The sequence below is a fragment of the Pseudomonas sp. FP2254 genome, assembly GCF_030687695.1.
Lineage (GTDB): Bacteria > Pseudomonadota > Gammaproteobacteria > Pseudomonadales > Pseudomonadaceae > Aquipseudomonas > Aquipseudomonas quebecensis.
On the sequence record NZ_CP117444.1, the window covers coordinates 2384408 to 2441609 of the forward strand.

Consider the following 57202-nt stretch of genomic DNA (forward strand, 5'->3'; position numbering starts at 1 on the left):
GGTTGACGCCCAGGCCTTCCTGCAATTGAAAGCCCCGGCGCATGCGTTCCCACACGTCCTGGGGCACTTCGGGGCTGGGTTTCTCGGAGAGCCAGATCGGCTTTTGCTTGATCTTGGCGGCAAGGTTGGGTTTGGGTTGCACGGTGGATTGTGCGGCGTAATTCGTCGATTGGCAGCCCGCCAATGTGGCGGACACAGCCACCGCCACAGCTTGAGCCAGGCGGGTCAATGCGTCTGAATGGTTGGATTTACGAATAGATGACGACATTGGCTGGAAGTAAGTTCCGGGCAAAAATGTCGGGCGATTCTAGAAAGCACTTGGGTTGCGGTCAACCATTCAGAAATTGCGTATCAGATTGCATCGACTTAGGACTTATCTTTCCATGCCCTCAGGCTGGCAAATACCTCGGCCCCAGAGCGGTTGTCGCGTCCGTTCCGTTCGTCCGCTTTTTGTTTAACGGATGTTTCAGCGGTGCGCAGAAACGGATTGGTGCGCTTTTCCAGGGCCAGGTTGGACGGCAGCGTCATCTCGCCGCGGGCGCGCCGTTGTCGGACCTCTTCCACCCGTTCGGCAATGTCGGCGTTGTGCGGCTCTACCGCCTGGGCGAATGTGAGATTGCTTTGGGTGTATTCGTGGGTGCAATACACCTGCGTGTCATCGGGCAGGGCGGCCAGGCGTTGCAGCGAGGCGTGCATCTGCTCGGGCGTGCCTTCGAACAGTCGGCCGCAGCCGGCGGCAAACAGGGTATCGCCGCAGAACAGCATACCCCGATGGTAGTAGGCGATATGGCCGAGCGTGTGGCCGGGTACGGTGTATACATCGAAATCCAGGCCCAGCGCGGTGATGCGGGTATTGTCCTTGAGGGCGACGTCCCGGCCTGGGATGGTTTCGTCCGCCGGCCCGTAGACCTTGGCGTTCGTTGCACTTTTCAACTGCTCGACACCGCCGACATGGTCGTGGTGATGATGCGTGATGAGAATGTCGCTGAGGCTCCATTCCGGGTTTTGCCTGAGCCAGGCCAGCACCGGCGCGGCGTCGCCGGGATCGACCACGGCGCAACGCTGGGTATCCGGGTCTTGTAACAACCAGATGTAGTTATCGGTGAAGGCGGGCAGGGCACTGATCTGTATCATTCTTCGATTCGCCAAGCTGAACACATTGGTGCATCTTAGAACGTCCAGGCGAGTTGGAGAATGCAATGACTGATAAAGCGTTCGCCCAGGCCGATCCCGAGTGGCTGGCCTTGATCGGTGCGGCCCGCGAATGGTTGTCCGGGCCGATCGGGCAATTTCTGCTGGACGAAGAGCGGCGCATGCTCGAAGACGAGCTGGGCCGGTTCTTCGGTGGTTACCTGGTGCATTACGGGCCGTCGGCCCAGACGCCGCCCGCCGCGCCGCAAGTGCAGCGCAATGTGCGCCTGGGCGCACCGTTGCCCGGGGTGGAGATCGTGTGCGAGGAGCAGGCGTGGCCGTTGAGCGAGCACGCTGCCGATGTGGTGGTGCTGCAGCACGGCCTGGATTTCTGCCTGTCGCCCCATGGTCTGCTGCGTGAAGCGGCCAGCAGCGTGCGCCCGGGTGGCCATTTGCTGATTGTCGGGATCAACCCCTGGAGCAGTTGGGGCCTGCGCCATGTATTCGCCCACGACGGCCTGCGCCAGGCGCGCTGCATCGCGCCGTCGCGAGTGGGGGACTGGCTGAACCTGCTGGGCTTTGCGCTGGAGAAACGCCGCTTCGGGTGCTATCGTCCGCCGCTTGCCTCGGCCAAGTGGCAGACGCGCCTGGCGGGTTGGGAGCGCAGGGCGGGTGCCTGGCAACTGTCGGGCGGCGGCTTCTATCTATTGGTGGCGCGCAAGATCGCCGTCGGGTTGCGACCGGTACGCCAGGCGCGCCGCGAACCCATCGGCAAGCTGGTGCCGATGCCGATGGCCAAGGTCAACCGCAAGCAAAGCCAAGCGTAAAACTTCTTTTGATTTCAGACCGAGCAACCGATGACCGATAGCGTAGAACTCTTCACCGATGGCGCCTGCAAAGGCAACCCGGGCCCTGGCGGCTGGGGCGCCTTGCTGGTGTGCAAGGGCGTCGAGAAGGAATTGTGGGGCGGCGAAGCCAACACCACCAACAATCGCATGGAGCTGATGGGCGCAATACGCGGCCTGGAAGAGCTCAAGCGCCGTTGCAACGTACTGCTGGTGACCGACTCTCAATACGTGATGAAGGGCATCAACGAGTGGATGGTCAACTGGAAGAAGCGCGGCTGGAAAACGGCGGCCAAGGAACCGGTTAAAAACGCCGACCTGTGGCAATTGCTCGATGAGCAATGCAATCGCCATGACATCACTTGGAAGTGGGTGCGCGGTCACATCGGCCACCCTGGCAACGAACGCGCCGATCAATTGGCCAACCGTGGCGTCGACGAAGTGCGCGGCTACAAGCAGGGCTGATGCCGGGCGACGTGTTAAGATCGCGCGCTTTGAACTACACCACACCGTTGAGAGCTGAACCCTGATGGCCATCCGATCCGTTGTACTCGATACCGAAACCACCGGCATGCCGGTGACCGATGGTCACCGGATCATTGAAATCGGCTGCGTCGAACTCATGGGTCGACGCCTCACCGGCCGTCACTTCCACGTGTACCTGCAACCGGACCGTGACAGTGATGAAGGCGCGATTGCCGTTCACGGTATTACCGACGAATTTCTCAAGGGCAAGCCGCGTTTCGCCGAAGTGGCCGATGAGTTCTTCGAGTTCATCAACGGCGCCCAACTGATCATCCACAACGCGGCGTTCGACGTCGGCTTCATCAACAACGAATTCGCCCTGATGGGGCAGACCGACCGCGCTGATATCTCCAGGCACTGCTCGATCCTCGACACCCTGATGATGGCGCGCGAGCGTCACCCGGGCCAGCGCAACAGCCTCGATGCCTTGTGCAAACGCTATGGCGTCGACAACTCCGGCCGTGAACTCCACGGCGCCTTGCTTGACTCCGAGATTCTCGCCGACGTTTACCTGACCATGACCGGCGGGCAAACCAGCCTGTCCCTGGCCGGTAATGCGTCCGATGGCGCCGGCTCGGCCGAAGGCTCGGGCAATCGCGCTTCGGAAATCCGCCGCCTGCCGGCCGACCGCAGACCCACGACCATTATCCGCGCCAGCGAGCAGGACCTGGCCGAGCATGCGGCACGGCTGGAAGCGATTGCCAAGTCGGCGGGTGCGCCCGCGTTGTGGACCCAGCTGACCCAACAGTAATGCGGGAGGGGCTCGCTCCCTTCCACTGTTGATCGCCCTGGCCGCCAAAATCTTCATTCGCCACATCCGCTCCCAGCTTCTACCCTTGAGTGCATAGCCCTCAGGACTACAAGCCCTCATGTACAAAGACCTGAAGTTCCCCATCCTTATCGTGCACCGCGACATCAAGGCCGACACCGTTGCCGGTGACCGGGTCAGGGGAATCGCCCAGGAGTTGGAACAGGAGGGCTTCAGTATTTTCTCCGCCGTGGACTACGCCGAAGGCCGGCTGGTGGCGTCTACCCATCACGGCCTGGCGTGCATGCTGATCGCCGCCGAGGGTGCCGGAGAAAACACTCACCTGCTGCAAAATATGGTGGAACTGATCCGCCTGGCACGGCTGCGCGCGCCGAACCTGCCGATCTTCGCCCTGGGCGAGCAGGTCACCCTGGAGAACGCCCCGGCCGATGCCATGAGCGAACTCAACCAACTGCGCGGCATTCTTTACCTGTTCGAAGACACCGTGCCGTTCCTGGCCCGCCAGGTGGCCCGCGCGGCGCGCACGTACCTGGATGGCCTGTTGCCGCCGTTCTTCAAGGCCCTGGTACAACACACCGCCGATTCCAACTATTCCTGGCACACCCCTGGTCATGGCGGCGGCGTGGCTTATCGTAAAAGCCCGGTCGGGCAAGCGTTCCATCAATTTTTCGGGGAAAACACCCTGCGCTCGGACCTGTCGGTCTCGGTACCCGAACTGGGCTCGCTGCTCGACCATACCGGCCCGCTGGCCGAAGCCGAGGCCCGCGCCGCGCGCAATTTTGGCGCCGACCATACCTTTTTTGTGATCAACGGCACCTCCACCGCCAACAAGATCGTCTGGCATTCCATGGTCGGTCGCGATGACCTGGTCCTGGTGGATCGCAACTGCCACAAGTCAGTGTTGCATTCGATCATCATGACCGGCGCCATCCCGTTGTACCTGTGCCCGGAACGCAATGAGCTGGGGATCATCGGCCCGATTCCACTCAGCGAGTTCAGCCCCGAGTCGATCCGCGCCAAGATCGATGCCAGCCCGTTGACCCGTGGCAGGCCCGCCAAGGTGAAGCTGGCGGTGGTCACCAATTCCACCTACGACGGCCTGTGCTACAACGCTGAGCTGATCAAACAACAACTGGGCAGCAGCGTCGAGGTGCTGCATTTTGACGAAGCCTGGTACGCCTATGCGGCGTTTCACGAGTTTTTCGCCGGGCGTTATGGCATGGGCACCTCTCGCACCAAGGACAGCCCCCTGGTGTTCAGTACCCATTCAACCCACAAGCTGCTGGCGGCGTTCAGCCAGGCATCGATGATCCACGTGCAGGACGGTGGTGCCCGGCAACTGGACCGTGACCGTTTCAATGAAGCGTTCATGATGCATATCTCCACCTCGCCGCAATACAGCATTATCGCCTCGCTGGACGTCGCCTCGGCCATGATGGAAGGCCCTGCCGGTCGCTCGCTGCTGCAGGAAATGTTCGACGAAGCCCTGAGCTTTCGTCGCGCCCTGGCCAACCTGCGCCAGCATCTGCCTGCAGAAGACTGGTGGTTTTCCATCTGGCAGCCGCCGTCGGTGGCCGGCATCGACCGTGTTGCCACGGCGGATTGGCTGCTGCACCCGCAGGATGACTGGCATGGGTTTGGCGACGTGGCCGAAGACTACGTACTGCTTGACCCGATCAAAGTCACCCTGGTCATGCCCGGCCTCTCGGCCGGCGGCGCGTTGAGCGACTGCGGGATTCCCGCCGCGGTGGTCAGCAAGTTCCTTTGGGAGCGTGGGCTGGTGGTGGAGAAGACCGGGCTGTATTCCTTTCTTGTGCTGTTTTCCATGGGCATCACCAAAGGCAAATGGAGTACCTTGCTCACCGAGCTTTTGGAGTTCAAGCGCAACTACGACGCCAATGTCAGCCTGGCCAGTTGCCTGCCCTCGGTATTTGCCCAGGGGCCGGTGCGTTATCAGGGCCTGGGGTTGCGCGACCTCTGCAATCAACTGCACAGTTGCTACCGCAGCAACGCCACGGCCAGGCACCTCAAGCGCATGTACACGGTGTTGCCGGAAATCGCCATGAAACCGGCCGACGCCTACGACCAATTGGTACGGGGCGAAGTCGAGGCCGTTTCCATCGATGCCTTGCCAGGGCGCGTTGCAGCCGTGATGCTGGTGCCTTATCCGCCGGGCATTCCGTTGATCATGCCGGGCGAGCGTTTCACCGAGTCGACGCGTTCTATCATCGACTACCTGGCTTTTGCTCGAACATTCGATAGCAGCTTCCCAGGTTTTGTCGCGGATGTTCACGGGTTACAACACGAAGACGACGGCAGTGGTCGTTGTTACACCGTCGATTGCATCAAGGGTTAAGGATGGTTATGCAAGCTGTAATGAACCCGAAGTACCCAGGGCTCAGTGTGCGGGTCGCCGACGCAGGTTTTGATGCGTATGTGTGGGGCAATGACTTCAGTTTCGAGGTCAGCGCCTACGGCATACCGGAGATGGGCAAACGCGTGGACCAATGGTCGGTGGAGCGCATCCTGCCGTATCGCAAGTGCTACGGCATCGACCCGGAAGAGTTCGCCAGTTTCCGCGATGCTCCCGACAGTGCAATTTTCATGGCCTATCTGGACGACGAGCCGGTAGGGCACATTGTAGTGAGCACCAATTGGAACGGCTTTGCCCATGTCGACGAGCTGGCGGTGGCCTTGCATGCGCGTCGACACGGGGTGGCCAAGGCGCTGCTGGATGTCGCGCAGTTCTGGAGCCGCAAGAAAAGCCTGCCGGGCATGATGCTCGAAACCCAGAACAACAACCTCGGCGCCTGCCGCCTGTATGAACGCTGCGGTTATGTCATGGGTGGAATCGACCACCTGCGCTATCGCGGCATCGATCCGCAGACCCGCGAAGTGGCGATTTTCTGGTACCGGTTGTTCAAGACCGAACGGGACGCGAGCTGAGCCCGCTCCCGTCTTCAAGCCCCGGAGCAGTCACGAATCGATCCATGAATGCGCTCCACCGACCTTGATCTGCAGCTGCTCACGGAACGTCAGGTAGTGTTGCCTGGCCGCTTGTATGCGCTGTTGAAGCCCTTCAGGCGCGCTGATGCCTTTGCTCGCGTAGTACTCAAGGATGTGGTTTTCCAGGTCGAACACCTTGCCCGGTTGAAGCCGGCCATTGATCTGCTGGGTCTCCTTGTTCACGCCATCGAAACCAATGTCATAAATGTCGGGACGTCGGGACTTCAGTACGTCGTCAAACAGCGTGGGGCCGACAGTTTCAAAAATCCTGCCTTCATACGCCAGAAACTCCGGGGTGTAGTCGACGGTACCGCTGGCGTTCCGGGTGGTGGTCGGGCGGCTGGTCTCGAAGTAGGTTTTGTTCAGGGTAAAGCGGCGATTCATCTCGGCGATCATTTCAGCGATGACCGGGTTGTCCGCTTGGGTGGCGAAGTTGCTGGTATTGAAGAACGGTCGGTAGTGGCTCAGCTTATGGGTCACCGGCCGGCTGACCATCACGTCCGAGTCTCCGGCAGTCAGGCCCGGTAGGCCCACCGCACCCTGGATCAGGTCATCGGTGTCCAGGTAGATTCCACCGTAGGTATTCATTATCGGATAGCGCGCTACGTCGGACGCGGCGGCGAGGTTCTTGCCTTGGCCGCGACGGAAATACGCATACATGTCGGTGTTTTGCAGAGATTGAAAAAAGCCTTCTTCCTGCAGGTTTACCACGGTGAGCCCCGGCGCATCCGCAGCCAACCGGCGCTTGATCGCCTGAAACTGCGCCGGGGTGTCGGCATCGACGTGCACAAGGCTGGTGAAGCCAGGCATCTTCTCGGCGTTTTTGGCCATGTTGCTCACCATTGCCGCAGGTATATCGCCACCGGCCCAGAAATAGTGGATCTGTCGGGGAATGGCTCTGACGTTTTTCGGCGCCTCCAATACCGCCGGCGACGGCGCGTCGATAAACCTGAAACTGTGGGCATCCAGCTGCCTGGCCTGTTTCATTTTGGCGAGCGTTCCCAGTTGCCACTTGTTCTTTGCGCTTCGCCAGAAATACAAGGGTGTTTTGCCGTCCGTATCGACGCCTCCGCGCCACGCGCCGACCTGGCCGTCGAAGCTGACGATATGATTGATGCCGTTGTAGTTGAGGGTGTACGGATTGGCAGAATTGGTGCGTATTTTTATGTCGTCTATCGGGACGATGTAGGTGTTCTGGTCAAGCTTCCATTTGGGCAACGTGTCCGGCTGCCCGCCGAGTAGACGCTGGGCGGTGACCGAGGGTTCCCAGCCCGCGCCGCCCAAATCCCGGACGGCAATCGAGGCGCTGCCTGCGGTGGGATGCAGGATCACGCGCTGGCCGTCCTCGAGCCTGGATTGATAGAGCCTGCCGTCGATTTTTACGTACTCTTTATTGCCGGGGCCGGCGTAGACGTTGGCCTGCAGGCCCTTGACCCGCAGCCCCGCGGGTTCGACCCTGACCTTGTAGTCCAACAGTGACGGCGGTTGAAGGACTCTGACGTCTGCGCCGGTCGCCGCGACAGCGGGTTGAAAGCGCTCCAGCGGCGCGCCATAGGGCAACCCCTTGACCACGTCGTAGGCATGCCAATGACCCTTGCGGAACACCGCTGCGCCTTCCAGGTGCAGATCGCCCGCCCGGTAGCTGCCTACGGCCGCCAGGCCATGCTGCGTGCCGGCCGCCTTGAGCATGTCGTAGCTGCCGCTGGCACCCCTGAGTGCATGGATAGCCTGCTGTCCGACGCTGGCGCCGCTGCGCACCAGCGCCCCCGTGCGCCTGAGCAGGTCGCCCGTGCCACTCAACGGGTTGAGCGCCTCGGCCGCGACCGTGCCCAGGAAGCGCGCCGCTTTTGTCGCGCCGGCCACGCTTGTCACACCTTTGGCAAACGCCTTGCCCGCTTGGCCGGCCTTGCCGATTCCCAGGGTGACCAGGCCGATCGCATCCAGGCCAAGGTCAAGCAGGCCATCGGCAACATGGCCGTGCATGAAATTGACCGTGGCCGACCTGAGTGGGATCAGGTTAAGTAGGAATTCGCCGACGGCGTCATCGCCGGCGGCGCTCAGGTCGTAGGAGTTCATGCCTCTGGCATGGTGGAGCAGGTCGTCGTTATGCAGGTCCAGGGAACGTGCGAACACCTTGGCGATGTAGTCGGTGCGCGCCGAGTCAAATACCTGTGGCGTGTCCGAAGCGGCGATCGCCTCTCTGGCGTGTTCGGTGTGTTCATCCTCGAACGGCTTGAAGGCCACGGTTTTATACAAAGTGCTGGCGTGTCTGGTTTCCAGCCCGGCGTAGGGCGGCGAGTACCTTGTCGCCAGGTAATTATGTTGGGTAATCGTGCCGGCGCGCGTGTCAATGCGATACACATTGACCTGGCCATTGCGCGTGGTTTTTACATCGAGGGTATGCCCTCGTTTGCTCAGGGTCTTGGTCGAGAAGTCCAGGCCTATCTTGTATTCGTGGGTATGAAAGAACTCGAGTGCGCCGTACTCGAGGTTTTGTCGATCCTGCGGCGGCAGTGTCGAGATCAGGTATCGGGTCAGGTCCGCGTGGCCTTGTTCCAGGGTGGCGATGGCCTGCCTGTAACCCTCGGTGAACGCATCGGCTACGGTCAGCTTGCCGCTGGCGGACTTGTCGCAGAACGCCTGGATGGGAATCCGCGGGTCGTTGGTGACCCAGTGTTCTGCCTTGTCGTGCACGACCGTGTCGCCCTGCATCACGATGTCCAGCATCGAGTGCTCGCCGGGGAAGCGAGCGGGCCGGCCTTCGCGCAAGCTGGCCTTGACGAGGCTTTGGGCCTTGAAAACGCTGTCGGCGACCCCGGGAAACTGCGCCCTGAGCAGCTCCAGCGCCATCGCTTCGCGCTCTGGAACAGGCGTTGCAAGGGCGGTGGCCGTGGCCTGCAGGTGCTCCTGCCTGGTGATAAAGCGTTGTCGGATTTGCGCGTCCGTGGGCGGCGGGTCGGTATTCAACAGGCCGTTGACCGCCGCCCAATCATTCAGCGCGTCGCGTTGAATGCGTTGGATGAGCGCCGCATCGACATCGACGGACTCGGCGGCGGCCAGCACTTCGCTGTAACTCATCGTGAGCACGCGCCCTGGCGACTGAGCTTCCAGCCTGGCCGCCGCGATTGTCAGTTGGGTCCAGGGGATACTGCCGTAAGTCACGCTCGGCGGGATGTCCTTGACCAGGTGCTGTGGGGCGACGCGGGCCAGCAATACGCGGGCCGCCAGGTCGGCCGCTGCCGCCGTCGTGCGCCCGTGCACCACCAGGTGCCGGCTCAAGCGTTCGATCACCTCGACGGCGGGTTTGCCCCAATGCTGGCGTTGCCCAAGGTCAAAACCGGCGACGCTGTTGCGCGCCGGGGTGCCGAGGGATTCGGGGTCCAGGCTCAGTTGGATGGCCGCCAGCAGGTAATCGTTGACGCTGGCAGGCGTCGCAATGCCACCCAACCTGGATTGAATGACCTTGCCCAGCGCCTGCGCCCTCGCCGAGCCCAGCAGCGCCTCGGTTGCGTTGCTGGTTTTTTTCAAGTCAATGTTCGCCAGGTCGCTGTCTGCCAGCAGATAACCCAGCACCCCTTTATTGCGCGCGGCCAATGGCAATCCGGGCAGGGTTGAGCCGGGTTCATCGAGCAGGTCGATGATGGTTTGCCGATCGTGCGTGTTCAGGGGCAACGGCCATGACAGCGCGCCGCTGAAGTTGCCCAGGGGATGGGTCTGCGCGTGTCGGGTCGCGAGCTGATACAGCGCGAGCAGGTCGTCCATGCGGGTCGGGACGGGTAAACCGCTGCCGTTGAGGTAGGTGCGAAGGTCGACGACGCTGCGGGCGGGGGGGCAGAGGGTGTTGTTGGTAGTAATCCGAGTCTTCACACACCGACAGGGTACGGCCGCTCAGCAACTGCTCGACATCGCGGTGTCGATCTCCCTGGCCGGTGTCGACGGCTTCCTTCAACAGCCCGCGCAGCACCGTCGCCAGTGCCTGCCAGTTGCAGCGTTCGGCAAAGGCTTTTTTCAGCGCGGCCGGATTGTCCAGTTCGTCAGCAGGCGACGTGTCCGTCGCACTCCCGAGCGCTTGCGGACGGGGGCCTGGACGATGCTCAGGGTGGGGCAGGGCCAATTGAGAAAGAGGGGGGGTGGCAGGTTGAATGGCGTTCATGAGAAACCGTCCCTGGGTAGTCGAATGTCGCCTGCAAGCAAGCGCGGCGAGGTCAACGACTGTGTGCGAAAAGCCGGGGATCAGGTTCCCGCCTGACTGTCAGGGGGTGTGTCGAAAACAGCGGTGGCGGGCGGGGGATTACGCTGCGGGCGTACCGCTCAGCAGTGCCTGGGCTTTGTGGGTGATGATTTCCAGCAAAGCGTTCAATGCCGGCGAGGGTGCGGCGTCTTTCAGGGTCAGCGAGTAAAGGATGACGGGCATCGGCGGCGACACCGGGCACGCGTCCAGGCCGGACTCGCGCACGCCAAGGGCGGTGAACGGGTCGACAATCGCCAGCCCTTCTCCCGCCTCGACCATGCTGCGCATCATCTGGTAGGTCTGCACCCGTGTCTGCACCACCGGTAACGGGCGTAACGCCTGCAGCTTGGCATCCAGCAGGCGGCTCAGCGGGTCATGACCCTCCAACCCGATCATGGACTGGCCGGCCAGGTCTTGCAGGGCGATGTATTTCTGCTTCGGCTTGAGCCAGCCATGGGGCGCCAGCAGCTGCAGCTTGCCTTGGGCCAGCACGGTACTGAGAATCTGCGGGTGTTCCGGGTCGTGCAGGCTCAGGCCTACGTCGGCTTCGTGCAACAGCAGGCTTCTGACAATGTCGCGGGTCGGCTGGCTTGACAGGTTGCACGGCGTGTCTTGAAAGCGACGGCGCAGCAGGGCGATGCTCTGCGGCAGCAGGTGGTTGGCCAGAGGCGGGGTGCACAGCGCGCGCAGTGTCGGGGCATGGTGATGTTTGAGGCGGCCGACCAGGCGTTGCAGCGGTTCGAGTGCTTCGTAGACAGGCGCGATCTGCGCCTGCAGCTCCAGGGTTTCGCGCGTGGCCTGCAGACGCCCGCGCACACTGGCGAACAGCATGAAGCCCAGTTGCTGCTCGGCATCCTTGAGCGTCGCGTCCACGTCGCCCACGGGAAGTTGCAACCACTCGGCGGCCGTGCCGAGGTGTCCGGTCTGCAAAATGGCCTGAATCACTTCGATATGACGTAAACGCATCGCCGGAGTCTATGTGCAGCGCGATGGGGTTTCAATGGCACCGACCTCGATGCGCAAAAAAGACTGCGCGGGTCGCTCACACCTATGGCGTTCGGCCATGGCCCCACTAGAATGGCGCGTCTGAACATCGATGACCAAAGCCGCCCACGGCACTTACAACAAAAACAGGTCGGGTCTCACATGCCAATTCCCTCGCGCTTTTTCGGGATAACGGCCAAGCAACTCCTGGTGTTGGTGACCGTGGGGTGCGTAGCTGCCTATCTCTTCAATACCCACGACGAATCCCTGCCGGAAAACCTCGCCCTTGAAACCTTCATTCGGGACCAGGAGCAGGTGGGCGAACAGGTGGGTGCGGTGCTGGGCATTGCCTTGGTGCGGCAGATACAGGCGTATCCGGCCAATGGCGCGCCGGGCTACAAGCGTTCCACGTACACGGTCGAAGGGGAGCGAGGGCGGCTGATGGTGACCCTTAAGCAGGTCGAAGGGGAGGCGGGCGCCGAAGTGACGGAGATTCGCCGGCCCTGATCGCCCAGCCCAGTCAACGCCATCAATGGCCGGGACTGAGCAGGCAGAAACGGGCGAGATATCAGGAGGCGGGCGTGGACTGCGACTCGCGGACCAGAATCGTTCCCGACTGGATCAGTTTGAATTCATCGCCTTCCAGTTTTTCTACACGATCGCCAATGGCCAGCTTGTAGGTGGTGGTAGGGGCCGAGCCAGCCAGGTCGCCGTGCGCCGGGGTGGATTCCTGGAATTCATGCACCGAATACACGCGTCCTTCTGCGTCTCTGGCATGGAATTGTCCGACAAGTACTGCTGCCATCTGTTTAGAACCTCTGGAGATAAACACTCGATTTTCGGTTGTGTAGACCGTCATTGAGCGGGGTAGTTTGCCTACCGAAAAAAAATACTATTCGTAGGGCGTTTTGAGACGTTTCCTACGCGGGAAGGCGCAAGGCAAACCCGTGGGCAACTTCAGATGCTGCTGGTGAACAGGCGGCGAAGACTTTATAACTACAACTTCCTTAGTCCAACGTCGGGAAACTTCAATGAGCAAGGTCTACACGATCGCCGTCCTGGTGGGCAGCTTGAGAAAAGACTCCATCAACCGCAAAGTCGCGCTGGCACTGGCCGACCTGGCCCCCGCCAACCTGAAGTTGAACATCGTGGAAATCGGCGATCTGCCGCTCTACAACGAGGACATCGACGGTGCATCACCGCCGGCAGCCTACAGCACTTTCCGTCAGCAGGTGAGTTCGTCCGACGCGGTGCTCTTCGTGACCCCGGAATACAACCGTTCCGTACCGGCCCCATTGAAAAACGCGATTGACGTTGGCTCGCGCCCTTATGGCAAAAGTGCCTGGAGCGCCAAGCCGGGGGCGATCATCAGCGTGTCGCCGGGTGCGATTGGCGGCTTCGGCGCCAACCACCACCTGCGCCAGTCCCTGGTATTCCTCGATGTATGGTGCATGCAGCAGCCGGAAGCCTATCTGGGCGGCGCGGGCAGTGTGTTCGATGAGGCGGGGAAGGTGTCGGAGAAAACTAGGCCGTTTTTGCAGGCATTCATTGATGCCTACGCCAAATGGGTGGAAAAACAGAGCGCCTGAATCGGTACTCGTTATCCAATGTGGGAGGGGCAAGCCCTCTCCCACAGTATTGGCTCAGCGCAACCAGTTAGTCCTCGCCAGCTCGATCACCTCATCGCCACGGCCACTCATCACCGCCTTGAGCATGTACAGGCTGAACCCTTTGGCCTGCTCCAGCTTGATGCTTGGCGGCATCACCAGTTCCTGGGTCGCGGTGACCACATCCACCAGCACCGGGCCATCATGGGCCAGGGCGCGGCGCAAGGCCGGCTCCAGGTCTTCGGATTGCTCCACGCGAATGCCGAGAATGCCCATGGCATTGGACATGGCGGCGAAATCCGGGTTTTTCAGTTCGGTGCCGGCCTCCAGGTAACCGGCCGCCTTCATCTCCATGGCGACAAACCCCAGCGACGCGTTATCGAACACGATGACTTTGACCGGCAGGTTCAATTGCGCCAGTGAGATGAAATCCCCCATCAGCATGGCAAAGCCACCGTCGCCGGACATCGAGATCACCTGGCGCCCAGGGAACGCTGCCTGTGCGCCGATCGCCTGCGGCATCGCATTGGCCATAGAGCCATGGTTGAACGAGCCGATCAGGCGGCGCTTGCCATTCATCTTCAAGTAGCGCGCGGCCCACACGGTGGGCGAACCGACATCGGCGGTGAAGATCGCATCCTCGTCCGCCAGCTCGCTGAGCAGGCGTGCGACGTACTGCGGGTGAATCGGCCGATTGGCTTTCGACGGCTGCGCGAGGTCGTCCAGGCCCTGGCGGGCTTTTTCATAGTGCTTGAGCGACGTATCGAGAAAGCTGCGGTCGGTCTTGCGGGTCAGGCGCGGCAGCAGAGCGTCCAGGGTTTCACTGACGTCGGCGGCGATGCCCAGGTCAAGGGTGGCGCGTCGGCCGAGTGCCTGGGGGTCGCGGTCGATCTGGATGATTGTGGCGTCGGTGGGGTAGAACTGGCGATACGGGAAGTCGGTGCCGAGCATGATCAGCGTGTCGCAGTCGAGCATGGCGTGGTAACCGGAGCTGAAGCCGATCAGGCCGGTCATGCCCACGTCGAACGGATTGTCCCACTCCACATGCTCTTTGCCGCGCAACGCGTGCACCACCGGCGCGCCGAGAGTGTCGGCCAGGGCGACAACTTGGTCATGGGCACCGGCGCAGCCGCTGCCGCACAGCAGGGTGACTTTCTGGCTGCTTTGCAGGATCTCGACCAAGCGTTGCAGGTCCTGCTCCGCCGGTAAGGTGCGCGGCGCGTGCAGGGCGGGCCAGGGTTTAAGCTTGTCTTCGACTTCCAGCAGCGACACATCACCCGGAATCACCACCACGGCCACGCCGCGATTGAGAATCGCCGAGCGCATGGCGCGGTGCAGCACCTGGGGCATTTGCGCAGGGTTGCTGACCAGTTCGATAAAGTGGCTGCATTCCTTGAACAACTCCTGGGGATGGGTTTCCTGGAAGTAATTCAGGCCGATCTCGGACGACGGAATCTGCGCGGCAATCGCCAGTACCGGCACATGGTTGCGATGGCAGTCGAACAAGCCATTGATCAAGTGCAGGTTGCCCGGCCCGCAACTGCCGGCGCACACGGTCAGCTCACCGGTGGCGGCCGCTTCGGCACCGGCGGCGAAGGCGGCCACTTCTTCGTGGCGCACATGCATCCACTCAATGCTGTCCATGCTGCGCAGCGCGTCGGTCAGCCCGTTGAGGCTGTCACCGGTCAAACCCCAGATGCGCTTGATGCCCGCCTGTTCCAGGGTGCTCGCCAATTGCTGGGCCAGGTTGATTTTCGCCATGAAGAACTCCAATCGTCAGTGAGGTTAAAAGCTGCTGATCAATAGGGGACAGTTCGATCACGGCGAATGCTCCGCCTTTAATGTGAAGATTGCGTCATGCTGGCGCGGTACTGGCGGGTACGCCGAGCGATAAACCACTGATCGCGCACCAGCGCCATGCACGGTGCAACCTTGGGCCTAGGCAGGCGACCACGGCTCAGGCGGCGCATCTGGTCGCGTACCACGGCCAGGGTGGCGAGGGCGGCAAGCGGCTTGCGCCGCCATTGGATCGGTTTGAGTTGCGGGTTGGGGTCGCGGCCTTCGCGCCAATGCTTGAGCAATTGCGGTTCCAGGGTCAGCGCGGTGGCGATGCCGGCCATGGCGATGCCGCTGTCCAGCACTTGCTGCACGATGGGCAGGCGACGAATACCGCCGGTCACCATCAACGGCATGGTCGCGATGCTTGCCAGCTCCTTGGCAAATTCCAGAAAGTACGCTTCGCGCGCCAGGGTCCGCCCGTCCCGCGCGTCGCCCTGCATGGCGGGTGCTTCATAGCTGCCGCCGGACAATTCGAGCAGATCGATGGGCAGCGGGTTGAGCATCTCGACCACGGCGCGTGCGTCCGCTGCATCGAAGCCGCCGCGCTGGAAGTCCGCCGAGTTGAGCTTGACTGCTACGCAGAACGACGGGCTGACACTGGCGCGCACGGCGTGGATCACTTCCAGCAGCAGGCGTGCGCGGTTTTCCAGGGAGCCGCCCCAGCGGTCGGTGCGGTGGTTGCTCAATGGCGAGAGAAACTGGCTGATCAAGTAGCCATGCGCGCCGTGGATCTGCACGCCGCTGAACCCGGCCTTTTCGGCCAGGCGCGCGCTGGTGGCGAAGCGTTGGATCACGTCCTGGATATCGTCCTCGGTCATGGCCCGAGGGGTGGCGAACATCTTTGAGAAACTGCCCAGGTCCAGCGCGATGGCCGACGGCGCCAGGGCTTGCTGGCCGAGGTTGGCCATGGTCTGGCGGCCTGGATGGCTGAGTTGAACCCAGAAATGCACACCCTTGGCCCGTGCCACCTCGGCCCATTCGCGGAAGCTGTCCAGGTGCTCTTCGTTTTCCAGCGCGACGCCGCCGGGGCCGGTCATGGCGCGGCGGTCGATCATTACGTTGCCGGTCAGCAACAGGCCCGGCTCGCCGTCAGCCCAGGCCTTGTACAGTTGCTTGAGCGCGTGGGAGGGCGCTTGGTTGAGGTCGGCCATGTTTTCTTCCATCGCGGCTTTGGCAATGCGGTTGGCGATGATCTGGCCATTGGGCAGTTGCAAGGGTTCGAACGGTGACATGGGTTGACTCCTGAGCGGGGGAGGCCTCAGGCTAAGCTTAAAGTTAACTTTAATGTCAAGCAGGTATCGCAATGAATATCGGAGAGCTGGCAAAACAGAGTGGACTGGCCGCCTCGCGCATTCGTTTTTACGAGGCCGAAGGACTGATCAGCCAGGTGGGGCGTCAGGCCAATGGCTATCGGCGCTATGCACCGGAAGCGTTGCAGACCTTGCAGTTGATACAGAGCGCGCAACAGGCGGGGTTTACCTTGCAGGAACTCAAGGCGCTCATGCCGGCGCCGGGGGAGCACAAGCGCGAGGAGTTGATTGAGGCGCTGCAGCGCAAGGTGCAGCAGATCGAAGAAATGCAGGTGCATTTGGCGCACAGCAAAGCGCAGTTGCTGGGCGTGATCGAGGCGGTACGGGCACAGCCGGAAGGCGTGCCGTGCTCGATGGGGCAGAAGCAGGTGCTGGCGTCGATCAAACTCAACCGATAAAAAAGCCCTGGCATGCCAGGGCTTTTTCACGTGCGCCCACTCAGCGGCGACGGAACAGCGGAAGCGGCTCGTCAGTGGCGGCCTGGTAGGTCACCGAGAAATCCTTCAGGCTTTCCAGCGCTTCGTACGGGTCTTTGTCGGCGCGCAAGGCGAACGCATCGAAGCCGCAGCGGTGCAGGTAGAACAACTGGTCGCGCAATACGTCGCCGATCGCCCGCAGTTCGCCCTTGTAACCGTAGCGATCACGCAGCAGTCGGGCGTTGGAGTAGTTGCGCCCGTCGGTGAAGGCCGGGAAATTCAGGGCGATGACCTGGAAGTGCTCCACGTCCGCGCCGATTTCTTCGGCTTCTTCATCGGCGTCCAGCCACACACCCAGGCCGCCGTCGCGGGCCTTGAGGGCATGGCCGTGTTCGCGCCACAGCGCCAGCGGCACGATCAGGTCGTCGCAGTTGGAAATGCCGTCGAAGCTCGCGTCCTTGGGCAGCAGGTGCCAGGTTTCGTCGACGACTTCGTTGTTCTTAATGATTCGCTGCATAGACGCGCTCCTTGAACAGGTCGATGCCGATGCGCTGGTAGGTGTCGATGAAGCGCTCATCTTCGGTGCGCTGTTCGATGTACACATCGATCAGTTTACCGATCACGTCAGGCATGGCTTCCTGGGCGAAGGACGGGCCGAGGATCTTGCCCAGGCTCGCATCGCGGCTGGCGCTGCCACCCAGGGACACTTGGTAGAATTCTTCGCCTTTTTTGTCCACGCCCAGAATGCCGATATGGCCGACGTGGTGGTGGCCGCAGGCGTTCATGCACCCGGAGATGTTCAGGTCCAGCTCACCGATGTCGAACAGGTAGTCCAGGTCGTCGAAACGGCGCTGGATCGATTCGGCGATCGGGATCGACTTGGCGTTGGCCAGGGAGCAGAAGTCGCCGCCCGGGCAGCAGATGATGTCGGTCAACAGGCCGATGTTCGGCGTGGCGAAACCGTTCTCGCGCAGCTCTCCCCAGAGGGTGAACAGCTGGCTCTGCTCCACGTCCGCCAGGATGATGTTCTGTTCGTGGGACGTGCGCAGCTGGCCGAAGCTGTAGCGCTCGGCCAGGTCGGCAACCGCGTCCAGCTGTTTATCGGTGATGTCGCCCGGGGCGACGCCGGTGGGCTTGAGCGACAGGGTCACGGCCACATACCCCGGCTTCTTGTGCGCCAGGGTGTTGCGCGTACGCCAACGGGCGAAGCCTGGGTGTTGTTGGTCGAGGGCGGCGAGTTCGGCGTCCTGATTGCTCAGGGCCTTGTACTCGGGGTCGACGAAATGCTTGGCGACGCGATGCACTTCGGCGTCGGTCAGGGTGGTCTGGCCACCGCGCAGGTGTTCCATCTCGGCCTCGACCTTCTGGGCGAACACCTCAGGGGTCAGCGCCTTGACCAGGATCTTGATCCGGGCTTTGTACTTGTTGTCGCGACGGCCGTAGCGGTTGTAGACCCGCAGGATAGCGTCGAGGTAGCTCAACAGATCCCGCCACGGCAGGAACTCGTTGATAAACGCGCCGACCACCGGGGTACGGCCCAGGCCGCCACCGACCAGGACACGGAAGCCCAGCTCGCCTGCGGCGTTGTACACCGGCTCCAGGCCGATATCGTGAACTTCGATAGCGGCGCGGTCCGAGGTCGAGCCATTGACGGCGATCTTGAACTTGCGCGGCAGGTAGGCGAATTCGGGGTGAAAGGTGGTCCACTGGCGAATGATTTCACACCAGGGGCGCGGGTCGATCAGCTCATCGGCGGCTACCCCGGCGAATTGGTCGGTGGTGACGTTGCGCAGGCAGTTGCCGCTGGTCTGGATCGCGTGCATCTGCACGGTGGCCAGTTCAGCCAGAATGTCCGGCACATCTTCAAGCGCCGGCCAGTTGAACTGCACGTTCTGACGGGTGCTGATGTGGGCATAGCCTTTGTCGTAGTCGCGGGCAATCCTGGCCATCATGCGTGTCTGGCGCGACGTCAGCTGGCCGTAAGGCACGGCCACGCGCAGCATCGGCGCAAAGCGCTGAACATACAGGCCATTTTGCAGGCGCAGAGGGCGGAACTCTTCTTCGCTCAGTTCACCTGCCAGATAGCGTCGGGTCTGATCACGGAACTGCTTGACGCGGTCCTCGATGATGCGCTGATCGTATTCGTCGTATACGTACATATAGGTCCTGTTCTCGGCAAATCTGCGCGCACGGCCGCGCACTCCCAACGGAGCCGGCGCACGATACCAGTTTGCGTTTATGCGCAAAAGTGATGTTTGAGTATATGCAAATAACCAAAATGTCTAATGCGAAGGATTCTCTCGATACCCTTATTTGTCATGCGGGCAATCATCGACTTTAATGTCATCGAGTCTTAGTGCGATCACCTATAAAACCGACAAGAGGCGATGCGATGAGCAATCCTACAAAAGCCCGTAAACCCGACAGTACCGTGGATGCATGGGCCATTCTGTTCCTGATTATCCTGGTCGTGGGCACCGCCGTTTTCTGGGTCAGCCATCAGTAACAGGCCGGTGTCGAGCGGATCGGCAGCCTGGTGGACGCGTTGCTGCGTTAAACGCCGGCCACGTGCAGCACCAGCTTGACGATGCCGAACAGGGTCAGTGCAAACACCAGCGTAAACAGGATGCCCAGGACCACAAAATGGCTGGGCTTGCCGTGGGTGAAGTCACGGGCTCGATTCTTGCCGCTTTGCACGCCGAAGGCGGCGGCCACCACGCTGTGCAGCATCTGCCAGAAGGTCGGCGGTTTGTGCTCGTCCATAGGTCCCTCCACACTCGGTGTATGAGGGACAGCATAGACAATCCGTCACGTGCTGGCGCGACGCCCAGGGATCAGTTGTCGTAGCCCAGGTTCGGCGCCAGCCAGCGTTCGGTCACGGCCAGGTCCTGGCCTTTGCGCGCGGCGTAGCGGGTGACCTGATCCTTGTCGATTTTGCCCACGGCAAAGTATTGCGCCTGTGGGTGGGCGAAGTACCAGCCGCTGACCGCCGCCGCCGGGAACATGGCGTAGTGCTCGGTAAGGAACACGCCGCTGCGCCCGGCCTGCATTTCGCGGGCCTGGGGGTCGAGCAGTTGGAACAGTTGCGCCTTCTCGGTGTGATCCGGGCACGCCGGGTAGCCGGGGGCAGGGCGGATGCCGCTGTACTGCTCCTTGATCAGCGCTTCGTTATCCAGCTGTTCGTCCTTGGCGTAACCCCAATGTTCCTTGCGCACCTGCTGGTGCAGCCATTCGGCGCACGCTTCGGCCAGGCGGTCGGCCAGGGCCTTGACCATGATCGAGTTGTAGTCGTCGCCCGCGTCCTGGTACGCCTTGGCCACTTCTTCGGCGCCGATGCCGGCGGTGGTGATAAAACCGCCGATGTAGTCGGTGACGCCACTGCTCTTGGGCGCGACGAAGTCGGCCAGGGAGAAGTTCGGCTTGCCATCGGTCTTGATGATCTGCTGGCGCAGGTGGTGCAGCTTGGCAAGCGTCTGGCCATCGTCGCCGTAGACTTCCAGGTCATCCTCGTCGACCTGGTTGGCCGGCCAGAAACCGAACACTGCACGAGCGCTGATGAGTTTTTCGTCGATCAGCTTGTTGAGCATGGCCTGGGCATCGGCGTACAGCGCGGTCGCCGCTTCGCCCACCACCTCATCGGTGAGAATGCGCGGGAATTTGCCGGCCAGGTCCCAGGAAATAAAGAACGGCGTCCAGTCGATGTATTCGGCCAGCACCCTCAGGTCGATATTGTCCAGCACCTTGGCGCCGGTGAAGGTCGGCGTCACCGGGGTGTAGCCGGCCCAGTCGAACTGCGGCTTCTTGGCGATGGCCGCCGCGTAGCTCAGGCGCTCGGTGCGCGCGCTGCGGTTGGAGGTGCGTTCGCGCACTTCGATGTAGTCCTGGCGAGTCTTCTCGACAAAGCCGGCTTTCAATTCCTTGGACAGCAGTTGCGTGGCCACGCCCACTGCGCGCGAGGCGTCGGTCACGTAGATCACCGCGTCGTTGCTGTATTTGGGCTCGATCTTCACCGCCGTATGCGCCTTGGAGGTGGTGGCGCCACCAATCATCAGCGGCAGGTGGAAGTCCTGGCGCTGCATCTCGCGCGCCACGTGCACCATCTCGTCCAGGGACGGCGTGATCAGGCCGGACAGCCCGATGATGTCGCACTTCTGCTCCTTGGCCACCTGCAGGATTTTCTCCGCCGGTACCATCACGCCGAGGTCGACGATGTCATAACCGTTGCACCCCAGCACCACGCCCACGATGTTCTTGCCGATATCGTGCACATCTCCCTTCACCGTAGCCATCAGGATCTTGCCTTTGGCTTCCGGCTTGTCGCCTTTTTCCAGCTCGATGAACGGGATCAAGTGGGCCACGGCCTGTTTCATCACGCGGGCGGATTTCACCACCTGGGGCAGGAACATTTTGCCGGCGCCGAACAGGTCGCCAACGATGTTCATCCCCGACATCAGCGGGCCTTCGATCACTTCGATCGGGCGCGCGAATGACTGTCGCGACTCCTCGGTGTCTTCGACGATATGGGTGGTGATGCCCTTGACCAGCGCATGCTCCAGGCGCTTGTTGACGTCCCAGCCGCGCCACTCTTCGGTTTCGGCTTCCTTGACGCTGCCGTCGCCCTTGAACTTGTCGGCGATGGCGAGCAGGGCGTCGGTGCCCTCCGGCGTGCGGTTGAGCACCACGTCTTCCACGGCATCACGCAGCTCGGCCGGGATCTGGTCGTAGATCTCCAACTGGCCGGCGTTGACGATACCCATGGTCAGCCCCGCACGGATCGCGTGCAGCAGGAACACCGAATGAATCGCTTCGCGCACCGGGTTGTTGCCACGGAACGAGAACGATACGTTGGACACGCCGCCGGATGTCAGCGCATAGGGCAGCTCATCGCGGATATACGCGCAGGCATTAATAAAGTCGACCGCGTAGTTGTTGTGTTCCTCGATGCCGGTGGCGACCGCGAAGATGTTCGGGTCGAAGATGATGTCCTCCGGCGGAAAACCCACTTCATTGACCAGAATGTCGTAGGAGCGTTTGCAGATTTCTTTCTTGCGCGCTTCGGTGTCGGCCTGGCCGGCTTCGTCGAACGCCATTACCACCACCGCCGCGCCGTAGCGTTTGCACAGCCTGGCGTGGTGAATGAACTGCTCGACGCCTTCCTTCATGCTGATGGAGTTGACGATGCCCTTGCCCTGGATGCACTTGAGCCCGGCCTCGATCACCTCCCACTTGGAGGAGTCGATCATGATTGGTACGCGGGAGATGTCCGGCTCGCCGGCAATCAGATTGAGGAAGGTCACCATGGCCTTCTTCGAATCGAGCATGCCCTCGTCCATGTTGATGTCGATCACCTGGGCGCCGGCTTCTACCTGCTGCAGGGCGACTTCCAGGGCTTCGGTGTAGTTGTCCTCGCGGATCAGCCGGGCAAACTTGGCGGAACCGGTGATGTTGGTGCGTTCGCCGACGTTGACGAACAACGAGCTGCGGTCGATGGTGAACGGCTCCAGCCCGGACAGGCGGCAGGCCTTGGGAATGTCCGGGATCACGCGCGGCGCGTAACCGGCCACGGCCTTGGCGATGGCCTCGATATGCCCCGGCGTGGTGCCGCAGCAACCGCCGACGATATTGAGAAAGCCGCTCTGGGCGAATTCTTCGATGACCTTGGCGGTTTGTGCGGGCAACTCGTCGTATTCGCCGAATTCGTTAGGCAGGCCGGCGTTGGGGTGCGCCGACACATGGGTATTGGCCTTGTTGGACAGCTCTTCCAGGTACGGGCGCAGTTCGCTGGCGCCAAGGGCGCAGTTCAGGCCCACGGAAATCGGCTTGGCATGGGCCACCGAGTTCCAGAACGCTTCGGTCGTCTGGCCCGACAGGGTGCGGCCGGAGGCGTCGGTGATGGTGCCGGAGATCATGATCGGCAGCTCAAGGTTCAGCTCCTCGAACACGCCTTGCACGGCGAAGATCGCGGCTTTGGCGTTGAGGGTGTCGAAAATGGTTTCGATCAGGATCAGGTCGGCGCCGCCTTCGATCAGGCCCTTGGTGGCCTCGGTGTAGTTTTCCACCAGTTCATCGAAGGTCACGTTGCGATAGCCGGGGTTATTGACGTCGGGCGACAGCGAGCACGTGCGGCTGGTGGGGCCGAGTACGCCGGCGACGAAACGCGGCTTGGCCGGGTTTTCGGCGGTCTTGGCGTCGGCAATCCTGCGTGCCAGGCGCGCGCCTTCGACGTTCAGTTCATAGGCCAGTTCTTCCATGCCGTAGTCGGCCATGGAAATGCGCGTGGCGTTGAAGGTGTTGGTTTCGAGGATGTCGGCACCGGCATCCAGATAAGCCTTTTCGATCCCGCCGATCACGTCCGGACGGGTGATCACCAGCAGGTCGTTGTTGCCCTTGACGTCGCTGGGCCAGTCGGCAAAGCGTTTGCCCCGGTAGTCGTGTTCTTCCAGTTTATAGCTCTGAATCATCGTGCCCATGCCGCCGTCGAGGATCAGGATGCGTTCCTTGAGGGCGTGGTGAAGGGCTTGCAGACGCGCGCTACGATCGGACATGGGACTACTCTGGTCAGGCATTACGGAGGGTAAGGATCATAGCAAACCTGTGCCGATTTTGAGCATGCCTGGATTTGCATGAATATCGTTCATGTTGCCCCGCTGCATGGCCCGGTAGAATCACCGCCAATTTTTCTGCGCACCCCTTGATTCGGGACCGATCCATGTCACTTCGTTTACTCGTCGGGGCCGTGCTGGCCTTGCTCGCCAGCACTGTCCAGGCGCAGGGTCCCGTACCGGCGATCTCCTACACCCGCGATATCCAGCCGATTTTCACCGAGAAGTGCGTGGCCTGCCATGCGTGTTACGACTCCGCCTGCCAGTTGAACCTGGGCAGCGGCGAAGGCGCGGCACGGGGTGCGAGCAAAGTACCGGTCTACGATGGCGAACGCAGCCAGGCAACCAAACCGACGCGTCTGTTCTACGACGCCTTCGGTAAAGCCGCCTGGCAACGCGAGGGGTTCAGCTCGGTACTGGATGCCCAGGGCAGCCAGGCTGCCTTGATGGCGCGCATGCTGGAACTGGGTCATCGCCGTAGTCCGCTGACGCCCAACGGCAAACTGCCGGACGACATAGTGCTGGGCCTCAATCGCGAAAACATGTGCCCCTTGCCGGGGGAGTTCGACGCCTATGCCGGCGCGCATCCCAACGAAGGCATGCCGCTGGCGGTCACCGGGCTGACCGACGCGCAATACCAGACACTGCAACGCTGGCTGGCGTCCGGGGCCAGCATCGATGAGCAAGGCGTGGCGCCAAGCGCCAGCGAAGCCGCGCAGGTGTTGCAATGGGAAAACCTGCTTAACGCCCCAGGCGCTCGCGAGAGCCTGGTGGCGCGCTGGTTGTTCGAGCACCTGTTTATTGCCCATTTGTATTTCGACGGTGGCGAGCCGAGGCACTTTTTCCAATGGGTGCGCTCGCGTACCCCCAGCGGCCAGCCGATTGACCTGATCAACACCCGTCGCCCCAACGATGATCCGGGCACGCGGATCTACTACCGTCTCTGGCCGGTGCAGGGCGTGATCGTGCACAAGACCCACATCACTTACCCACTCAGCGCAGCCAAAATGGCGCGAATCAAAACGCTGTTTTACGGCAGCGACTGGCAAGTCAGTGCGCTACCGGGCTACGGACCCGGTCGCCGCGCCAACCCGTTCGAAACGTTCGAGGCGATCCCGGCCAAGGCGCGTTACCAGTTCATGCTGGATAACGCCGAGTACTTCGTGCGCACGTTTATTCGCGGGCCGGTATGCCGTGGGCAGATCGCCACGGACGTGATCCGCGACAACTTCTGGGCGTTGTTCCAGGACCCGGACCATGACCTGTACGTCACCGATGCACGTTATCGCGGCCAGGCCACGCCGTTGCTGGCCATGCCGGGGCAGAACGATGACGTCGGCAGTGTGCTCAGCCTGTGGCTCAAGTACCGCGACAAGCGCAATCAATACGAAGCGCTGCGCCGCGACAGCTACGCAGACCTGCCGGCGCCCAGCTGGTCGACCCTGTGGGCCGGCAATGACAATGCGTTGTTGAGCATCTTTCGTCACTTCGACAGTGCCTCGGTCAATAAAGGCCTGATTGGAGAGGTGCCGCAGACAATGTGGCTGTTCGATTACCCGCTGCTGGAGCGCACCTATTACCAGCTGGTAGTCAATTTCGATGTATTCGGCAACGTATCGCACCAGGCCCAGACCCGTCTGTACTTCGACCTGATCCGCAATGGCGCCGAGCAGAACTTCCTGCGTCTGATGCCGGCCGACGCCCGTGAGGACTACCTCGACGATTGGTACCAGAACAGCGGCAAGCTCAAGCTGTGGCTGGACTACGAAGCGATCGACGACGACACACCCACCGGCCTGCACCTGGATAAAAAAGATCCGAAGCGCGATTTCGCCCAACAACTGCTCGCCCGCTACGGTGACTTGAACGCCAGCCCCGACCCGATCAACCGGTGTACCGGTGCCTATTGCTCGCGTGAAGGCATTGACCCGGCGCTGCAGGACGTCGATCAGGCCCTCAGCCGTCTCGCCTCACGCCCGGCGGCAGGGCTCAAGGTGATCAATCAATTGCCCGAAGCCACGATGCTGCGCGTCGAAACACCGGGCGGCAAACGTGAGGTCTACAGCCTGTTGCGCAACCGTGCGCACAGTAACGTGGCGTTCCTGTTGGGCGAGGCGTATCGCTATCAACCAGGGCTGGACACGCTGACGGTCTACCCTGGGGTGCTGAGCAGCTACCCGAACTTCATATTCAATCTCCCCGCCGGGGAGGTGCCGGAGTTCGTCTCCCGCATGGAGCAGGCCCAGGATGCCGAAAGCTTCGAGAAAATTGTCGATCGCTGGGGCGTGCGCCGCAGCCATCCGCAGTTCTGGAAGTACTTCCACGACCTGTCGCGCTACCTGCACGAGACCAGTCCATTGGAAGAGGGCGTGCTGGACATGAACCGTTATCAAAACCTCTGACGTGTGCGGTTGGGCTTTTCCGACAAAAACACTAGGACTTTGTAACTCTGTAATGATTTGGCGTAAACTGCCGGCAAGCCTGTGAGGAGTTTCCATGACTGCCATAACCATTACCGACGCCGCCCACGATTATCTGGCCGACCTGCTGTCCAAGCAGAACACCCCGGGTATCGGCATCCGCGTCTTTATCACCCAGCCCGGCACCCAATACGCCGAGACCTGCATTGCCTACTGCAAGCCTGGCGAAGAGAAGCCTGAAGACACCGCCCTGGGGCTCAAAAGCTTCACTGCGTATATCGATAGCTTCAGCGAAGCGTTTCTCGACGATGCAGTGGTTGATTACGCCACCGACCGTATGGGCGGCCAGCTGACCATCAAGGCGCCGAACGCCAAGGTGCCGAACGTCAACGCCGACAGCCCGGTCAACGAGCGCATCAACTATTACCTGCAAACCGAAATCAACCCAGGGCTGGCGAGCCACGGCGGCCAGGTCAGCCTGATCGACGTAGTCGAGGATGGCATCGCCGTGTTGAAGTTCGGCGGCGGCTGCCAGGGCTGCGGCCAGGCCGACGTGACCTTGAAGGAAGGCATCGAGCGCACCTTGCTTGAGCGCATTCCGGAGCTCAAGGGCGTACGTGACGTGACTGACCACACGCAGAAAGAAAACGCCTACTACTGAGTAAGGTGTTCACTGCAAAAAAAACGGCGCCCCGTGAGCGCCGTTTTTTTATGTTTTAAATTCAGGTGGTTACGCTATATATCTCATAATTTGGATCAGGTAGTGCGAAGGCTTGCCTGGGATTCTGGCGAGTCAGCGTCGATATTCGTTTACTCAAGGTCCTCATCGGGGGCAAGCCCCCTCCCACAGTTAATCGCGTTCACTGGACGCTGCGAGGTTGCTTCATGTGGGAGGGGGCTTGCCCCCGATAGCGCCGGATCAGCAACCAAGCCGCCCACTGATACACCCCTATAAAAATAAATTAAATCAAAAGCTTATATCCAGTTGATAAAGTTATTTATCAAGGTCGATAAAGGTGCGCATGCCCGGCCCGATACAACGAAGATTCACTGAAACCGTCACTGGCCAGCACCCGGCCCACCACAATCAACGCCGTGCGCCGAAAACCTTTGGCGGCGACTTTCTCGGTGATATCCGCCAGCGTGCCCACCGCCCAATCCTGATCCGGCCAGGTCGCGCGATGCACCACGGCGATCGGGCAATCCGCGCCGTAATGCGGCAGCAGTTCAGCGACGATCTTTTCCAGATGGTTGACCCCCAGGTGAATCGCCATGGTGGTGCCATGTTGCGCCAGGCTGGCGAACTCCTCGCCGGCAGGCATGCGGGTCTTGCCGGCATAGCGCGTCAGAATCACGCTCTGGGCGATATCCGGCAGGGTCAGTTCGGCTTCCAGCAAGGCCGCGCAAGCGGCAACGGCGGTGACACCGGGGACGATCTGGAACGGGATGCCCAGCTCACGCAAGCAGCGAATCTGCTCGCCAATTGCCCCATACAGGCTGGGGTCGCCGGAATGTACCCGCGCCACATCGAAGCCTTTGGCGTGGGCGGTCTTGATCAGTTCGACGATCTGTTCCAAGTGCAGCTCAGCGCTGTTGACCACCTGTGAGGCCTGATGCCCCTCCAGCACCGCGGCCGGCACCAGCGAGCCGGCATAGATGATCACCGGGCAACTGCGGATCAATCGCTGGCCCTTGACGGTGATCAATTCCGGATCGCCGGGGCCGGCGCCGATAAAGTAGACGGTCATGGAGCGTTCCTGTGAAAAAACGGGCGAGCATGAAGATTACTCATGATCGGGGAGGGCGATTATCGGGTTTTTAACCCGTGCAGGCCAATGCCACGGTGGCGTGGGCATTTTTGCGGCGGGTGATCAGCAGCCTGGCAGGGGCGCCGCTGATCTGTTCGGCCGCCGCCAGCGCGGCGCTCTCGGCAATGCCGTAACAGCCGGTATGGGCAAAAGCCACAAGAGATTTGTGGCTCAGGCGCCCTTCATACGCCGCCAGATGTCGGGCGTTAAAGTCCAACAAGGGCAGGTTCAAGGCTGCGGCCAACGCCAGCAGCCCTGGTTCGGCCTGTTTCAGATCGATACTCGCCAGTGCGGCGAGCTGGCGGCGCTCGACGCCTGCTTCGACCAATGCCGCATCCAGCAACGCCAACAGAGTGTGCACCTCGCAACCTCGCTGGCAGCCCAGGCCGGCGACGAGGGTCATGCCGCGTAATGACTGTCGCCATGGCGACGGAACCACCACGCGCTGATCAGGCCCAGGGCCAGCCAGAACACCATGTTGGTCAGCTGCGAGGCGATCTTGAACTGCGCTTCCAGCGCCTGCGGCGCCAGCATCGAATGCACGGCCGGCTGTGGCGCGCCAATCACATGGGGCACCGCCAGGATCGCCACGCCCAGGACTTTGAGCAGCACATTGCGACCGAACACCAGCAAGGCGATGCCGACCGCAGTGGACGCGGCGGTGCCGATCCACCAGGTCTGGCGCAGCGCCAGGTCAGCCGCTGCGGTGCCCGGCAGTTCCGGCGGCAGGCCCAGGGTCGGCGCCAGCACGAAGGTTGCGTAACCGGCCAGGCCCCACAGCAGGCCCTGGGCGGTGCGCGTCGGGGCCCGCAGGGTGTAGAGACCGGCCAGCATCAAGGCAAAACCGACGGCCACCACCAAGTTGCCGGCGGTGGTCGACAGCACGCGCTGCCAGCCGTCTTCCGGCTCCCAGGCTTCGGCGTCGTGGGTGTGCGCGGCGGTGCCGGCGGCGTGTTCATGGGCTGCCGGTGCCTGCTCGAAAGTCTCAGCCTGCAAAATCAGCGGTGCCACCCAGAAGCTTTGCAGCAGGGTCAGCAGCAAGGCGGCCAGCAGGCCGGTGAACCCCGCGGTTTGCGCAATACGCTTGATCATCTCGGCAGGCCTCAGTGGCACGGGAACGCGGCGCTGTGGCGGGTATCGTGGGCGGCGTTGTGCACCGCCTCGATGTGCGAGAAACCGGCGAAATACACCAGGCATGCGCCAAGGATCGACGCACCGATGGCGGCGGTCAGGCGTTGGCTCAGGGTAGTGGTGCCGCTGACGGCGGGCGAGGTGCTGCTGATGATCGACATGGCGCGTCCCTTTCAAGTGTCTGGGGTGGAGACGTGCGCATGAAAACCCCGCGAGCCGGGCTCGCAAGGTTTAAACAGCGCCCGCCCACCGCGGGTTTGTTATCTGATTTTTTCGGGCCGGTCTCCGGGCTTGCGAGGGGGCTCTGCCAGGAACCCTTAAAGCGTCGCCTTCCCATGCTCAAGCACAGTGGCCGTGACGCTTCGCTCGCTTACCGTTGCGGGGGCAGCACCGGACTTTTCACGCAGGCATCAACCTGGCGAATCACCGGTTTCCCGTTTCACCCTGTGAAGGGCACCCGAAACAAGATGTGTAGGAGAGCATGGGTGGCGGACGGTAGTCAAATGCGACCAGCCCCTGTAGCCTTGCACCCTCGAGGTTCTTCGGCCCAGGCCGAAGCTAAGAAGGGAACGCGGTCAAAGCCGCGGCTGCCCCCGCAACTGTGAAGGGTTCAGTTGACTGCCATGCCACTGCCATCAGGCGGGAAGGCGCAGTCGGCGCCGGTCGCAAGACCTGCACGCCCCAAGCCAGGAGACCTGCCTCGGCACCGATTTTCAATTCAACCGGGCGGGGTGATCCGGTGACGAAATCTGCTGCTGCGCGCCTGCGCAGGGCCATCGTCCCGTCTGCCCGCCCCCAAGGGCATCCGATGAAAACACTGGCCAAACTCCCCGTCACCATCGTTACCGGCTTTCTCGGCTCGGGCAAAACGACCTTGCTGCGCCATATGCTCGACAACGCCCAGGGCCGTCGCATTGCGGTGATCGTCAACGAGTTCGGCGAGCTGGGCATCGACGGCGAGATCCTCAAACAGTGCTCCATCGGTTGCACCGAAGAAGAAGCCAACGGCCGCGTGTACGAGCTGGCCAACGGCTGCCTGTGCTGCACGGTGCAGGAAGAATTCTTCCCGGTGATGCGCGAACTGGTTGCCCGTCGCGGCGACCTCGACCATATCCTGATCGAAACCTCGGGCCTGGCCCTGCCAAAACCCTTGGTCCAGGCCTTCCAGTGGCCGGAAATCCGCAGCGCCTGCACGGTGGATGCGGTCATCACCGTGGTCGACAGCCCGGCCGTGGCCGCCGGCACTTTTGCCGCGTTCCCGGATCAGGTCGACGCCCAGCGCAAGCTCGACCCGAACCTGGACCACGAATCGCCGCTGCACGAACTGTTCGCCGACCAACTGGCCAGCGCCGACCTGGTGATCCTCAATAAATGTGACCTGATCAGTCCCGATGACCTGGCCCGTGTGCGCCTGGAAGTCGCCGAAGAACTGCCGCCGGCGGTGAAGATTGTCGAAGCCAGCAGCGGTCGCCTGCCTTTGGAGGTGCTGATCGGTCTGGGCGCAGGCTCCGAGGAACACATCGACGCCCGTCACAGCCATCACGATCACCACCACGACGGTGAAGACGATCATGATCACGACGCGTTCGACTCCATCTCCATCGATCTGCCCCAGGCCGACGAAGCGCTGCTGCTCGATGCCTTGACGCAACTGGTGGTGCAACACGGCATCCTGCGCGTCAAAGGCTTTGCCGCCATTCCCAACAAACCGATGCGCCTGTTGATCCAAGGCGTGGGTACGCGTTTCGACAAGCATTTCGATCGCGCCTGGACAGCCGACGAACCGCGCATCACGCGCCTGGTGCTGATCGGTCAGGACCTGGACGCGGCGGGCCTTGAAGCGCACCTGCGCGCCGCGCTCAGCGTTTAACCCATGCACCTGCTCAGGACTCAGCCCGGTGGTTTCGTCGCGGACGACAATATCGCCGACCTTGGCCAAACGCCCGCCGAGCTGGTGGTCCTGTGCAGCGGCGATTCCAGCCTGGCGCTGCTGGCCGAAGCGGCCCGGCAGCTGCCCGACGATTACCCGAGCCTGCGCCTGGCCAACCCCATGCAGGTGCAGAACCATGCCTCGGTGGACCTGTATGTCGACGAGGTGCTGCGCCACGCCAAGGTGATTCTGATTTCACTGCACGGCGGTATCGGTTATTGGCGCTACGGCGTCGAGCGCCTGGTGGAGCTGGCCGAGCGCGGCGTGAGGTTGATCCTGGTGCCGGGGGATGATCGCCCGGACCCGGAACTCAGCGGCCTGAGCACGGTTAACGCCGAACAGCGCGACCGCTTGTGGCAGTTCCTGCGCCAGGGTGGGTTGGGCAATGCGCTGGATTTTTATCGCTGCCTGGCCAGTGCTTATCTGGGTCGCGACTATGCCTGGGCCGAGCCGCACACCTTGCCGCGCACGGCGATTTATCACCCGCGCCACGCCAGCCCGCGGTTGAGCGATTGGCAAGCGGATTGGCGCGCCGAGTGGCCGGTGGCGGCGGTGCTGTTCTATCGCTCGCATTTGCAGGCGGCCAATACCGGCTTTATCGATGTGTTCTGCCAGCGCCTGCAGGCGGCGGGGCTGAACCCGTTGCCAATGGCGGTGGCGAGTTTGAAAGAGCCGGGCTGCCTGGCGGTGGTCGAGGACTTGCTGGATGAAGTCGGCGCGGCGGTGATCCTCAATACCACCGGTTTCGCCCAATCCAGCCCGGAAGCGCCGCATCTGCGCCCGTTTCGCCGCAATATCCCAGTGATCCAGGCCATCTGCGCCCAGGACAACCAGCCCGGCTGGGAGGCCAGCGAGCAAGGCCTGGGCCCGCGGGACCTGGCCATGCACATTGCCTTGCCGGAACTGGACGGGCGCATCATCAGCCGGCCGATCAGCTTCAAGGATCTGGCCTGGCGCAGCGAGCGCAGCCAGTCCGACGTGGTGTGCTACCGCGCCGCGCCCGAGCGCATGGATTTCGTCGCCGAACTGGCACGGCGCTGGGTCGAACTGGCGCGGGTGCCGAATGCGGACAAACGCATCGCCCTGGTGCTGGCCAACTACCCGACCCGCGACGGTCGCATCGGCAACGGCGTCGGGCTGGACACTCCGGCGGCGGCGCTGAATATCCTGCGGGCGCTGCACGCCGAGGGCTATCCGCTGCCGGATGCGCTTCCCGACAGCGGCACCGCGCTGATTCACGAGCTGCTCGGCGGCGTCACCAATGACCTCGACAGCCTGGACCTGCGCCCTTGCCATCAGAGCCTGGGCCTGGACGAGTACCAGGCGATGTTCCTGCGCCTGCCCGAGGCCAACCGCCAGGCCGTATTGCAGCGCTGGGGTGCGCCGCAGCAAGACCCGATGTGCCGCGATGGCCGCCTGATGATCGCGGGCCTGCGCCTGGGCCTGACCTTTGTCGGCATCCAGCCGGCGCGCGGTTACCAGGTGGACGCAAGCGCTGTGTACCACGACCCGGACCTGGTGCCGCCCCATGGCTACCTGGCGTTCTATTTCTGGTTGCGCCACACCTACGGTGCCCACGGCGTGATCCACGTCGGTAAGCACGGCAACCTGGAGTGGCTGCCGGGCAAGGGGGTGGGGCTCTCGGAACACTGCTGGCCGGATGCACTGCTCGGCCCGCTGCCGAACATCTACCCGTTTATCGTCAACGATCCGGGCGAGGGCGCCCAGGCAAAGCGTCGTACCCAGGCGGTGATTATCGACCACCTGATGCCACCGCTGACCCGCGCCGAAACCTACGGCCCGCTGCGCGACCTGGAGCTGCTGGCGGACGAGTATTACGATGCGCAACTGCTCGACCCGCGCCGCGCCCGCGAGTTGCAGAAAGACATTCTCAAGCTGGTGCGCGAAACCCGCATCGACCAGGAACTGCAATTGGATGGCGACGCCGATGCCGCGATTTGGCTGCCGCGCCTGGACACTTACCTGTGCGACCTCAAGGAGTCGCAGATCCGCGACGGCTTGCACATCTTTGGCGAATCGCCCCAGGGCCGTCTGCGCATCGATACCTTACTGGCCTTGCTGCGCATCCCGCGTGGCGATGGCCGTGGCGCGCAATCGAGCCTGCTGCGCGTACTGGCCAAGGCATTCGCGCTGGGCTTCGACCCACTGGACTGCGCCCTGGCCGAACCGTGGACCGGTCGGCGTCCCGAGCTGTTGCAAGGCATTGATGCGCAGCCGTGGCGCACCGCTGGCGATACCCGCGAGCGCCTGGAGCTGTATGCGGCGCGGCTGATCGAACAGGCTCTGCAAGGGCCCCTGGAGGTACTGCAGGCACCGGGCTGGGAAGAGGTGAACGCGGTGATCGAGCACTTGCGCAGCATCGTCGCGCCACGCCTGGACGCCTGCGGCCCGGCGGAAATGTGCGGCTTGCTGGATGCGCTGAGCGGCCGTTTCGTGCCGGCCGGGCCAAGCGGCGCGCCGAGTCGCGGGCGCCTGGATGTGTTGCCCACCGGGCGCAATTTCTTCAGCGTGGACGTGCGCAATTTGCCCACCACCACGGCCTGGCGCATCGGCTTCCAGTCGGCCAACCTGATTCTGGAGCGGCATTTGCAGGATCACGGCGACCACCTGCGCCAACTCGGTCTGTCGGTGTGGGGCACCGCGACCATGCGCACCGGCGGTGACGATATCGCCCAGGCCATGGCGCTGATGGGCGTGCGCCCGGTCTGGGCCACCGGCAGCCAGCGGGTGGACGACTTCGAGATCCTGCCGATCAGCCTGCTCGACCGCCCGCGCGTCGACGTGACCTTGCGCGTGTCGGGGTTCTTCCGCGATGCCTTCGCCAACCTGATCCGCCTGTTCGACGCGGCGGTGCAGGCCGTTGCGGCCCTGGACGAACCGGACGATCTGAACCCACTCGCCGCCAAGGTGCGCAGCGAGCGTGAGGCGTTGCGCCAATCCGGGCTGGACGCCGAAGCGGCAGCGAAACAGGCCGGCTGGCGGATCTTCGGCGCCAAGCCTGGGGCCTACGGCGCCGGTGTGCAGGGCGCGATCGACGGGCGCCTGTGGCAAAGCCGCGCGGACCTTGCCGAGGTCTACCTGAACTGGGGTGGCTACGCGTATGGCGGGTCCGACGAGGGCACCGTGGCCCGTGAGCAGTTTGCCCAGCGCCTGAGCCAGGTGCAGGCAGTGCTGCAAAACCAGGACAATCGCGAACACGACCTGCTCGACTCCAATGACTATTACCAATTCCAGGGCGGCATGCTCGCCGCCGTGGAAACCCTGAGCGGCGACAAAGCCGCCAGCTACCATGGCGACCACAGCCAGCCGGACCTGCCGAAGATCCGCACCCTGAAGGAAGAGCTGAACCGGGTGATCCGCGCCCGCGCCGCCAACCCCAAGTGGATCGATGGGGTGAAGCGCCACGGCTATAAAGGCGCGTTCGAGATGGCGGCCACCGTGGACAACCTGTTCGCCTTCGACGCCACCACCGCGCTGATCGACGATCATCAATACGCCTTGCTCGCCGATGCCTACCTGCTCGACCCCGACACCCGGGCGTTCGTGCAGCAGCACAACCCCGCCGCATTGCGCGACATGACCGAGCGCATGCTCGAAGCCCAGCAGCGCGGCCTGTGGCAGGCGCCGGGTGCCTACCGTGAAGCCTTGGAAAACCTGTTGCTGGATATAGAAGAAGACAGCCAATGACCGATATTCCCCATTTTCCACTGTCCGCCGTGGTCGGCGCCGATGACCTGAAACTGGCGCTGTGCCTGGCGGCCATCGACCCCAGGATAGGCGGCGTACTGATCGAAGGCCCGCGTGGCATGGCCAAGTCCACCCTGGCCCGTGGCCTGGCCGATCTGCTGGCCAGCGGTCAATTCGTGACATTGCCGCTGGGGGCCACCGAGGAGCGCCTGGTGGGCACCCTGGACCTGGACGCCGCGCTGGGCGAGGGCCGTGCGCAGTTTTCCCCGGGCGTGCTGGCCAAGGCCGATGGCGGCGTGCTGTATGTCGATGAAGTCAACTTGCTGCCCGATCACTTGGTTGACCTGCTGCTGGACGTGGCCGCCAGCGGCACCAACGTGATTGAGCGCGACGGCATTTCCCACCGCCATTCGGCGCGGTTCGTGCTGATCGGCACCATGAACCCGGAGGAGGGCGAGTTGCGCCCTCAACTGCTGGATCGCTTCGGCTTCAATGTGGCGTTGAGCGGGCAGACCCTGCCTGCCGAGCGCGGGCAGATCATCCGGCGCCGTCTGGATTTCGACAGCGACCCCGCCGTCTTCTGCGCCGAGTGGGCCGAACAGCAGACGGCGTTGCGCGAGCGCTGCACTCAGGCGCGCGCGCGGCTGGACAGTATCGCGCTGGATGACCGCGCCCTGGCGCAGATTGCCGAGCGCTGCTTTGTCGCGGGGGTCGACGGCTTGCGCGCTGACCTGGTCTGGCTGCGCGGCGCCCGGGCGCACGCAGCGTGGCGGGGCGCGGATGAGATCGCCGAGGAAGATATCGAAGCCGTCGCGGAATTTGCCTTGCGCCACCGTCGCCAGGCGCCGTCCGCACCGACCAGCCCGCCTAATCAGGGGCAGTCGCCGACACCCTCGGACACCTCGCCCGCCCAAGGTCAGTGGGGCGATATGCCCGCACCGGCGCTGCCCACCGGCGCTCGCCGAGACGTGCCCGCCTGGCCAAAAAAGCCCTAGGCATCCGCCCCCGACCTGACGCGGGGACGGATGCCCGCCCCAAGGCAGGGCGACTGGACAACGGCAGGCAGGGTAAGGCGCGCAGCGCGCGGCAGGGCGCAATCAACTGGCCCGGAACCTTACTCGGCGGCCGGCCGCATTCCCGTGAAGACCTGCGCTACCATCTGCGCAGCCGTTCGGCCCATGAGTTGTGGCTGGTGATTGTCGATGCGTCGGCGTCTACCCGGCGGCATCGTGCGTTAACCGACGCGAAGGGCTTGCTCGCCCAGCTGTTTGACGACGCCTACCGGCAACGCGCGCGCATGGCGTTGTTGACCGCCAGTGGTCAGGTGCCGAAATGGCAGGTTCAGGGGTTGAAAGCTGCGAAAGGCCTGACCGGCTGGCTGGATCAGTTGGGCGCCGGCGGTGGAACGCCGTTGCTGGCGGCGCTGACCGAGGCGCAGCATTGGTTGATGGCGCGACGCAAGCAGTATCCGGCTGAGCAGCAGCGTGTGTTGGTGATTACGGATGGGCGGCTCAAGGACATCGGCGGGTTGCCGTTATTGGCGTGTGCGGGATTGCTGGTGGATATCGAGCGCGGGCCGATCAGGCTGGGGCGGGCCCGGGAGTTGGCGGCTGGGTTGCAGTTGGATTATCGGCATATCGATAAGTTGTAGTGCCGGTGTCGCCGCTATCGGGGGCGAGCCCTCTCCCACACTCGACTGCATTCCAAAAGGTGTACTCGGTCAAATGTGGGAGGGGGCTTGCCCTCGATGAGGCACTCACCTACACCACCCCCTCCATCAACCAGCCCCCGGCACATTCGGCCAAAGATCGGCCACCAGAAACAAGCGCTCGGCTTCCTCCCAACCTTCACCGGCCTGCACCATGCGCACCAGCAGCTGCGCGGGCGCCATTGGATCAAGGTCGGCCAGCCAGGCCTGCATCTGTTCCTCGCTCCACACCTCGTCCGCCGGGTAGTGCGCCGGCGCCAGCCAAGCATGGCGGGGCAGGGGTTGCCAGCGTCCGGGCGCGCTGACCGCGACAAAATCCCGCCAATCGCGCTGATGCAACCAACGCCCGCGCAGGTGCTGAGGGTGAGCGCCAGCCGGTGGTTCGGCCAGGCCGGGCCAGGGATAGAGCAAATACCCGCCCAGCCACAAATGCGCATCGAACGCCTGAATACCCAGCGCCGCCAAGGCTTCACGGCTTTCCGGGCGTGCCGAAATCGGCAGTTGGTGCTGGGCCAGGTGCGCCAGTTTGCGGTCCAGCCGGTCGTGACAGCCGGGGCCCAGCCACTGCGCACTGTCCTGGCCGTTGCCATCCTGCGGGCCGAGGTAGAGTTTGATCGCCAGTTCCAAGTGATGCACGCCGTCGCGGTCGCGCAGCAGCATGTCCAGCTCGCCGAGGGTATGCCCGGCGCGGCGGATCGGCAGGTTGGCGGCCAGCAGTTCCACGCCCGGCGCATGCTGCACGGCGAATTGCCACAAACGCTCGTAGTACAGCCCCAGGCGTCGGGTGCGTGACAGGCTCAACCAGTGCTGCAGGGCGCCGCTGTCCTGGTCGAGGCTGTGCAGCCAGTGTTCGAGCCGATCCGGCGCTTGCACCCAGTCACTGCCCGCCAGCGGGTGGCGCTGCGGCCAGGGCGCGCGCGCCAGCATCGGCGGGGCGAGGATCACCCACGCCAGGTCGCGCACCTCGGGGTGGCGCAGCAGGCGGGGCAGGTTGAGCAGATCGGGGAACACAGTCATGGTCCGAGCATAGCCTTTTCACTGCGTTGAAGGGGGCTGAGAACCGTTGTCATCAAGGCTCCGTGGCGACAAAGGATTTTGCCTGGCGCGACCTTTCGCCCATAATCGTTTCTTTTTTGCCACACCCCAACGCCCGCAGGAGCCCCATGGAGCAATTTCGCAATATCGGCATTATCGGTCGCCTGGGCAGTACCCAGGTGCTGGACACCGTCCGCCGGCTTAAGAAGTTTCTGCTCGAGCGCCACCTGCATGTGATCCTCGAAGACACCATCGCCGAAATCCTTCCCGGCCACGGCCTGCAGACTTCGTCACGCAAGATGCTCGGCGAAGTCTGTGACATGGTGATCGTGGTCGGCGGCGACGGTAGCCTGCTTGGCGCGGCCCGTGCGCTGGCGCGGCATAACGTGCCGGTGCTGGGGATCAACCGGGGCAGCCTGGGGTTTCTCACCGATATCCGCCCCGATGAGCTGGAAGTCGAAGTGGCCAAGGTACTCGACGGCCACTACCTGGTGGAAAACCGCTTCCTGCTGCAAGCCGAAGTGCGTCGCCACGGGGAAGCCATCGGCCAGGGCGACGCGCTCAATGATGTGGTGCTGCATCCTGGTAAATCCACGCGCATGATCGAGTTCGAGCTGTATATCGATGGTCAGTTCGTGTGCAGCCAGAAGGCCGATGGCCTGATTGTCGCCACGCCCACCGGCTCCACTGCCTATGCACTGTCCGCCGGCGGCCCGATCATGCACCCCAAGCTCGATGCCATTGTGATCGTGCCGATGTATCCCCATATGTTGTCCAGCCGACCGATTGTGGTCGATGGCAACAGTGAGCTGAAAATCGTGGTGTCCAAAGACATGCAGATCTACCCGCAAGTCTCCTGCGACGGGCAGAACCATTTCACCTGCGCCCCCGGTGACACCATCACCGTGAGCAAAAAGGCACAGAAGTTGCGCCTGATCCACCCGCTGGATCACAACTACTACGAAGTGTGCCGTACCAAGTTGGGCTGGGGCAGCCGCTTGGGGGGTGGAGGCGACTGATGCTCGATCCCGCGCGTAGCTACGACCTGATTGGAGACGTGCACGGATGCGCTCATACCCTTGAGCACTTGCTCGACCAGTTGGGGTACCACAAGCAGGCCGGCACCTGGCGACATCCGTCGCGCATGGCGGTGTTCCTCGGCGATATCATCGACCGTGGCCCACGCATCCGCGAAGCGTTGCATATCGTCCACGACATGGCCGAGGCCGGCCAGGCGCTGTGCATCATGGGCAACCACGAGTTCAACGCCCTGGGCTGGACCACGCCGGCGCCGCCGGGCAGTGGCAAGCAGTTCGTGCGCGAGCACACCCCACGGCACGCGCGGCTGATCCAGGAAACCCTGACCCAGTTCGAGCAGCATCCGGCCGACTGGCAGGACTTCCTGGGCTGGTTCTACGACATGCCGTTGTTCGTCGATGCCGGGCGTTTTCGCGTGGTGCATGCCTGCTGGGATCAGAGTTTCATCGAACCTTTGCGTGCCACGTTCCCGGATGGCTGCATCGATCCGCACTTCCTGCAGGCCGCCGCCGTCCCCGGCAGCTTTGCCTGCAATGCCTTCGACCGCCTGCTGCGCGGCACCGACATGCGCCTGCCCGGCGGTCTGACGCTGACCGGCGGCGACGGCCTGACGCGTTCGTTCTTTCGCACCAAGTTCTGGGAAGACGATCCCAAGACCTACGGCGACATCGTGTTCCAGCCCGACGCGCTGCCCGAGCCGGTGGCGCGCACGCCGTTGTCGCCCCATGAAAAAAATTCCCTGCTGCGCTATGGCGTCGACGAGCCGTTGCTGTTTGTCGGCCACTACTGGCGCAGCGGCAAGCCGGCGCCGATTCGCCCCAACCTGGCCTGCCTGGACTACAGCGCAGTGCTGTACGGCAAGTTGGTGGCCTATCGACTGGACCAGGAAACACGCCTGGATCCGAGCAAGTTCGTATGGGTCGATGTTGAGCGGCCGCAGGTGACGAAATGAGCAGCGTGGCGGTATTGCGCTTGCCCCTGAGCGTCGACCTCGGCGGTTTCGTCAAGCTGCTGCAACGCATGCAGGTGCCCCATCGCGTCAGCGAAGAGGCCGGCGAGCAGGTCTTGTGGGTGCCGGAAAGCATCAGCGACGATGTGCGCGTGTTGTATCAACGTTTCCCGGCGGGCGACCCGGACCGGCAACTGGACATTCCCGAGCAGGCGCCCGTGGCGCGCCCTGGCTTTGCCCAGCAAGTGCGACGCAGTCCGGTGACCGCGCTGGTGCTGCTGGCCAGCCTGGTGATGGGGGCGTTGACCCTGCTGGGCGACAACCTGCAGGCGATGAGCTGGCTGAGCTTCCTGCCATTTCGGGTGCTGGGCGAATATATCCAGTTCACCCCGCTCGCCGACAGCCTGGCGTCGGGGCAGTGGTGGCGGCTGGTCACGCCGATGCTGCTGCACTTCGGCATCCTGCACCTGGCCATGAACGGCATGTGGTACTGGGAACTCGGTCGGCGCATCGAAGCGCGCCAGGGCAGTATCAACCTGCTCGGCCTGACCCTGTTATTCAGCCTGGTCTCCAACTACGCGCAATACGCCTACGGCGGGCCCGGCCTGTTTGGCGGGTTGTCCGGCGTGTTGTATGGCCTGCTGGGGCATTGCTGGATCTATCAGCTGTTGTCGCCCAACCCGACCTATCGTCTGCCCCGTGGGGTGCTGGCGATGATGCTGATATGGCTGGTGCTGTGCCTGTCGGGGCTGGTATCGATGATCGGCTTCGGTGAAATCGCCAACGCGGCCCATGTGGGCGGGCTTGTGGTCGGCTGCTTTACCGGCTTGCTGGGCGGGCTCTACAGCCGCCGTAAAACGCCTCTTAATTAAAGGAAGAGCCTTCATGTCCTCTTTTGCTGAAATGATCGAAAACATCACCCCGGACATCTACCAGAGCCTCAAGCTCGCCGTGGAGATCGGCAAGTGGTCCGACGGCCGCAAGCTCACCGCCGAGCAGCGCGAGTTGTCGTTGCAGGCGATGATCGCCTGGGAAATCCAGAACCTGCCGGAAGACCAGCGCACCGGTTACATGGGGCCGCAGGAATGCCAGTCGAAGTCCACCACCGTGCCGAACATCCTGTTCAAGTCGGACGCGATCCATTGATTGAAATTGGGCGCGGTGCAGTCAGTAAAATGTCGGCGAAACTCGGTGAACCGACCGTTCAATATGCGTTTCGCCTGGGCGATACCGAGGTGCCGGTCAACCCGTTGATCGGAACCCACGTGCGCCTGGAATACCTCGGTGCCATTCATTGCAGCCATTGCGGACGCAGGACCAAGACCAGTTTCAGCCAGGGCTATTGCTACCCGTGCATGACCAAACTGGCCCAATGCGACCTGTGCATCATGAGCCCCGAGCGCTGCCATTACGACGCCGGCACCTGCCGCGATCCGGGCTGGGGCGAGCAGTTCTGCATGACCGACCACGTGGTGTACCTGGCCAACTCCTCCGGGATCAAGGTCGGCATCACTCGCGCCACCCAGTTGCCGACGCGTTGGCTGGATCAGGGCGCCAGCCAAGCGTTACCGATCATGCGCGTGGCCACGCGCCAGCAGTCCGGTTTTGTCGAAGACTTGTTTCGCAGTCAGGTGGCCGATAAGACCAATTGGCGGGCATTGCTCAAGGGCGACGCCGCCAGCGTGAACCTCAAGCAAGTGCGTGACGATCTATTCGCCACCTGCGCCGAGGGCCTGCTGGGTTTGCAGGAACGCTTTGGCCTGCAGGCCATCCAAACCATTGCCGACGTCGAACCGATCGAAATTCGCTATCCGGTCGAGCAGTACCCGGCCAAGATCGTCAGCTTCAACCTGGACAAGAACCCGATTGCCGAAGGCACGCTGTTGGGGATCAAAGGCCAATACCTGATCTTCGACACCGGCGTTATCAATATTCGCAAGTACACGGCCTACCAGCTCGCCGTGCATCAGTAGAAGGATGCCCACCATGCGCACCGAACAACCGAAGATGATTTACCTGAAGGACTATCAGGCGCCGGACTACCTGATCGACGAGACGCACCTGACCTTCGAGTTGTTCGAGGACCACAGTCTGGCCCACGCGCAGCTGGTGATGCGCCGCAACCCCGAGCGTGGCGCCGGCCTGCCGCCGCTGGTGCTGGATGGCCAGCAACTGGAGCTGCTGAGCGTCAATCTGGGTGACAAGGAACTGACCGAGGCCGACTATCAGCTGACGGACAGCCACTTGACCCTGCAGCCGACCCGTGAAACGTTCACCGTCGACACCAGCGTGCGCATCCACCCGGAAACCAACACCGCGCTGGAAGGCCTGTACAAATCCGGCGGTATGTTCTGCACCCAGTGCGAAGCCGAGGGCTTTCGCAAGATCACCTACTACCTTGACCGCCCGGATGTGATGAGCAGGTTCACCACCACGGTCATCGCTGAGCAGCACAGCTACCCGGTGCTGCTCTCCAACGGCAACCCGATCGCCAGCGGCCCTGGTGAAGACGGCCGCCACTGGGCGACCTGGGAAGACCCGTTCAAGAAGCCCGCGTACCTTTTCGCCCTGGTGGCCGGTGACCTGTGGTGCGTCGAAGACAGCTTCACCACCATGACCGGGCGGGAAGTGGCGCTGCGCATCTACGTCGAGCCGGAAAACATCGACAAGTGCCAACACGCCATGACCAGCCTGAAAAAATCCATGCGCTGGGACGAAGAAACCTACGGCCGCGAGTACGACCTCGACATCTTCATGATCGTGGCGGTCAACGATTTCAACATGGGCGCCATGGAGAACAAAGGCCTCAATATCTTCAATTCCAGCGCCGTGCTGGCCCGCGCCGAAACCGCCACCGACGCCGCGCACCAGCGGGTCGAGGCGATTGTCGCCCACGAATACTTTCACAACTGGTCGGGCAACCGCGTGACCTGCCGCGACTGGTTCCAGCTGTCGCTCAAGGAAGGCTTTACCGTGTTCCGTGACTCGGGCTTTTCCGCCGATATGAACTCGGCGACGGTCAAGCGTATCCAGGACGTGGCCTACCTGCGTACCCATCAGTTCGCCGAAGACGCCGGCCCCATGGCTCACGCGGTGCGCCCGGACGGCTTTATCGAGATCTCCAACTTCTACACCTTGACCGTGTACGAAAAGGGCTCGGAAGTGGTCGGCATGATCCACACCTTGCTCGGCGCCGAAGGTTTCCGTAAGGGCAGCGACCTATACTTCGAACGTCATGACGGCCAGGCCGTGACCTGCGACGATTTCATCAAGGCCATGGAAGACGCCAATAACGTGGACCTCAGCCAGTTCAAGCGCTGGTACAGCCAGGCCGGCACGCCGCGTCTGGCGGTGAGTGAGTCCTACGATGCCGCCGCCAAAACCTACAGCCTGACCTTCCGCCAGAGCTGCCCACCCACCCCGGACAAGATGGAAAAGCTGCCATTCGTGATCCCGGTGGCGTTGGGCCTGCTGGACGGCAACGGCGCCGACCTCCCGCTGCGCCTGGCAGGTGAGGCCGCCGCCGCCGGCACCTCTCGCGTGCTGTCGGTGACGCAGGCCGAACAGACCTTCACCTTCGTCGATATCGCCGAGCAGCCATTGCCGTCGCTGCTGCGTGGTTTCTCGGCACCGGTGAAGCTGAGCTTCCCCTACAGCCGCGATCAGCTGATGTTCCTGATGCAGCACGACAGCGACGGCTTCAACCGTTGGGATGCCGGCCAGCAACTCTCGGTGCAGGTATTGCAGGAACTGATCGGGCAGCATCAGGCCGGTCAGCCGCTGCAGTTGGATCAGCGTCTGATCGACGCGCTGCGCACGGTGCTGATGGACGAAACCCTGGACCAGGCCATGGTCGCAGAAATGCTCTCGTTGCCCAGCGAAGCCTACCTCACGGAAATCAGCGAAGTGGCCGATGTGGACGCCATTCACGCGGCCCGCGAATTTGCACGCAAGCTACTGGCCGATCATGTGTTCGAAACCCTGTGGCTGCGTTACCAGGCCAATCGCGAACTGTCGCGGCAAACGCCTTATGTGGCGTCGGCCGAGCACTTTGCACGACGCGCCTTGCAGAACATCGCGTTGTCCTACCTGATGCTCAGTGGCAAATCCGAAGTGCTGGCGGCCACCCTGGAGCAGTTCGAGGCGTGTGACAACATGACCGAACGCCTGACAGCGCTGGCAGTGCTGGTCAATTCTCCGTTCGAAGCGGAAAAAGCCCAGGCGTTGGCGGTGTTCGCCGAGAACTTCAAGGACAACCCGCTGGTCATGGACCAGTGGTTCAGCGTGCAGGCGGGCAGCACCCAGCCAGGCGGGCTGGCCCGGGTCAAAGCGTTGATGGAACACCCGGCGTTCACTCTCAAGAACCCGAACAAGGTGCGGGCGCTGATCGGCGCCTTTGCCGGGCAGAACCTGATCAACTTCCACGCGGCGGACGGTTCGGGTTATCGCTTCCTGGCGGACCTGGTGATCCAGTTGAACGGCTTTAACCCCCAGATCGCCTCGCGCCAACTGGCGCCACTGACTCGCTGGCGTAAATACGACAGCGCGCGCCAGGCGCTGATGAAGGCCGAACTGGAGCGCATCCTTGCGTCCGGCGGTCTGTCCAGCGATGTGTTCGAGGTGGTCAGCAAGAGTCTGGCGTAAGGGCGGGGTGAGTTGCCGCTTCGCGCCGCGCTGCGAAGCAGCCCTATCAAAAACACCCACCGACCCAGAAAAACCGCAGCCATTTGCTCCTGACATGTTCTGTCAGGAGTAAATGCTAAGCTGCGGCTTCCTTCCCCGCCTGAGTCATCAACGTGTCGCGCACCACTCGTTTATTGACCTTATTGCAGGCCCTGCGTGGCCGAAAGCGCCCGGTGACGGCTGCCGTGCTGGCTGCGCAGCTGGAGGTGTCCGAGCGCACGTTGTACCGCGACATCGCTGAGTTGACCGCGCTGGGTGCCCCCATCTTCGGCGAAGCCGGGGTAGGGTATGTGTTGCGCAGCGGCCTGTTCCTCCCGCCACTGATGCTCAATGCCGAGGAAACCGAGGCGATCGTATTGGGGTTGCGTTATGTGGATCAGCGCGGCGACGACGTGCTCAGCCGCGCCGCCGCCAACGCACTGGCGAAGATCGCCGATGTGCTGGACCCGGCCGCCCAGGAAGCCTTACGCAACCCGACCGTACTGCCGGGACCGCCGGGTTTCGGCTATCCGGAAAACCGTGTGCCGTTGAATGTGTTTCGCGAAGCGATACGCGGCCAGGCCAAGTTGCACATTGATTATGCGGACGCCAGCCAAACCCAAAGCCACCGCCTGATCTGGCCACTGGCCCTGGGCTTTCTGAATGAGGTACGGGTGATTGTCGCGTGGTGTGAACTGCGCGGCGCCTATCGCACCTTTCGCACTGACCGCGTGGCCAGCGCCGAGGCCCGTGGCAAACGCTATCCAGGGCGTCGCAGCGACTGGCTGCGGGCCTGGCGCAAGCAGATGGAAAGTAATGAGAGCGGCCAGTTCACTCCTGACAAAAACTGACACAACCACGGCTTAACATGGCCTGCAAAATTGACCAAAAGGAGTTGTGCCATGTCCATTCCCGAGTTGGCCCCGGCCATCGCCGCCTATCTTGAGGCCGCCAATACCCGCGACACCTCGACCGTTGCCCAATGGTTTGCCGAAGATGCCAATGTGTTCGATGACGGCGGGCACCTTGTCGGCACGGCTGCCATTGCGCGCTGGATGCAAGACACGGCGCACCGCTATCAGCCAAGGGTCGAGGTGCTCAATGTGCAACATCGCACCGGCAAGATACTGGTGCGCAACGTGGTGTCGGGTAATTTCCCAGGCAGCCCGTTGGAGCTGCGCTACACCTTTCGCCTGAACGAGCAGGGTAAGATTTCACGCTTGGACATTTCCGTGTAGGTCATACTGGCGGGCATGACTTTCGACTCGCCGCTCGCGGCCTACCAGCACGCCATCCACCAACAGGGTTTTGTTACCGACGTCGCTCAGCGCCGCGCGGTCGAGGCCCTGCAAGCGTGTCATCAGGCTCTGCATCAGGGCCGCTCATCCCTCAGCGGCGTTTACCTGTGGGGCCCGGTGGGGCGTGGTAAAACCTGGTTAATGGACCAGTTCCATCAAAGCCTGCGCGTACCCGCGCGCCGCCAGCACTTTCATCATTTCATGGGATGGGTGCACCAGCGTTTGTTCCAGTTGAGCGGTACGCCGGATCCGCTGCAGGCATTGGCGCGGGAGTTGAGCCGGGAAGTGCGGGTGCTGTGCTTCGATGAGTTGTTCGTCAGTGACATCGGCGACGCGATAATCCTCGGCCGGTTGTTTCAGGTCATGTTTGAGCAGGGCGTGGTCATGGTCTGCACCTCCAACCAGCCACCCGATCAGTTGTATGCCGATGGCTTCAATCGTGAACGCCTGCTGCCGGGCATTGCGGCGCTCAAGCGGCATATGCAGGTGGTGGCGGTGGACGGCAGTGAGGATCACCGTTTGCACCCCGGCGTTGCCCAGCAGCGCTATTGGGTCAACCAGCCCGAGGTACTCGCCGAGGTATTCGAACGATTGGCCGAAGGGCAGGCGCTGACTCGCGGGCCGCTCGATGTGGGGCATCGCAGTATCGCCACCGTACAGGCCAGCGAACACGTGCTCTGGTGCCGCTATGTCGACCTGTGCGAGCAACCCTTGGCGGCGATGGATTTTATGCTGTTGTGCGATCGCTTCGAGGCGATTCTGCTCGGCGAGGTACCTGAGTTGAGTGCGCAACGACGGCCGGGCCGGATTGCCCGTGGTACCGAAGACGCGGCCCAGCGCGTTCTGGCCGGTGACCGCGAACTGCCTGCTTTGTCGGTGCACGACGACAGCGTGCGCCGCTTTATCGCCTTGGTGGACGAATGTTATGACCGCAAGGTGCCGTTGTACCTCGAGGCCCGAGTACCGCTGGAGCGCCTGTATACCGAGGGCTACCTGGAGTTTCCGTTCCGTCGCACCCTGAGCCGTTTACAGGAAATGCAGCTGCGGCGTTTCGGCTGATATCCGTAGGACCCGTCCGTGACGACCCGCCATCGACGGCTTTATGCCCATGAAGCCTTTGCGCTTTCACGCAGGTATTTGTAGTTAATCTCCTTCATCTCCCGCCGACTCCATGCTTACAATCGTGCCCTCAAAGGGAGCTGATTCCCTAGTTGTTGCTATCGAGGACGGAAATGGACACCCCTGACATCCTGGTGCTGCAAGCCAGCTATACCAACGCCGTGCATGCCGAGGCGATTGCCCTGGCACTTAACCATTACGCCGAAGGCCCCATGGGTGGCGGGCACAGCCTGCCACGCGATCTGTTGGAGCAGCTGCCGGCGGAGCTGGCCAAACGGCCGCATGCGTTCAGTGTGCTGGCGTTTGTCGGCGGTGAGCCTGCGGGGCTGGTCAATTGTTTTGAAGGTTTTTCCACCTTCGCATGCCGGCCGTTGGTCAATGTCCATGACGTGGTGGTGATGGAGGGGTTTCGAGGGCTGGGATTGAGTCAGAAAATGCTGCAGAAGGTCGAGGAAATCGCCAGGCAGCGCGGGTGCTGCAAAATCACCCTGGAAGTTCTTGAAGGTAACGACGTGGCGCAATCGGCTTACCGCAAGTTCGGCTTTGAGGCAGGCATGTTCGACCCGGCCCATGGCCGCATGCTGTTCTGGAATAAATCGCTTAATTAAATTCCGGCAAAAAAAGGCGCCAATGCATGGCGCCAAAGTTCACTGTTGCCAAAGGAGCGTAATGGCAGAGCGTGTTGCGGATTAACTAAGGATTAAATCAACTCTTGGGTTGTTGCTCGGTGGTGGATTGTTCCACCGTTGCTTTTTTGAAGTCTTTGCCATCGGCGGACGCGGTTTGTTGGGTAGCGCCGTGAGCCTGCTGCTGAATGAAGGTGAAGTTGTCATAGAACGCCTTGGAACGCTCGGAGCCGCCTTCTGCGAAGGCGGCGGCGGAGGTCAGCGTCATCAGGCCGGCAAATATCAGGGTGGAGCATTTCATCGTGGTTTTCCCATTAACAGTAATCGGTATCCGGTCATGTCATGATCAGATTCATGGGGCGACTATGCCGGTAACTTATTAAGTGGGAATTAACGTAGAGCGGGCCGGAAGTTAATCTTCCCTTAACTTAGGCTTCCTGGTTTAAAGCGTCCAATCCAATGCCAGCGTGACCGCGCGCGGATCTCCCCAATAAACACCGTTATAGAAGCCGACACGCTCGTAATATTTTTTATCAAATAGATTGTTGATATTCAGCGAAGCCGAAAGATGGTCGTCGACCTGGTAGCGCGACATCAGGTTGACCACTGTGTAAGCCTGCTGGGTCATTTTGGCGCGGGTGGTGATCAGCTTTCCGTCGGCATCGCGTTCGCCCGTTGGCCGGTTGCCGAAATCATAGAAATCGCTTTGCCAATTCACTGCTCCACCGACGGTGAGTTGACGCCACGCGCCGGGTAACCGGTAGGCGCTGGAGAGCTTCAGCAGGTTCAGCGGCTGCCCGGTATTGTTGCGTTTGCTCGCGCCGTTCACCGAGTGGGTGTAGGTGTACCCGGCTGTAAGGTTCCAGTCCGGCATGATTTCACCGGCCACCTCCAGTTCGAAGCCGTTGACTTTGTTGCCCTTGCCGCCGGACGTGTAGTACTCCTCGCCGGTGACCGGGTTCGGTGCCACCGAATAGTCGCGTTCGGCAACGTTATCCTGGGTGCTCCAGAAATACGCAGCCGCCAGGTTCACGCGCTCGTTGAGCAGGCTGCCCTTGAGGCCGACTTCATAGTTACTGCCCACCACCGGTTCCAGGTACTTCTTGTTGGCATCGCGCAGGCTCTGGGGCTTGAAGATATCGGTGTAGCTCGCGTACACCGTGTACTGCGGCGTGAGGTCATAGAGCAGCCCGGCGTAGGGCGTCCACATATCGTTGTGGGTCTGGCGTGTCTTGTCGTTGGCCGTCAGCTGATCGTTGGCATCGTAGGTCGGCAACGCGCTTTCCAGCTCCCAACTGCCGTAGCGGCTGCCCAGCACAGCGTGCAGGCGGTCGGTGAGGCTCAGGCGTGTGGCCAGGTAGCCGGCTTTTTGCTTCTTGCTGCTGTGTTCGCCCTTGAGGTCGGTGACGGTGTCGCTGAACTTGGGAATGCCACCCATGTATTTCCAATCGTCGATGGTGTAGTAACTCGCGTCCAGGCTGCTGCGCATAAATGGCGAAACGTCCCGTTGCGCCGCCTCGCCGTAGCCCATCATCAGCGCATGTTCGCGCCCCAGCAACGCATAACTGCCGGCCAGATTGAGGTCAACGGCTTCCATTCTCGAGGTGCCGCGCATATGGCTGGCCCAGGCGGTCATGCCGCTGCGGTCGTCGTTGGGAAAACCGGCGCCGCCGTAGTAGACCTTGCCATCCGTGTCGCTTTGTCGGTGGGTGTAGGCAGCCTTCAGGTGCCAGTCACCCGCCAGGCGATGATCCAGGGTCGCGAAAGTGGTTTTGTCGGTCAGTGGCCAGGAGCTCCAATGCGCCGCCATGTTGGTCGAGCGCGGCAGCCTGGCCTTGTCGCCCCGGCTGTTCCAGTAGGGCACGGTGCCCCAGGAGGTGCCTTGCACCTGTTTGTCCTGGTAATCAAACCCCACGGCCAATACGGTATCGTCCGACAGGTCACCCTCCAGAACGCCGTAGCCGACCGAGCGCTGCAGCGCATAGTTGTCCCGGAACGACTGACTGTCGCGGTAGGCCAGCACCGTGCGCCCGCGCAGCCGGCCGTCGAATGCCAGCGGGCCGCCGACGTCCAGGTAACTGTAGTAATTGTCATGACTGGCACCGCTGACGCCGGTTTTCGCCTGCCAATCGGCTGTAGGGCGCTTGCGCACCATGTTCACGGTGGCCGAAGGATCGCCGGCTCCGGTGGTCAGGCCCGTCGCACCGCGCACCACTTCGATACGGTCGTAGATGATGGTGTCGGCGTCGGACTTCATGAAGCCGAACGTATTGAGCATCCCGTCGATCTGGAAATTGTTGATGCCATAGCCACGGGAAGAATACGACACGCGATCGGAGTCGTTGTGCTGCACGTTGATCCCGGTGGTCTGGCGCAGCACATCGGTCAGGGTATTGAGGTTGAAGTCGTCCATCTGCTGGCGGGTGATCACCGAGATCGACTGTGGGGTTTCCTTGACGGACAGGTTCAAGCGCGTGGCGGTACTCATGGAGCCCGTGGTGTACGCCCCGGTGTGCTCGGTGGTGGCGCCCAGGCCGTCGGCGCTGATGCGGGTGGCGGTCAGCTGCAGTGGCGCGTGGCTGTCATCGGTTTCGGCGAACGACCCGGGGCTCAGCGTTACGCTGAAGAGGCCGAGCGTGAGGGACATGGAACGGGTGAGGGGCGCGATCATCGCGGCAGTCTCCTTGTCGTCTTTGCGGCCTCTTCGGTAGGGAAAGGCCATTGCTCAAAGACGAAAGGAGCTGTCGAACTTTAGGTCTAAACGAGAATGATTGTTATCTTTTTGTTACGGTGCTGTCTTTTCCTGGAGCACTACATCCGTGGCCACCGGCTTTTTCGGCTTGATCAGGCTGAAGTCGATCAACGGCTTCTGCTGGCGCTGATACGGGTCGCCAATCAGCAGTGGACGTGGGGTGAAGCTGTCGCTCACCAGGCTCTTGCTGCGGTCCAGTTCTTTGGCGCTCAACCCGGCCAGGTCGGCCCAGGTGTGGATCAGCTGTGAGCTGCTGTAGGGCCGCTGCAGGTCGCCGGCAAAATCCCAGGTATGGCTTTCGCGCCATTTCGGCGACGCGTAGGCCATGAATGGAATGGTGTACATCGGCGCGGTGGGCTTGCCCTCGTTACGGCCCAACGTGCTGTGGCCCGCCGAGTCGAACACGTCTTCGCCGTGGTCCGACAGGTACAGCAGGAAGCCATTGGGGTCGGTCTTGGCGTAGTCCTTGATCAGGCTGGACACCACGAAGTCGTTGTACAGCACCGCATTGTCGTAGCTGTTGTAGGTCGGCAACTGGTCGTCGCTGACGCCGGCGGGTACGCCTTGGCGGTCGGTGAACTTGTCGAAGCTCGGCGGGTAGCGGTACTGGTAGCTCATGTGCGTGCCCAGCAGGTGCACCACAATGAACTTGCGTTCGGCCGGATCGGCGAGTGCCTTGGAAAACGGCGCCAGGACGTCACCGTCATACTGGCGGGCGTTCTGGTTGCGATTGTTGTTGAGGTACACCTGCTCGTCGGCCTGTTCGGAAAAGGTCGTCAGCATGGTGTTGCGCTTGGTCATGGTCTGCTGGTTGGTGATCCAATAGGTCTTGTAACCCGCCTGTTTCATCACGCTGACGATCGACGGGGTCTTGAGGTACAGGTCGGGGTTCTCTTCGTCGGCGAAGGTCAGTACCTGCTGCAGCGCCTCAATGGTGTAGGGGCGGGGGGTGATGACGTTGTCGAACACGGCCAATTGATCGCGCAGTTTGTCCAGTTCCGGCGTAGTAGCGCGCGGGTAGCCGTAAAGGCTCATGCGCTGGCGGTTGGTCGATTCGCCGATCACCAGTACCAGGGTCGAAGGCTGGCCGGCGCCGGCATCCTTGAGGTTGGTCAGGGGCGGGATCTGGCTGGCGCTGTGGAGCATGCCCTGCATGTTGTCCAACTGCTCGGTGTAGCGGCGGTAGGCGACGATCATCTGCCAGGGCACGGCGGGCTCGATACGGGTCTCGAAGCGGTCGATGCCCTCTGCCAGCGTCTCGCTGCGGGCGATCTGCTTGACCAGCGGGTAGCCGATAACGGCCACCAGGATCGCGGTCGCCGCCACCAGCGCCTGGGCACGGGGCAGGTAGACCGGGCGAATCCGGCTCCAGAGGAAGATCGCCACGGCGGTGTGGGCGATAAAGGCCAGCACGATCCACCAGGCGAAGTATTGGGTCAGGTATTCACCGGCTTCGGAGATGTTCGACTCGAACATGATGAAGATGACGCTCTGGGAAAATTCCTGCTGGTAGACAAAGAAATATCCCAGGCTGGCCATGGAGCAGGCCCACAGCACCACGCCGATCACGGCGGCCATTACCCGGGTCTGGCGTGGAAACACCAGCACGGGCGCGAGCCACAGTGCACTCATGAAGAAGGCTTGACGAAAACCGCTGAAACCGGAGGTGCCGCTGAGTTGTATCAGCAGTTGGGTAATACCGGAGAAGTACCAGAAAAACACAAACAGCCAGCCAAGACCGGCCCAATCGAAACCTTTCGCAGACTTTGTGCTGCGTTTGAACATTGCCATCCGGCGCTCCAACCCAAGAATTTTCCAGTCGACGCACAGGGCTGCACGCACAACGCAGGCCACTTTCGGTATCCGGTGGCCTTTGGGGGCGGGAGTATCGGGAACGACGTGTGAAAACTTTGTGAGATTTTTGTAGCCTTTATCTTACAAAGCAATGACCGGTCTCAGCAGAGTGCGGGCTGTGCGCCGGCTTGCTGATCCAGTTGGGCTTGAATGATGTGGGAGCGCAGGCGCATGACTTCCTGCTGCAACTGCTCGCGCTCGTCCTGCAACTGGCGCAATTCATCGCGACGAATAGTGACGTAGAGGGTCTGTGGAGGACGGGTCATCTGTACAGTGCTCATTGCTTACCTCGCAAATAGCCGGTGTGTCGCGGTGTGCCAGAACGCTTGAGTCGAGGTTCTCGGCATCAGTCGGAAGCAATTCTGAATTCTTTTTCACATCAATGGAACTTTTTTATTTTTGGTGGTCGTGTGACTTTTACCGGGGTGATGGTGAAACGATGGCATCTTTTTTAGCATGAAACTACAGGAATCCGCTCTGGACTAACCCTCATTAGCCTCATTGCGCTATAAACTATGTCACACATTTTTTAGCAGTTAGGAGCATCAGCACATGCAACTGGGGATTATCGGACTAGGCCGCATGGGCGGGAATATTGCACGGCGCCTGATGCTCAATGGGCATACCACCGTTGTTTACGACCGTAACGAAGCCTTTGTCAAAGGCTTGAGCGAAGAGGGCGCCACCGGCGTTGCCGACCTGAAGGCCCTGGTGGCCGGGTTGCAGAAACCGCGTGCTGTCTGGGTGATGTTGCCGGCAGGCGACCCCACCGAAAACACCATCAATGAACTCAGTGAGCTGCTGGAAGACGGTGACGTGATCATCGACGGCGGCAACACCAACTATAAGGATGACGTACGTCGCGCCAAGGCGCTGTCGGAAAAAGGCCTGCACTATGTTGACGTGGGCACATCCGGCGGTGTCTGGGGCCTGGAACGCGGTTATTGCATGATGATCGGTGGCGACACCGAAACCGTGCAGCGCCTCGACCCGATTTTCGCCAGCCTGGCGCCGGGCCTGGGCAATATCCCGCGCACCAGGGACCGTTCCGCCGCCGCTGATCCGCGTGCCGAGCACGGCTACATCCATGCAGGCCCGGCCGGCTCCGGGCATTTCGTCAAGATGATCCATAACGGTATCGAATACGGGATGATGCAGGCGTTCGCCGAGGGGTTCGACATTCTCAAGACCAAGAACTCGGAAAACCTGCCGCAGGACCAGCGCTTCGACCTGAATGTTGCCGATATCGCCGAAGTCTGGCGCCGTGGCAGCGTGGTGTCTTCGTGGCTGCTGGACCTGACCGCCGATGCACTGGCCACCGACCCGAAACTCGACGGTTATTCCGGCTCCGTGGCCGACAGTGGCGAAGGCCGCTGGACCATCGAGGCCGCCATGGAACAGGCCGTGCCGGTGCCGGTGCTGTCCACCTCGCTGTTCGCCCGTTTCCGCTCGCGCCAGCAGAGCACCTACGGTGACAAGATGCTGTCGGCGATGCGCTTCGGCTTCGGTGGTCACGTGGAGACTTCCAAAAAATGACGGCTAACGGCAAAAAACTGAAGGCCGAACCCGCTCCACCCACCACCTTGTTTCTGTTTGGCGCCCATGGCGACCTGGTCAAGCGTCTGCTCATGCCGGCGCTGTACAACCTCAGTCGCGATGGCCTGCTGGGCGACGGCTTGCGCATCGTCGGCGTTGATCACAACGCCATCAGCGATGTGGACTTCGCCAAGAAACTCGAAGACTTCATCCGCACCGAGGCGGCGAGCAAGGTCAAGGGCAATGTCGACAATGCCCTCGACCCGCAGCTGTGGGCGCAGTTGGCCAAGGGTATCAGCTACGTTGAGGGCGACTTTCTCGACGACAGTACCTACGCCGATATCGGCAGGAAAATCGCCGAGAGCGGTACCGGCAACGCGGTGTTCTACCTGGCCACCGCGCCGCGTTTCTTCAGTGAAGTGGTGCAGCGTCTGGGCAGCGCCGGGCTGTTGAGTGAAACCGACGACAGTTTCCGGCGCGTGGTGATCGAAAAACCCTTCGGGTCCGACCTCGCCACCGCCGAAGCGTTGAACGCCAGCCTGCTCAAGGTCATGAGCGAGAAGCAGATTTATCGCATCGATCATTACCTGGGCAAGGAGACGGTGCAGAACATTCTGATCAGCCGTTTCTCCAACGTGCTGTTCGAGGCGTTCTGGAACAACCACTACATCGATCACGTGCAAATCACCGCCGCCGAAACCGTCGGCGTGGAGACACGGGGCAACTTCTTCGAAAAAACCGGCACCTTGCGCGACATGGTGCCCAACCACCTGTTCCAGCTGTTGGCGATGGTGGCGATGGAACCGCCGGCGGCGTTCGGTGCCGACGCGGTGCGCGGGGAAAAGGCCAAAGTTATCGGTGCCGTGCGCCCCTGGTCGCTGGAAGACGCGCGCGCCAACTCCGTACGCGGGCAGTACACCGCCGGCGAAATCGGCGGCAAGGCATTGCCGGGGTATCGCGAAGAGGCCAATGTCGCACCAGACAGCAGCACCGAGACGTTCGTGGCGCTCAAGGTCATGATCGACAACTGGCGCTGGGTCGGCGTGCCGTTCTACCTGCGCACCGGCAAACGCATGAGCGTGCGCGATACCGAAATCGTGATCTGCTTCAAGCCGGCGCCCTACGCACAGTTTCGCGACACCGAGGTGGACGAAGTCAAGCCCACCTACCTGAAAATCCAGATCCAGCCCAATGAAGGCATGTGGTTCGACCTGTTGGCGAAAAAGCCCGGGCCGACCCTGGATATGGCCAACATTCAGCTGGGCTTTGCCTACAAGGACTTCTTCGAAATGCAGCCGTCGACCGGGTACGAAACCCTGATCTACGACTGCATGACGGGCGATCAGACCTTGTTCCAGCGTGCCGACAATATCGAGAACGGCTGGCGCGCGGTGCAGCCGTTCCTCGACGCATGGAAGGAAGACGATGGTATCCAGACCTACAAGGCCGGCGAAGATGGCCCGGCGGCGGCCGATACGCTGCTTGCCCGTGATGGCCGCACCTGGCACACACTCGGATGAGTGATGCCGCGATCCATCCCATCCGTTTTATCCTCAGCGACGTGGATGGCACGTTGCTGCATCCCGATCATCGCCTCAGCCAGCGTACGGTCGATGCGGTGCGTGCGCTGCGCGAGGCCGGCGTACTGTTCAGCCTGGCCAGCGGGCGCCCGCCAAAAGCCATGCGGCACCTGATCGAGACGTTCGGTATCGACGTTCCGGTGGCGGGTTTCAATGGCGGCACCTTGGTGCACCCGGACGGCAGCATCCTGGTGGCTCACCATTTGCCGGCGGAGGCGGCGCTGATCGCCCTGGCGCTGTTTTCGGCCGAGCCGGACGTGGAAGTGTGGATGTTTGCCGATGGCGATTGGCTGCGCCGTGGCGAGCCGGGCCCGATGGAACCGCGCGAAACCGCTGGGCTGGGCTATGGCCCGCAGGTCGTGGAAAGCTTTGAGCCGTACCTGGACCGTGTCGACAAGATCGTTGCCGCCAGCCTCAATACGCAGTTATTGGTGGAGCTGGAAGCGCGATTGCATCCCAAGGTCGAGGGGCTGGCCCAGGTATCGCGCTCACAGCCGGTGTATCTGGACGTGACGGCCATGCTGGCGAACAAGGGCGAGGCCTTGAAAACCTTGGCCGAACACCTGGGTGTGCCGCTGGAGCAGACGGCGGCAATTGGCGACGGCGGGAATGACCCGGCGATGTTTCACGTCGCCGGTTTGTCGATTGCCATGGGGCAGGCGGAAGAAACCGTCAAGCGCCAGGCCAATGTGGTAACCGGCAGTAATAGCCAAGAGGGCGCCGCAGAAGCATTCGAGCGATTTATCCTGCAAACGCACCCGCGGCCTTAAGTTCAACGGCGCAACTTGCGAGCATTGTTTGCAATGCTCGCAAGTGGGTGTCTGTTATTACTTTGGCATTGCCCAGGATTGCAAGCGGTAGCCGTTTTTATCCAACTCGGCACGAGCCTGCAACAGCAGGTTTTCCAATTGTGCAGGATCGGTATAGGCACTCGACGAAAGTTGCTTGCGGCCGATGTGGGTATTAGTGCGGTCGACGACGCTTAGGCTGAGGGCGCCGTTGCCATCGTGCCAGGCCACGCACTGAAAGGGCTGGAAGGCACGGTCTGCGATCAAAAGAGCTTCGTTGATGCGGAGCGGGGCGTTCATTGGGGTCTCTCTCTAAATGCCCGATCAGGTAGTGCCGTCGGTTGGGCGAGCCAGGCGGCGAGTTACTTGTACTGATGCACGATGGCGGGGTGCGGGTCACATGCTAGAGCAACAATTTTCAACTTTCTGTGATTGAGGTCATGTAAGCGGCTGTTTTAAAAGCGCATTGATTGTGTGCGCCGGTTTCAACTTTTTGTTTGTCGAAGCCAGAGGATGGCTTTTTGCCCCGACTTATAGCAAAACGATACAAGGCTCGCGTCAAGATCTTGCTAGGGTTAGCAGCAGTCGTTACAAACTGTTGTTTCTAAATAACTTTAACGATTTTTGACGCCAAGGATCAGTCATGGGTGTGCCTGCCGTTCAACGCCGTTTGCTCGTGGTCGACCCGTGCGATGACTGTCATGGGCTGCTGCCCGGTTTGCGCACGGCGGGGTGGGAGGTGGACAGCTGTGCGCTGGAAGGGGTAGGTGATCGCTCCTGCGATGTCGGCTTGCTGCGCTTGCAGCCTGAACACCTGAAGCGTCCTGAAGCGGTCAAGGAGCTGATCGGCCGCAGCGGCACTGAATGGATTGCCGTGCTCAGCCAGGATGTATTGCGTTTGCAGAACGTCGGCGATTTTGTCTGTGAGTGGTTTTTCGACTTCCATACCTTGCCCTTCGACGTCTCCCGCGTACAGGTCACCCTGGGGCGCGCGTTCGGTATGGCGCGCCTGCGCGGTAAAGGTCATACGCCGGTGGATGAGGGGCATGAACTGCTCGGAGACAGCCGACCCATTCGTGAGCTGCGCAAACTGTTATCCAAACTCGCGCCCACCGAGTCGCCCGTATTGATTCGTGGCGACAGCGGCACCGGCAAAGAGTTAGTGGCCAAGACCCTGCATCGCCAGTCTCAGCGTCATGCCAGGCCGTTCGTGGCGATCAACTGCGGTGCGATTGCGGAACACCTGATTCAATCCGAACTGTTCGGCCACGAAAAAGGCGCGTTCACCGGCGCCCACCAGCGCAAGATCGGGCGTATCGAGGCGGCCAACGGCGGCACGCTGTTCCTCGATGAAATCGGCGACTTGCCGATGGAACTGCAAGCCAACCTGCTGCGTTTTCTGCAGGAGAAGCATATCGAGCGCGTCGGCGGCAACCAGCCGATTCCGGTGGACGTGCGTGTGCTGGCCGCGACCCACGTCGATCTTGAGGCCGCCGTGACCAAGGGTGCGTTCCGCGAAGACTTGTACTACCGCCTCAATGTGCTGCAGGTGGTAACCGCGCCATTGCGTGAGCGCCACGGTGACGTGGCGATGCTGGCCAACCATTTTTCGCGTTTCTACAGCCAGGAAACCGGGCGGCGCCCGCGCAGTTTCAGCGAAGACGCCTTGGCGGCAATGGGGCAGCACCCTTGGCCGGGCAACGTGCGCGAGCTGGCCGACCGGGTACGTCGCGGGCTGGTACTCGCCGAAGGCCGGCAGATCGAAGCCGTTGATCTGGGTTTGCAGGGCGAGCAGGCAATCGCGCCACCCTTGGCTACACTCGAAGACTACAAGCACCGCGCCGAACGCCAGGCGTTGTGCGATGTGCTCAACCGTCACAGCGACAACCTGAGTGTCGCTGCCCGTGTGCTCGGTGTGTCCCGGCCCACGTTTTACCGGTTGCTGCACAAACACCAGATCCGCTAGGGCGGGTAAACCGAAAAGCCCCGCAACGA

General features: G+C 62.0%; 49 protein-coding genes and 2 riboswitches (1 of these 51 only partly in view). Of the genes, 28 read left to right on the forward strand and 21 right to left on the reverse strand.

Annotated elements, in window-relative coordinates:
- Window positions 1-268, reverse strand: the 5' portion of a protein-coding gene (locus tag PSH94_RS10985; protein ID WP_253506923.1) for a lytic transglycosylase domain-containing protein. It extends 1145 nt beyond the left edge of the window; the window shows 268 of its 1413 coding nt (coding positions 1-268); the start codon lies at window positions 266-268; its stop codon lies off the left edge, out of view.
- Between the two features lie 98 nt (window positions 269-366).
- The gene (gene gloB / locus PSH94_RS10990; protein ID WP_305437470.1) at window positions 367-1134 is read right to left on the reverse strand and encodes a hydroxyacylglutathione hydrolase; all 768 of its coding nucleotides are present in this window, start codon (window positions 1132-1134) and stop codon (window positions 367-369) included.
- A gap of 65 nt (window positions 1135-1199) precedes the next feature.
- On the opposite strand from gloB, the gene PSH94_RS10995 reads away from it, so the two are divergent.
- The 5 genes from PSH94_RS10995 to PSH94_RS11015 all read left to right on the forward strand — a co-directional run bounded on the left by PSH94_RS10995 (window position 1200) and on the right by PSH94_RS11015 (window position 6216).
- Window positions 1200-1958 (forward strand): class I SAM-dependent methyltransferase, encoded by a 759-nt coding sequence (locus tag PSH94_RS10995; protein ID WP_181077190.1) that lies wholly within the window; start codon window positions 1200-1202, stop codon window positions 1956-1958.
- Window positions 1959-1988: 30 nt separating this feature from the next.
- Window positions 1989-2441, forward strand: a complete 453-nt coding sequence (gene rnhA, locus PSH94_RS11000) for a ribonuclease HI (RefSeq protein ID WP_034097030.1) — start codon at window positions 1989-1991, stop codon at window positions 2439-2441.
- Between the two features lie 70 nt (window positions 2442-2511).
- Complete coding sequence (dnaQ, locus tag PSH94_RS11005; RefSeq protein WP_253511825.1) at window positions 2512-3252, forward strand: DNA polymerase III subunit epsilon; 741 nt, start codon at window positions 2512-2514, stop codon at window positions 3250-3252.
- Window positions 3253-3370: 118 nt separating this feature from the next.
- The gene (locus tag PSH94_RS11010) at window positions 3371-5626 is read left to right on the forward strand and encodes an Orn/Lys/Arg decarboxylase N-terminal domain-containing protein (protein ID WP_181077192.1); all 2256 of its coding nucleotides are present in this window, start codon (window positions 3371-3373) and stop codon (window positions 5624-5626) included.
- A gap of 20 nt (window positions 5627-5646) precedes the next feature.
- On the forward strand, window positions 5647-6216 hold the full coding sequence (locus PSH94_RS11015; protein WP_181077351.1) for a GNAT family N-acetyltransferase: 570 nt from the start codon (window positions 5647-5649) through the stop codon (window positions 6214-6216).
- 30 nt (window positions 6217-6246) lie between these two features.
- Here PSH94_RS11015 and PSH94_RS11020 read toward each other — a convergent pair whose 3' ends face one another.
- Both PSH94_RS11020 and PSH94_RS11025 read right to left on the reverse strand, forming a co-directional pair.
- The gene (locus PSH94_RS11020; protein ID WP_305437473.1) at window positions 6247-10143 is read right to left on the reverse strand and encodes a glycosyltransferase; all 3897 of its coding nucleotides are present in this window, start codon (window positions 10141-10143) and stop codon (window positions 6247-6249) included.
- Window positions 10144-10567: 424 nt separating this feature from the next.
- The gene (locus tag PSH94_RS11025) at window positions 10568-11473 is read right to left on the reverse strand and encodes a LysR substrate-binding domain-containing protein (protein WP_305437475.1); all 906 of its coding nucleotides are present in this window, start codon (window positions 11471-11473) and stop codon (window positions 10568-10570) included.
- A 180-nt stretch (window positions 11474-11653) separates the two neighbouring features.
- Here PSH94_RS11025 and PSH94_RS11030 point away from each other — a divergent pair, with 180 nt between their 5' ends.
- Window positions 11654-11998 (forward strand): hypothetical protein, encoded by a 345-nt coding sequence (locus PSH94_RS11030; RefSeq protein WP_181077198.1) that lies wholly within the window; start codon window positions 11654-11656, stop codon window positions 11996-11998.
- Window positions 11999-12059: 61 nt separating this feature from the next.
- On the opposite strand, the gene PSH94_RS11035 is transcribed toward PSH94_RS11030, so the two are convergent.
- Window positions 12060-12296, reverse strand: coding sequence for a hypothetical protein (locus PSH94_RS11035; protein WP_181077200.1), 237 nt, complete (start codon window positions 12294-12296; stop codon window positions 12060-12062).
- Window positions 12297-12522: 226 nt separating this feature from the next.
- On the opposite strand from PSH94_RS11035, the gene PSH94_RS11040 reads away from it, so the two are divergent.
- Window positions 12523-13080, forward strand: coding sequence for an NADPH-dependent FMN reductase (locus PSH94_RS11040; RefSeq protein WP_181077202.1), 558 nt, complete (start codon window positions 12523-12525; stop codon window positions 13078-13080).
- Window positions 13081-13134: 54 nt separating this feature from the next.
- Here PSH94_RS11040 and poxB read toward each other — a convergent pair whose 3' ends face one another.
- On the reverse strand, window positions 13135-14859 hold the full coding sequence (gene poxB / locus PSH94_RS11045; RefSeq protein ID WP_181077204.1) for a ubiquinone-dependent pyruvate dehydrogenase: 1725 nt from the start codon (window positions 14857-14859) through the stop codon (window positions 13135-13137).
- 77 nt (window positions 14860-14936) lie between these two features.
- Window positions 14937-16169: an NADH:flavin oxidoreductase/NADH oxidase family protein gene (locus PSH94_RS11050; RefSeq protein ID WP_181077206.1), complete on the reverse strand. Its 1233-nt coding sequence runs from the start codon at window positions 16167-16169 to the stop codon at window positions 14937-14939.
- A 71-nt stretch (window positions 16170-16240) separates the two neighbouring features.
- On the opposite strand from PSH94_RS11050, the gene PSH94_RS11055 reads away from it, so the two are divergent.
- Window positions 16241-16645: a MerR family transcriptional regulator gene (locus PSH94_RS11055; RefSeq protein WP_305437478.1), complete on the forward strand. Its 405-nt coding sequence runs from the start codon at window positions 16241-16243 to the stop codon at window positions 16643-16645.
- A gap of 40 nt (window positions 16646-16685) precedes the next feature.
- Here the strand turns inward: PSH94_RS11055 and PSH94_RS11060 are convergent, their stop codons facing one another.
- The 4 genes from PSH94_RS11060 to metH form a co-directional block, all read right to left on the reverse strand.
- Window positions 16686-17180 carry a DUF934 domain-containing protein gene (locus PSH94_RS11060; RefSeq protein WP_103734335.1) on the reverse strand — a complete coding sequence of 165 codons (495 nt, stop codon included), beginning with the start codon at window positions 17178-17180 and terminating at the stop codon, window positions 16686-16688.
- On the reverse strand, window positions 17164-18822 hold the full coding sequence (locus PSH94_RS11065) for a nitrite/sulfite reductase (RefSeq protein ID WP_181077210.1): 1659 nt from the start codon (window positions 18820-18822) through the stop codon (window positions 17164-17166). The genes PSH94_RS11060 and PSH94_RS11065 overlap by 17 nt, the downstream gene beginning before the upstream one ends.
- 394 nt (window positions 18823-19216) lie before the next feature.
- Window positions 19217-19426: a DUF2970 domain-containing protein gene (locus PSH94_RS11070; protein WP_219855180.1), complete on the reverse strand. Its 210-nt coding sequence runs from the start codon at window positions 19424-19426 to the stop codon at window positions 19217-19219.
- Between the two features lie 71 nt (window positions 19427-19497).
- Window positions 19498-23208: a methionine synthase gene (gene metH, locus PSH94_RS11075; protein ID WP_305437481.1), complete on the reverse strand. Its 3711-nt coding sequence runs from the start codon at window positions 23206-23208 to the stop codon at window positions 19498-19500.
- A 164-nt stretch (window positions 23209-23372) separates the two neighbouring features.
- On the opposite strand from metH, the gene PSH94_RS11080 reads away from it, so the two are divergent.
- Window positions 23373-25667, forward strand: a complete 2295-nt coding sequence (locus tag PSH94_RS11080; protein ID WP_305437482.1) for a fatty acid cis/trans isomerase — start codon at window positions 23373-23375, stop codon at window positions 25665-25667.
- A 94-nt stretch (window positions 25668-25761) separates the two neighbouring features.
- Window positions 25762-26346, forward strand: a complete 585-nt coding sequence (gene nfuA / locus PSH94_RS11085; RefSeq protein ID WP_034097045.1) for a Fe-S biogenesis protein NfuA — start codon at window positions 25762-25764, stop codon at window positions 26344-26346.
- A 340-nt stretch (window positions 26347-26686) separates the two neighbouring features.
- Here the strand turns inward: nfuA and cobM are convergent, their stop codons facing one another.
- The 4 genes from cobM to PSH94_RS11105 form a co-directional block, all read right to left on the reverse strand.
- Window positions 26687-27433, reverse strand: a complete 747-nt coding sequence (gene cobM, locus PSH94_RS11090) for a precorrin-4 C(11)-methyltransferase (protein ID WP_305437484.1) — start codon at window positions 27431-27433, stop codon at window positions 26687-26689.
- A 70-nt stretch (window positions 27434-27503) separates the two neighbouring features.
- Entirely contained in the window at window positions 27504-27896 is a 393-nt protein-coding gene (locus PSH94_RS11095) for a cobalamin biosynthesis protein (RefSeq protein ID WP_181077220.1), read from the reverse strand.
- Window positions 27893-28585 (reverse strand): CbtA family protein, encoded by a 693-nt coding sequence (locus PSH94_RS11100; protein ID WP_266249011.1) that lies wholly within the window; start codon window positions 28583-28585, stop codon window positions 27893-27895. The genes PSH94_RS11095 and PSH94_RS11100 overlap by 4 nt, the downstream gene beginning before the upstream one ends.
- An 11-nt stretch (window positions 28586-28596) precedes the next feature.
- Complete coding sequence (locus tag PSH94_RS11105) at window positions 28597-28785, reverse strand: CbtB domain-containing protein (protein WP_181077224.1); 189 nt, start codon at window positions 28783-28785, stop codon at window positions 28597-28599.
- Window positions 28786-28882: 97 nt separating this feature from the next.
- Window positions 28883-29100, reverse strand: a riboswitch (cobalamin riboswitch).
- A 42-nt stretch (window positions 29101-29142) separates the two neighbouring features.
- Window positions 29143-29342: riboswitch (cobalamin riboswitch) on the forward strand.
- 90 nt (window positions 29343-29432) lie between these two features.
- Between PSH94_RS11105 and cobW the strand changes: the two genes are divergently transcribed.
- The 4 genes from cobW to PSH94_RS11125 are packed head-to-tail and all read left to right on the forward strand — an operon-like array spanning window position 29433 to window position 35913.
- On the forward strand, window positions 29433-30494 hold the full coding sequence (cobW, locus tag PSH94_RS11110; RefSeq protein ID WP_277526665.1) for a cobalamin biosynthesis protein CobW: 1062 nt from the start codon (window positions 29433-29435) through the stop codon (window positions 30492-30494).
- A 3-nt stretch (window positions 30495-30497) separates the two neighbouring features.
- Window positions 30498-34262 (forward strand): cobaltochelatase subunit CobN, encoded by a 3765-nt coding sequence (gene cobN / locus PSH94_RS11115; protein ID WP_305437490.1) that lies wholly within the window; start codon window positions 30498-30500, stop codon window positions 34260-34262.
- Window positions 34259-35257 (forward strand): ATP-binding protein, encoded by a 999-nt coding sequence (locus PSH94_RS11120; RefSeq protein WP_305437491.1) that lies wholly within the window; start codon window positions 34259-34261, stop codon window positions 35255-35257. Before cobN ends, PSH94_RS11120 begins: the two co-directional genes overlap by 4 nt.
- 53 nt (window positions 35258-35310) lie before the next feature.
- The gene (locus tag PSH94_RS11125) at window positions 35311-35913 is read left to right on the forward strand and encodes a VWA domain-containing protein (RefSeq protein WP_219855185.1); all 603 of its coding nucleotides are present in this window, start codon (window positions 35311-35313) and stop codon (window positions 35911-35913) included.
- A gap of 126 nt (window positions 35914-36039) precedes the next feature.
- Here the strand turns inward: PSH94_RS11125 and PSH94_RS11130 are convergent, their stop codons facing one another.
- A complete protein-coding gene (locus PSH94_RS11130) occupies window positions 36040-36987 on the reverse strand; it encodes a DUF1853 family protein (RefSeq protein ID WP_305437493.1) in 948 nt (315 codons plus the stop codon).
- A gap of 146 nt (window positions 36988-37133) precedes the next feature.
- Between PSH94_RS11130 and PSH94_RS11135 the strand changes: the two genes are divergently transcribed.
- The 10 genes from PSH94_RS11135 to PSH94_RS11180 all read left to right on the forward strand — a co-directional run bounded on the left by PSH94_RS11135 (window position 37134) and on the right by PSH94_RS11180 (window position 46679).
- The gene (locus PSH94_RS11135) at window positions 37134-38024 is read left to right on the forward strand and encodes an NAD(+) kinase (protein ID WP_003217892.1); all 891 of its coding nucleotides are present in this window, start codon (window positions 37134-37136) and stop codon (window positions 38022-38024) included.
- The gene (locus PSH94_RS11140) at window positions 38021-38995 is read left to right on the forward strand and encodes a metallophosphoesterase (RefSeq protein WP_370694771.1); all 975 of its coding nucleotides are present in this window, start codon (window positions 38021-38023) and stop codon (window positions 38993-38995) included. The genes PSH94_RS11135 and PSH94_RS11140 overlap by 4 nt, the downstream gene beginning before the upstream one ends.
- The gene (locus PSH94_RS11145; protein WP_305437496.1) at window positions 38992-39864 is read left to right on the forward strand and encodes a rhomboid family intramembrane serine protease; all 873 of its coding nucleotides are present in this window, start codon (window positions 38992-38994) and stop codon (window positions 39862-39864) included. Before PSH94_RS11140 ends, PSH94_RS11145 begins: the two co-directional genes overlap by 4 nt.
- Window positions 39865-39877: 13 nt before the next feature.
- Window positions 39878-40138, forward strand: coding sequence for a YeaC family protein (locus PSH94_RS11150; RefSeq protein WP_034097057.1), 261 nt, complete (start codon window positions 39878-39880; stop codon window positions 40136-40138).
- Complete coding sequence (locus PSH94_RS11155; protein ID WP_181077353.1) at window positions 40135-40965, forward strand: DUF2797 domain-containing protein; 831 nt, start codon at window positions 40135-40137, stop codon at window positions 40963-40965. The genes PSH94_RS11150 and PSH94_RS11155 overlap by 4 nt, the downstream gene beginning before the upstream one ends.
- Window positions 40966-40978: 13 nt before the next feature.
- Entirely contained in the window at window positions 40979-43636 is a 2658-nt protein-coding gene (gene pepN / locus PSH94_RS11160) for an aminopeptidase N (RefSeq protein ID WP_305437498.1), read from the forward strand.
- Window positions 43637-43788: 152 nt separating this feature from the next.
- Window positions 43789-44505, forward strand: coding sequence for a YafY family protein (locus PSH94_RS11165; RefSeq protein WP_305437499.1), 717 nt, complete (start codon window positions 43789-43791; stop codon window positions 44503-44505).
- Between the two features lie 51 nt (window positions 44506-44556).
- Window positions 44557-44892, forward strand: coding sequence for a nuclear transport factor 2 family protein (locus tag PSH94_RS11170; protein WP_305437501.1), 336 nt, complete (start codon window positions 44557-44559; stop codon window positions 44890-44892).
- Window positions 44893-44907: 15 nt separating this feature from the next.
- Entirely contained in the window at window positions 44908-46011 is a 1104-nt protein-coding gene (gene zapE / locus PSH94_RS11175; RefSeq protein ID WP_305437502.1) for a cell division protein ZapE, read from the forward strand.
- 173 nt (window positions 46012-46184) lie between these two features.
- The gene (locus PSH94_RS11180) at window positions 46185-46679 is read left to right on the forward strand and encodes a GNAT family N-acetyltransferase (RefSeq protein WP_253506975.1); all 495 of its coding nucleotides are present in this window, start codon (window positions 46185-46187) and stop codon (window positions 46677-46679) included.
- A 97-nt stretch (window positions 46680-46776) separates the two neighbouring features.
- Here PSH94_RS11180 and PSH94_RS11185 read toward each other — a convergent pair whose 3' ends face one another.
- From PSH94_RS11185 to PSH94_RS11200, 4 genes are all read right to left on the reverse strand, one after another.
- Window positions 46777-46998 carry a hypothetical protein gene (locus PSH94_RS11185; RefSeq protein WP_181077237.1) on the reverse strand — a complete coding sequence of 74 codons (222 nt, stop codon included), beginning with the start codon at window positions 46996-46998 and terminating at the stop codon, window positions 46777-46779.
- Window positions 46999-47139: 141 nt separating this feature from the next.
- Window positions 47140-49368: a TonB-dependent siderophore receptor gene (locus PSH94_RS11190; protein ID WP_266249022.1), complete on the reverse strand. Its 2229-nt coding sequence runs from the start codon at window positions 49366-49368 to the stop codon at window positions 47140-47142.
- Between the two features lie 114 nt (window positions 49369-49482).
- The gene (locus tag PSH94_RS11195; protein ID WP_181077239.1) at window positions 49483-51240 is read right to left on the reverse strand and encodes a phosphoethanolamine transferase CptA; all 1758 of its coding nucleotides are present in this window, start codon (window positions 51238-51240) and stop codon (window positions 49483-49485) included.
- A 164-nt stretch (window positions 51241-51404) separates the two neighbouring features.
- Window positions 51405-51569 (reverse strand): DUF6026 family protein, encoded by a 165-nt coding sequence (locus tag PSH94_RS11200; RefSeq protein ID WP_181077240.1) that lies wholly within the window; start codon window positions 51567-51569, stop codon window positions 51405-51407.
- A 286-nt stretch (window positions 51570-51855) separates the two neighbouring features.
- Between PSH94_RS11200 and gnd the strand changes: the two genes are divergently transcribed.
- The 3 genes from gnd to PSH94_RS11215 are packed head-to-tail and all read left to right on the forward strand — an operon-like array spanning window position 51856 to window position 55189.
- On the forward strand, window positions 51856-52839 hold the full coding sequence (gnd, locus tag PSH94_RS11205) for a phosphogluconate dehydrogenase (NAD(+)-dependent, decarboxylating) (RefSeq protein ID WP_181077242.1): 984 nt from the start codon (window positions 51856-51858) through the stop codon (window positions 52837-52839).
- A complete protein-coding gene (gene zwf / locus PSH94_RS11210) occupies window positions 52836-54359 on the forward strand; it encodes a glucose-6-phosphate dehydrogenase (RefSeq protein WP_285428313.1) in 1524 nt (507 codons plus the stop codon). The genes gnd and zwf overlap by 4 nt, the downstream gene beginning before the upstream one ends.
- Entirely contained in the window at window positions 54356-55189 is an 834-nt protein-coding gene (locus PSH94_RS11215) for an HAD family hydrolase (protein WP_181077246.1), read from the forward strand. Before zwf ends, PSH94_RS11215 begins: the two co-directional genes overlap by 4 nt.
- A gap of 57 nt (window positions 55190-55246) precedes the next feature.
- On the opposite strand, the gene PSH94_RS11220 is transcribed toward PSH94_RS11215, so the two are convergent.
- A complete protein-coding gene (locus tag PSH94_RS11220) occupies window positions 55247-55507 on the reverse strand; it encodes a hypothetical protein (RefSeq protein WP_253506986.1) in 261 nt (86 codons plus the stop codon).
- 343 nt (window positions 55508-55850) lie between these two features.
- Between PSH94_RS11220 and PSH94_RS11225 the strand changes: the two genes are divergently transcribed.
- Window positions 55851-57173: a sigma-54 dependent transcriptional regulator gene (locus PSH94_RS11225; RefSeq protein WP_305437505.1), complete on the forward strand. Its 1323-nt coding sequence runs from the start codon at window positions 55851-55853 to the stop codon at window positions 57171-57173.
- The last annotated feature ends 29 nt before the right edge of the window (window positions 57174-57202 follow it).

What these genes read in the sequence shown, in the direction of transcription:
- gloB (WP_305437470.1), bottom strand. Translation starts at nt 1,134, where the DNA reads ATGATACAGATCAGTGCCCTGCCCGCCTTCACCGATAACTACATCTGG.
- PSH94_RS10995 (WP_181077190.1), top strand. Translation starts at nt 1,200, where the DNA reads ATGACTGATAAAGCGTTCGCCCAGGCCGATCCCGAGTGGCTGGCCTTG.
- rnhA (WP_034097030.1), top strand. Translation starts at nt 1,989, where the DNA reads ATGACCGATAGCGTAGAACTCTTCACCGATGGCGCCTGCAAAGGCAAC.
- PSH94_RS11010 (WP_181077192.1), top strand. Translation starts at nt 3,371, where the DNA reads ATGTACAAAGACCTGAAGTTCCCCATCCTTATCGTGCACCGCGACATC.
- PSH94_RS11015 (WP_181077351.1), top strand. Translation starts at nt 5,647, where the DNA reads ATGAACCCGAAGTACCCAGGGCTCAGTGTGCGGGTCGCCGACGCAGGT.
- PSH94_RS11025 (WP_305437475.1), bottom strand. Translation starts at nt 11,473, where the DNA reads ATGCGTTTACGTCATATCGAAGTGATTCAGGCCATTTTGCAGACCGGA.
- PSH94_RS11030 (WP_181077198.1), top strand. Translation starts at nt 11,654, where the DNA reads ATGCCAATTCCCTCGCGCTTTTTCGGGATAACGGCCAAGCAACTCCTG.
- PSH94_RS11035 (WP_181077200.1), bottom strand. Translation starts at nt 12,296, where the DNA reads ATGGCAGCAGTACTTGTCGGACAATTCCATGCCAGAGACGCAGAAGGA.
- PSH94_RS11040 (WP_181077202.1), top strand. Translation starts at nt 12,523, where the DNA reads ATGAGCAAGGTCTACACGATCGCCGTCCTGGTGGGCAGCTTGAGAAAA.
- poxB (WP_181077204.1), bottom strand. Translation starts at nt 14,859, where the DNA reads ATGGCGAAAATCAACCTGGCCCAGCAATTGGCGAGCACCCTGGAACAG.
- PSH94_RS11050 (WP_181077206.1), bottom strand. Translation starts at nt 16,169, where the DNA reads ATGTCACCGTTCGAACCCTTGCAACTGCCCAATGGCCAGATCATCGCC.
- PSH94_RS11055 (WP_305437478.1), top strand. Translation starts at nt 16,241, where the DNA reads ATGAATATCGGAGAGCTGGCAAAACAGAGTGGACTGGCCGCCTCGCGC.
- PSH94_RS11060 (WP_103734335.1), bottom strand. Translation starts at nt 17,180, where the DNA reads ATGCAGCGAATCATTAAGAACAACGAAGTCGTCGACGAAACCTGGCAC.
- PSH94_RS11065 (WP_181077210.1), bottom strand. Translation starts at nt 18,822, where the DNA reads ATGTACGTATACGACGAATACGATCAGCGCATCATCGAGGACCGCGTC.
- PSH94_RS11070 (WP_219855180.1), bottom strand. Translation starts at nt 19,426, where the DNA reads ATGGACGAGCACAAACCGCCGACCTTCTGGCAGATGCTGCACAGCGTG.
- metH (WP_305437481.1), bottom strand. Translation starts at nt 23,208, where the DNA reads ATGTCCGATCGTAGCGCGCGTCTGCAAGCCCTTCACCACGCCCTCAAG.
- PSH94_RS11080 (WP_305437482.1), top strand. Translation starts at nt 23,373, where the DNA reads ATGTCACTTCGTTTACTCGTCGGGGCCGTGCTGGCCTTGCTCGCCAGC.
- nfuA (WP_034097045.1), top strand. Translation starts at nt 25,762, where the DNA reads ATGACTGCCATAACCATTACCGACGCCGCCCACGATTATCTGGCCGAC.
- cobM (WP_305437484.1), bottom strand. Translation starts at nt 27,433, where the DNA reads ATGACCGTCTACTTTATCGGCGCCGGCCCCGGCGATCCGGAATTGATC.
- PSH94_RS11095 (WP_181077220.1), bottom strand. Translation starts at nt 27,896, where the DNA reads ATGACCCTCGTCGCCGGCCTGGGCTGCCAGCGAGGTTGCGAGGTGCAC.
- PSH94_RS11100 (WP_266249011.1), bottom strand. Translation starts at nt 28,585, where the DNA reads ATGATCAAGCGTATTGCGCAAACCGCGGGGTTCACCGGCCTGCTGGCC.
- PSH94_RS11105 (WP_181077224.1), bottom strand. Translation starts at nt 28,785, where the DNA reads ATGTCGATCATCAGCAGCACCTCGCCCGCCGTCAGCGGCACCACTACC.
- cobW (WP_277526665.1), top strand. Translation starts at nt 29,433, where the DNA reads ATGAAAACACTGGCCAAACTCCCCGTCACCATCGTTACCGGCTTTCTC.
- cobN (WP_305437490.1), top strand. Translation starts at nt 30,498, where the DNA reads ATGCACCTGCTCAGGACTCAGCCCGGTGGTTTCGTCGCGGACGACAAT.
- PSH94_RS11120 (WP_305437491.1), top strand. Translation starts at nt 34,259, where the DNA reads ATGACCGATATTCCCCATTTTCCACTGTCCGCCGTGGTCGGCGCCGAT.
- PSH94_RS11130 (WP_305437493.1), bottom strand. Translation starts at nt 36,987, where the DNA reads ATGACTGTGTTCCCCGATCTGCTCAACCTGCCCCGCCTGCTGCGCCAC.
- PSH94_RS11135 (WP_003217892.1), top strand. Translation starts at nt 37,134, where the DNA reads ATGGAGCAATTTCGCAATATCGGCATTATCGGTCGCCTGGGCAGTACC.
- PSH94_RS11145 (WP_305437496.1), top strand. Translation starts at nt 38,992, where the DNA reads ATGAGCAGCGTGGCGGTATTGCGCTTGCCCCTGAGCGTCGACCTCGGC.
- PSH94_RS11150 (WP_034097057.1), top strand. Translation starts at nt 39,878, where the DNA reads ATGTCCTCTTTTGCTGAAATGATCGAAAACATCACCCCGGACATCTAC.
- pepN (WP_305437498.1), top strand. Translation starts at nt 40,979, where the DNA reads ATGCGCACCGAACAACCGAAGATGATTTACCTGAAGGACTATCAGGCG.
- PSH94_RS11170 (WP_305437501.1), top strand. Translation starts at nt 44,557, where the DNA reads ATGTCCATTCCCGAGTTGGCCCCGGCCATCGCCGCCTATCTTGAGGCC.
- zapE (WP_305437502.1), top strand. Translation starts at nt 44,908, where the DNA reads ATGACTTTCGACTCGCCGCTCGCGGCCTACCAGCACGCCATCCACCAA.
- PSH94_RS11180 (WP_253506975.1), top strand. Translation starts at nt 46,185, where the DNA reads ATGGACACCCCTGACATCCTGGTGCTGCAAGCCAGCTATACCAACGCC.
- PSH94_RS11185 (WP_181077237.1), bottom strand. Translation starts at nt 46,998, where the DNA reads ATGAAATGCTCCACCCTGATATTTGCCGGCCTGATGACGCTGACCTCC.
- PSH94_RS11190 (WP_266249022.1), bottom strand. Translation starts at nt 49,368, where the DNA reads ATGATCGCGCCCCTCACCCGTTCCATGTCCCTCACGCTCGGCCTCTTC.
- PSH94_RS11195 (WP_181077239.1), bottom strand. Translation starts at nt 51,240, where the DNA reads ATGGCAATGTTCAAACGCAGCACAAAGTCTGCGAAAGGTTTCGATTGG.
- PSH94_RS11200 (WP_181077240.1), bottom strand. Translation starts at nt 51,569, where the DNA reads ATGACCCGTCCTCCACAGACCCTCTACGTCACTATTCGTCGCGATGAA.
- gnd (WP_181077242.1), top strand. Translation starts at nt 51,856, where the DNA reads ATGCAACTGGGGATTATCGGACTAGGCCGCATGGGCGGGAATATTGCA.
- zwf (WP_285428313.1), top strand. Translation starts at nt 52,836, where the DNA reads ATGACGGCTAACGGCAAAAAACTGAAGGCCGAACCCGCTCCACCCACC.
- PSH94_RS11215 (WP_181077246.1), top strand. Translation starts at nt 54,356, where the DNA reads ATGAGTGATGCCGCGATCCATCCCATCCGTTTTATCCTCAGCGACGTG.
- PSH94_RS11220 (WP_253506986.1), bottom strand. Translation starts at nt 55,507, where the DNA reads ATGAACGCCCCGCTCCGCATCAACGAAGCTCTTTTGATCGCAGACCGT.
- PSH94_RS11225 (WP_305437505.1), top strand. Translation starts at nt 55,851, where the DNA reads ATGGGTGTGCCTGCCGTTCAACGCCGTTTGCTCGTGGTCGACCCGTGC.